50 protein-coding genes (2 of these 50 only partly in view) are annotated in these 57,671 nt (G+C 39.9%); 25 read left to right on the forward strand and 25 right to left on the reverse strand.

The window, feature by feature from the left end:
* From ESB04_RS06825 to ESB04_RS06845, 5 genes are all read left to right on the forward strand, one after another.
* A protein-coding gene (locus tag ESB04_RS06825; protein WP_129026976.1) for an NAD(P)/FAD-dependent oxidoreductase crosses the window boundary here: on the forward strand, positions 1-110 show its end. 931 nt of this gene lie to the left of the window's left edge; 110 of the gene's 1,041 nt are visible here — the last part of the coding sequence; its start codon lies beyond the left edge, outside the window; its stop codon occupies positions 108-110.
* Positions 111-158: 48 nt separating this feature from the next.
* Positions 159-3,221 carry a BamA/TamA family outer membrane protein gene (locus ESB04_RS06830; protein WP_129026977.1) on the forward strand — a complete coding sequence of 1,021 codons (3,063 nt, stop codon included), beginning with the start codon at positions 159-161 and terminating at the stop codon, positions 3,219-3,221.
* Between the two features lie 13 nt (positions 3,222-3,234).
* Positions 3,235-4,491 carry a glutamate-5-semialdehyde dehydrogenase gene (locus ESB04_RS06835; protein ID WP_129026978.1) on the forward strand — a complete coding sequence of 419 codons (1,257 nt, stop codon included), beginning with the start codon at positions 3,235-3,237 and terminating at the stop codon, positions 4,489-4,491.
* 37 nt (positions 4,492-4,528) lie between these two features.
* The gene (locus tag ESB04_RS06840; protein WP_129026979.1) at positions 4,529-4,966 is read left to right on the forward strand and encodes a nuclear transport factor 2 family protein; all 438 of its coding nucleotides are present in this window, start codon (positions 4,529-4,531) and stop codon (positions 4,964-4,966) included.
* Between the two features lie 365 nt (positions 4,967-5,331).
* A complete protein-coding gene (locus ESB04_RS06845; protein WP_129026980.1) occupies positions 5,332-5,871 on the forward strand; it encodes a DUF1697 domain-containing protein in 540 nt (179 codons plus the stop codon).
* A 70-nt stretch (positions 5,872-5,941) separates the two neighbouring features.
* On the opposite strand, the gene ESB04_RS06850 is transcribed toward ESB04_RS06845, so the two are convergent.
* The 6 genes from ESB04_RS06850 to nusB are packed head-to-tail and all read right to left on the reverse strand — an operon-like array spanning position 5,942 to position 11,407.
* Positions 5,942-7,732, reverse strand: a complete 1,791-nt coding sequence (locus ESB04_RS06850; protein WP_129026981.1) for a DNA polymerase III subunit gamma/tau — start codon at positions 7,730-7,732, stop codon at positions 5,942-5,944.
* Between the two features lie 40 nt (positions 7,733-7,772).
* Complete coding sequence (gene coaE, locus ESB04_RS06855; RefSeq protein WP_129026982.1) at positions 7,773-9,194, reverse strand: dephospho-CoA kinase; 1,422 nt, start codon at positions 9,192-9,194, stop codon at positions 7,773-7,775.
* 4 nt (positions 9,195-9,198) lie between these two features.
* Positions 9,199-9,489, reverse strand: a complete 291-nt coding sequence (yajC, locus tag ESB04_RS06860; RefSeq protein WP_129026983.1) for a preprotein translocase subunit YajC — start codon at positions 9,487-9,489, stop codon at positions 9,199-9,201.
* Positions 9,490-9,500: 11 nt separating this feature from the next.
* The gene (locus tag ESB04_RS06865) at positions 9,501-9,941 is read right to left on the reverse strand and encodes a DUF1573 domain-containing protein (protein WP_129026984.1); all 441 of its coding nucleotides are present in this window, start codon (positions 9,939-9,941) and stop codon (positions 9,501-9,503) included.
* Positions 9,942-9,945: 4 nt separating this feature from the next.
* The gene (locus ESB04_RS06870) at positions 9,946-10,242 is read right to left on the reverse strand and encodes a YtxH domain-containing protein (protein WP_129026985.1); all 297 of its coding nucleotides are present in this window, start codon (positions 10,240-10,242) and stop codon (positions 9,946-9,948) included.
* 1 nt (position 10,243) lies between these two features.
* Entirely contained in the window at positions 10,244-11,407 is a 1,164-nt protein-coding gene (gene nusB, locus ESB04_RS06875; RefSeq protein ID WP_129026986.1) for a transcription antitermination factor NusB, read from the reverse strand.
* A 90-nt stretch (positions 11,408-11,497) separates the two neighbouring features.
* Here nusB and ESB04_RS06880 point away from each other — a divergent pair, with 90 nt between their 5' ends.
* The gene (locus ESB04_RS06880) at positions 11,498-13,309 is read left to right on the forward strand and encodes an ABC transporter ATP-binding protein (protein WP_129026987.1); all 1,812 of its coding nucleotides are present in this window, start codon (positions 11,498-11,500) and stop codon (positions 13,307-13,309) included.
* Here ESB04_RS06880 and ESB04_RS06885 read toward each other — a convergent pair.
* The gene (locus tag ESB04_RS06885; protein ID WP_129026988.1) at positions 13,280-14,599 is read right to left on the reverse strand and encodes a TolC family protein; all 1,320 of its coding nucleotides are present in this window, start codon (positions 14,597-14,599) and stop codon (positions 13,280-13,282) included. The genes ESB04_RS06880 and ESB04_RS06885 overlap by 30 nt on opposite strands.
* A gap of 117 nt (positions 14,600-14,716) precedes the next feature.
* Between ESB04_RS06885 and ESB04_RS06890 the strand changes: the two genes are divergently transcribed.
* The 3 genes from ESB04_RS06890 to ESB04_RS06900 are packed head-to-tail and all read left to right on the forward strand — an operon-like array spanning position 14,717 to position 17,568.
* Complete coding sequence (locus ESB04_RS06890; protein WP_129026989.1) at positions 14,717-15,541, forward strand: MOSC domain-containing protein; 825 nt, start codon at positions 14,717-14,719, stop codon at positions 15,539-15,541.
* Positions 15,528-16,322: a hypothetical protein gene (locus ESB04_RS06895; protein ID WP_129026990.1), complete on the forward strand. Its 795-nt coding sequence runs from the start codon at positions 15,528-15,530 to the stop codon at positions 16,320-16,322. The genes ESB04_RS06890 and ESB04_RS06895 overlap by 14 nt, the downstream gene beginning before the upstream one ends.
* Positions 16,303-17,568, forward strand: coding sequence for an MFS transporter (locus ESB04_RS06900; RefSeq protein ID WP_129026991.1), 1,266 nt, complete (start codon positions 16,303-16,305; stop codon positions 17,566-17,568). Before ESB04_RS06895 ends, ESB04_RS06900 begins: the two co-directional genes overlap by 20 nt.
* Here ESB04_RS06900 and ESB04_RS06905 read toward each other — a convergent pair.
* The 9 genes from ESB04_RS06905 to ESB04_RS06945 all read right to left on the reverse strand — a co-directional run bounded on the left by ESB04_RS06905 (position 17,565) and on the right by ESB04_RS06945 (position 27,327).
* Positions 17,565-18,122, reverse strand: a complete 558-nt coding sequence (locus ESB04_RS06905; protein WP_129026992.1) for a hypothetical protein — start codon at positions 18,120-18,122, stop codon at positions 17,565-17,567. The genes ESB04_RS06900 and ESB04_RS06905 overlap by 4 nt on opposite strands.
* A 54-nt stretch (positions 18,123-18,176) precedes the next feature.
* Positions 18,177-18,464 carry an autorepressor SdpR family transcription factor gene (locus tag ESB04_RS06910; RefSeq protein WP_129026993.1) on the reverse strand — a complete coding sequence of 96 codons (288 nt, stop codon included), beginning with the start codon at positions 18,462-18,464 and terminating at the stop codon, positions 18,177-18,179.
* Positions 18,465-18,526: 62 nt separating this feature from the next.
* Positions 18,527-19,456 carry a hydroxypyruvate isomerase family protein gene (locus tag ESB04_RS06915; RefSeq protein ID WP_129026994.1) on the reverse strand — a complete coding sequence of 310 codons (930 nt, stop codon included), beginning with the start codon at positions 19,454-19,456 and terminating at the stop codon, positions 18,527-18,529.
* 2 nt (positions 19,457-19,458) lie between these two features.
* Positions 19,459-22,515 (reverse strand): PVC-type heme-binding CxxCH protein, encoded by a 3,057-nt coding sequence (locus ESB04_RS06920; protein WP_129026995.1) that lies wholly within the window; start codon positions 22,513-22,515, stop codon positions 19,459-19,461.
* Between the two features lie 75 nt (positions 22,516-22,590).
* Entirely contained in the window at positions 22,591-23,628 is a 1,038-nt protein-coding gene (locus ESB04_RS06925; protein ID WP_129026996.1) for a glycosyltransferase family 2 protein, read from the reverse strand.
* Positions 23,628-24,572, reverse strand: a complete 945-nt coding sequence (locus ESB04_RS06930; RefSeq protein WP_129026997.1) for a glycoside hydrolase family protein — start codon at positions 24,570-24,572, stop codon at positions 23,628-23,630. Before ESB04_RS06930 ends, ESB04_RS06925 begins: the two co-directional genes overlap by 1 nt.
* A 49-nt stretch (positions 24,573-24,621) precedes the next feature.
* Complete coding sequence (locus ESB04_RS06935; RefSeq protein ID WP_129026998.1) at positions 24,622-25,368, reverse strand: NIPSNAP family protein; 747 nt, start codon at positions 25,366-25,368, stop codon at positions 24,622-24,624.
* 150 nt (positions 25,369-25,518) lie between these two features.
* A complete protein-coding gene (locus ESB04_RS06940) occupies positions 25,519-26,091 on the reverse strand; it encodes a hypothetical protein (protein WP_129026999.1) in 573 nt (190 codons plus the stop codon).
* Positions 26,092-26,154: 63 nt separating this feature from the next.
* Positions 26,155-27,327, reverse strand: a complete 1,173-nt coding sequence (locus ESB04_RS06945) for a PepSY domain-containing protein (RefSeq protein WP_164969613.1) — start codon at positions 27,325-27,327, stop codon at positions 26,155-26,157.
* Positions 27,328-27,754: 427 nt separating this feature from the next.
* Between ESB04_RS06945 and lgt the strand changes: the two genes are divergently transcribed.
* The gene (gene lgt, locus ESB04_RS06950; protein WP_317127024.1) at positions 27,755-28,588 is read left to right on the forward strand and encodes a prolipoprotein diacylglyceryl transferase; all 834 of its coding nucleotides are present in this window, start codon (positions 27,755-27,757) and stop codon (positions 28,586-28,588) included.
* 12 nt (positions 28,589-28,600) lie between these two features.
* On the opposite strand, the gene ESB04_RS06955 is transcribed toward lgt, so the two are convergent.
* The 3 genes from ESB04_RS06955 to ESB04_RS06965 are packed head-to-tail and all read right to left on the reverse strand — an operon-like array spanning position 28,601 to position 31,780.
* Positions 28,601-29,608: an aminotransferase class I/II-fold pyridoxal phosphate-dependent enzyme gene (locus ESB04_RS06955; RefSeq protein WP_129027001.1), complete on the reverse strand. Its 1,008-nt coding sequence runs from the start codon at positions 29,606-29,608 to the stop codon at positions 28,601-28,603.
* The gene (locus tag ESB04_RS06960) at positions 29,601-30,623 is read right to left on the reverse strand and encodes a dipeptide epimerase (protein WP_129027002.1); all 1,023 of its coding nucleotides are present in this window, start codon (positions 30,621-30,623) and stop codon (positions 29,601-29,603) included. Before ESB04_RS06960 ends, ESB04_RS06955 begins: the two co-directional genes overlap by 8 nt.
* A gap of 2 nt (positions 30,624-30,625) precedes the next feature.
* Positions 30,626-31,780 (reverse strand): molybdopterin molybdotransferase MoeA, encoded by a 1,155-nt coding sequence (locus ESB04_RS06965; protein WP_205749482.1) that lies wholly within the window; start codon positions 31,778-31,780, stop codon positions 30,626-30,628.
* A gap of 88 nt (positions 31,781-31,868) precedes the next feature.
* Between ESB04_RS06965 and moaC the strand changes: the two genes are divergently transcribed.
* Positions 31,869-32,342: a cyclic pyranopterin monophosphate synthase MoaC gene (gene moaC / locus ESB04_RS06970; RefSeq protein ID WP_129027004.1), complete on the forward strand. Its 474-nt coding sequence runs from the start codon at positions 31,869-31,871 to the stop codon at positions 32,340-32,342.
* Positions 32,342-33,001: a thiamine diphosphokinase gene (locus ESB04_RS06975; protein WP_129027005.1), complete on the forward strand. Its 660-nt coding sequence runs from the start codon at positions 32,342-32,344 to the stop codon at positions 32,999-33,001. The genes moaC and ESB04_RS06975 overlap by 1 nt, the downstream gene beginning before the upstream one ends.
* On the opposite strand, the gene ESB04_RS06980 is transcribed toward ESB04_RS06975, so the two are convergent.
* Positions 32,998-34,254: a replication-associated recombination protein A gene (locus ESB04_RS06980; protein WP_129027006.1), complete on the reverse strand. Its 1,257-nt coding sequence runs from the start codon at positions 34,252-34,254 to the stop codon at positions 32,998-33,000. The genes ESB04_RS06975 and ESB04_RS06980 overlap by 4 nt on opposite strands.
* A gap of 129 nt (positions 34,255-34,383) precedes the next feature.
* On the opposite strand from ESB04_RS06980, the gene ESB04_RS06985 reads away from it, so the two are divergent.
* The 13 genes from ESB04_RS06985 to ESB04_RS07045 all read left to right on the forward strand — a co-directional run bounded on the left by ESB04_RS06985 (position 34,384) and on the right by ESB04_RS07045 (position 52,562).
* Positions 34,384-35,307: a sugar phosphate isomerase/epimerase family protein gene (locus tag ESB04_RS06985; RefSeq protein ID WP_129027007.1), complete on the forward strand. Its 924-nt coding sequence runs from the start codon at positions 34,384-34,386 to the stop codon at positions 35,305-35,307.
* 120 nt (positions 35,308-35,427) lie between these two features.
* Positions 35,428-36,765: an amidohydrolase gene (locus ESB04_RS06990; RefSeq protein ID WP_129027008.1), complete on the forward strand. Its 1,338-nt coding sequence runs from the start codon at positions 35,428-35,430 to the stop codon at positions 36,763-36,765.
* 75 nt (positions 36,766-36,840) lie between these two features.
* The gene (locus tag ESB04_RS06995; RefSeq protein WP_129027009.1) at positions 36,841-38,964 is read left to right on the forward strand and encodes a bifunctional aldolase/short-chain dehydrogenase; all 2,124 of its coding nucleotides are present in this window, start codon (positions 36,841-36,843) and stop codon (positions 38,962-38,964) included.
* A gap of 11 nt (positions 38,965-38,975) precedes the next feature.
* Entirely contained in the window at positions 38,976-40,247 is a 1,272-nt protein-coding gene (locus tag ESB04_RS07000) for a TIM barrel protein (protein ID WP_129027010.1), read from the forward strand.
* Between the two features lie 3 nt (positions 40,248-40,250).
* Positions 40,251-41,642: an FGGY-family carbohydrate kinase gene (locus tag ESB04_RS07005; RefSeq protein ID WP_129027011.1), complete on the forward strand. Its 1,392-nt coding sequence runs from the start codon at positions 40,251-40,253 to the stop codon at positions 41,640-41,642.
* Positions 41,633-42,349, forward strand: coding sequence for a (Fe-S)-binding protein (locus ESB04_RS07010; protein ID WP_129027012.1), 717 nt, complete (start codon positions 41,633-41,635; stop codon positions 42,347-42,349). Before ESB04_RS07005 ends, ESB04_RS07010 begins: the two co-directional genes overlap by 10 nt.
* The gene (locus ESB04_RS07015; protein WP_205749483.1) at positions 42,336-43,703 is read left to right on the forward strand and encodes a lactate utilization protein B; all 1,368 of its coding nucleotides are present in this window, start codon (positions 42,336-42,338) and stop codon (positions 43,701-43,703) included. The genes ESB04_RS07010 and ESB04_RS07015 overlap by 14 nt, the downstream gene beginning before the upstream one ends.
* Positions 43,700-44,251, forward strand: coding sequence for a LutC/YkgG family protein (locus ESB04_RS07020; protein ID WP_129027014.1), 552 nt, complete (start codon positions 43,700-43,702; stop codon positions 44,249-44,251). The genes ESB04_RS07015 and ESB04_RS07020 overlap by 4 nt, the downstream gene beginning before the upstream one ends.
* A 280-nt stretch (positions 44,252-44,531) precedes the next feature.
* Entirely contained in the window at positions 44,532-45,788 is a 1,257-nt protein-coding gene (locus ESB04_RS07025; protein ID WP_129027015.1) for a Gfo/Idh/MocA family oxidoreductase, read from the forward strand.
* 5 nt (positions 45,789-45,793) lie between these two features.
* Positions 45,794-48,877, forward strand: a complete 3,084-nt coding sequence (locus tag ESB04_RS07030; RefSeq protein WP_129027016.1) for a DUF1080 domain-containing protein — start codon at positions 45,794-45,796, stop codon at positions 48,875-48,877.
* 30 nt (positions 48,878-48,907) lie between these two features.
* Positions 48,908-49,393 (forward strand): (2Fe-2S)-binding protein, encoded by a 486-nt coding sequence (locus ESB04_RS07035; RefSeq protein ID WP_129027017.1) that lies wholly within the window; start codon positions 48,908-48,910, stop codon positions 49,391-49,393.
* A gap of 3 nt (positions 49,394-49,396) precedes the next feature.
* Positions 49,397-51,526 carry a xanthine dehydrogenase family protein molybdopterin-binding subunit gene (locus tag ESB04_RS07040; RefSeq protein ID WP_129027018.1) on the forward strand — a complete coding sequence of 710 codons (2,130 nt, stop codon included), beginning with the start codon at positions 49,397-49,399 and terminating at the stop codon, positions 51,524-51,526.
* A complete protein-coding gene (locus ESB04_RS07045) occupies positions 51,513-52,562 on the forward strand; it encodes an acyltransferase (protein ID WP_129027019.1) in 1,050 nt (349 codons plus the stop codon). The genes ESB04_RS07040 and ESB04_RS07045 overlap by 14 nt, the downstream gene beginning before the upstream one ends.
* Here the strand turns inward: ESB04_RS07045 and ESB04_RS07050 are convergent, their stop codons facing one another.
* The 5 genes from ESB04_RS07050 to ESB04_RS07070 all read right to left on the reverse strand — a co-directional run.
* On the reverse strand, positions 52,563-53,243 hold the full coding sequence (locus ESB04_RS07050) for an ABC transporter ATP-binding protein (protein WP_129027020.1): 681 nt from the start codon (positions 53,241-53,243) through the stop codon (positions 52,563-52,565).
* Between the two features lies 1 nt (position 53,244).
* A complete protein-coding gene (locus ESB04_RS07055; RefSeq protein WP_129027021.1) occupies positions 53,245-54,504 on the reverse strand; it encodes an ABC transporter permease in 1,260 nt (419 codons plus the stop codon).
* Positions 54,501-55,580, reverse strand: coding sequence for an efflux RND transporter periplasmic adaptor subunit (locus tag ESB04_RS07060; RefSeq protein ID WP_129027022.1), 1,080 nt, complete (start codon positions 55,578-55,580; stop codon positions 54,501-54,503). The genes ESB04_RS07055 and ESB04_RS07060 overlap by 4 nt, the downstream gene beginning before the upstream one ends.
* A gap of 94 nt (positions 55,581-55,674) precedes the next feature.
* Entirely contained in the window at positions 55,675-56,718 is a 1,044-nt protein-coding gene (locus tag ESB04_RS07065; protein WP_235832190.1) for an NAD(P)-dependent alcohol dehydrogenase, read from the reverse strand.
* A gap of 131 nt (positions 56,719-56,849) precedes the next feature.
* Positions 56,850-57,671: the 3' end of a beta-L-arabinofuranosidase domain-containing protein gene (locus ESB04_RS07070; protein ID WP_129027023.1), read on the reverse strand. The gene runs 1,191 nt beyond the window's last position; 822 of the gene's 2,013 nt are visible here — the last part of the coding sequence; the start codon falls outside the window, past its right edge — the gene reads right to left on this strand; the stop codon is at positions 56,850-56,852.

Genomic DNA, 57,671 nt, shown 5'->3' on the forward strand with positions numbered 1-57,671 from the left:
TTTCTTTGAGTCCATATTTTGCCAAAGAATGGTTAGCAGAATGGATGGGAGAAAAAGAGATTAATTCGGAGGCATCAATTCGTAGATTTTACCATTTATTTTCCACATAAATCATTAAATTTGATTTTGTTGAAATCGCCTACTAATCTAAAAACAGAATGAAAAGACTTTTGCTTTCGTTTTTGCTGCTTTTTTCTTTGGTGCTTCGTGGGCAAGACTTTTATCCTAGTCAAAAGAAATTCGATAAAACTCGAATTCAATATCAAAAATTCATTTGGAAATACTTTACAAGTCAGAATTTTGAAGTTTATTATTTTGGCAAAAATGAGAATTTAGCTCGTAATACCATTCAAATTTTAGAAAATGAATTTCCTCGTATAACAGGGGTATTAGGTTATAGTCCTTTTAACAAGGTCAAACTATTTGTGTATCCTTCACATCAAGATTGGCTTCAAAGCAATACGGGTATTAGTTTGGAAAATGCCGAGGAGGCAAGGGCAGAAAACTTTGCCAAATTTAAAGTTGAAATAGCTTTTCAAAATAATGTATCTGAATATAAAAAGGAGTTAGTGAGGGAAGTAACCAAGGTATATGTGCATGATATGCTCTTTGGTGGAAGTATTAAAGATGCCCTTCAAAATTCTCTTTTACTATCAGTGCCGCAGTGGTTTTCAGAGGGAATTGCAGCTTATATCGCTGAGGGAGATTCTCCTGAAATGAACCAATTTATGCACCAAGTGGTGGTCAATAATCGGGTTCGTAAGCCTAATTTAGCTCAGGGGAAGGAATCGGTTTGGTTGGGTCATTCCATCTGGGCTTACTTAGTGAGAACCTATGGCAAGCAGCCGGTAAGTAATATTTTAAACTTAACGCGCATCATTCGTAATGAGCAATCCAGTATATCAAGTACCATCAAAAAACCATTTAGCAAGTTCCTACGAGAATGGTTTGAATTTTATTTGAATCAATCTAAGCAGGAAGAGGTGAATACCGTGGCTTTAAGTGGAATGAAAAGCCTTTCTTCTGCGGATATCTTAAAGGATCAGATCCTAGGTGATTTTAAGGTGAGTCCTGATGGTAAATGGTTAGCCTATGTTCAAGGGGAAGCTGGAAAGTTTCAGGTGAACTTAATGAATTTAAGTAATCAAAAGTCTCAAAGTATTTTTCAAACGGGACTAAAAGATTCAGAGCGTATTTCCACGGATCATGGTCCGTTGTTGTCTTGGGGTAAATCCAATGTTTTGTATATTTTATACAGCGCAGAGGGCAATAGCTATTTACAAACATATTCAGCCCTGACGGCCAACAAATTCAATTTGCGGGTTGAATCCAAGAAGAAACTAGTGGATTTGAATTGTTTGGATTTTGAAATGGCTTCAAATGGTCAGCGTATGTTAGTGAGAGCCTTGCGAAATGGACAAGTGGATGTGGGTATTTATGATTTAAGAAGAAACCGATATACGCCTGTCACGCAAGATCCTAATGATGAAATTGAGGCGCATTGGTGGAATAATGGGAATGATATAGCTTACATTACTGAGAAATACGTGGACTCCACCTGGAAATCTACTGTTTCCAAAGAAGGAATATATTCACTATATCATTGGAAGGCGGATGATCCATCCAACCCTAGTCGAATTTTTGCCCACCGTGGATACATACATAATTTGAGACAATTGTCTGATACGGTTTGGAGCTTTTTGAGCGAGGAGACATCTGGTACCAATTTGATTAATTTGCGTTGGGCAGACACTACTTTTTATCAAAGTTCTGTTCGTTCAGGTCCATGGAGAGCCGCCGAATGGATCAAAGATCAATTAGTCGTTCGTCAGAATGAGATGCTTACCCAAATGATTAGTACTTATCCGCTTCAAAATATTGGATTGGCTGGTCAAAACCGATGGTATCCACAATTAGCTGAATTAACCAATACGGAAACGAACTTAACTGCATCTAAAGATAGTATTGAGAAACCGATACTTCGTAGAGCAGATCAGCGCCGCGCGCGCATTGAATTACGTCAACAAAATCAGCGTTTAAAAAGGGATCCGGGTAAACTGCTAGGTCCAACGGAATACCAAAATTCTTTTGTTGTCAATAAGTCGGAAGGTAGCTTTATGGTAGATCCAGTCCGTGGCTTAGGTTATTCATTTGAAGTAAAAATGAATGACCTCTTGGAAAACCATTTAGTTCGGACGGGTATTTTTGTGACATCTAACCTACGAAATGCAGATTTATGGGCTGAATATGGATATTTGGCCAATAAGGTAGATTGGTTCGTGCGCTTTGATAGAAAAGTTTTGGACCAAGAAAATGAAAGTTTTTCTCAGAAAGTTAGGTTCAATCGGATTGAGGTGAAAGGTGTCTATCCTTTCAATTTTTCCAGCAAATTAAGTTTTTCTGGAACCTTTAGTTCAAACAGGGCCATAGATCAATATAATTTAAGTACACCGGAAAATTTGGCCACTTATGCGGGTGCTAAATTGGAATATAGCTTTGATAATACGGTTCATTTAGAAGAAAACTTACGAACAGGTTTCCGAATGAATCTTTCAGCTGAGTACCAGGCAGGAGTAGCTGTATCGGAGAGTTTTAGTCGGATTCGTTTGGATATGAGACGATACGTTAAATTGACCAACAGTTTTGTGTTGGCAGCCCGTTTATCTGCCTCCAATGCCTTAGGTGATGCGGCGCCACATACGATGTTGGGAGGAGTAGATAATTGGTTATTTATTCAAAGGGAATTGAGAAATAAGGAAAATCCGCTAGGCACGGCAGGTATAGCCCAGCGGGATGTTTTTATGAGTGATGTCGCCAGCCCTTTGAGAGGATTTAATGTGAATAAATTATCCGGTCAGAGTCATATACTTCTGAATGTGGAATTACGTGTGCCATTGAAATCTTTGATGGGGCCTGATTTTTCCAAGTCCAGATTCATGAATTCCTTCCAATTTGCAGGTTTTACCGATGTGGGTAGTGCCTGGACAGGATCAAATCCATTTGCAAGAACCAATGGATTTAATACCAATACTTATGGAGGAAATACTAATCCATTCTTAGCCACAGTGACCGACTTTAGGAATCCATTTTTAATGGGTTACGGCTTAGGTGCTCGTGCCTATTTGTTGGGTTATTTTATCAAGTTAGACTACGCTTTCGGCGTAGATAATAAGGAAATTAAGGCTCCTGTCACCTATCTATCTTTTGGTTACGATTTTTAGAATACAATAATTCATGGAAAACTCGAGTGAACTTTTGGCGCTTTTGGCCGAAACCCGTCATGCTGCCATATCCTTGGCTATGGCAACTAGCGAACAAAAAAATGCCATTTTAGCCGATCTGGCACAATTATTGGAAGCCAATAAATTGGGGGTTATTCAGGCAAACACACAAGATTTGGCTCATTACGATGCCCATAATCCCATGCGTGACCGTTTGTTACTCACAGAAGAGCGGATTCAATCTTTGGCAGATAGTTTGCGAGAAATCATGCTTTTACCTGATCCTTCGGGACAGGTAATTTTAGAGAAACAATTAGCCAATGGCCTTCACTTAAGAAAGTTAGCAGTTCCTCTGGGTGTGGTCGGGGTGATTTATGAATCCAGACCCAATGTGACTATTGATGTCGCTGCCTTATGTATTCGCTCTGGGAATGCTGCGGTATTGAGAGGGGGAACAGATGCCTGGAATAGCAATTCCTTTTTAGTTTCCTTAATTCATCATGCCCTGGAAAAGAATGGTTTTTCAAAAGATTTAGTCCGTTTGCTGCCTACAGATAGGGCTTATGTGAGCACCTTACTGACTGCCACCAAATACATTGACGTGATTATACCGCGAGGTTCCGATGCCTTGATTCAGCGAGTTAGAAGGGAATCCTTGGTGCCGACGATTGAAACGGGTGCGGGCGTTTGCCATACCTACGTAGCAGAGACGGCCGACTTAAAGAAGGCAGTACCTGTGGTGGTGAATGCCAAGGTAAGTAGACCTTCCGTATGTAATTCCTTGGATACTATCGTGATTCATGCTAGTAAGTTGTCAAGCTTTTTAAGTTTGATTCAAGATGATTTTATCAAGTACCACGTTAAAATCCATGCGGATCCACGCTCTTATGTATTGCTGAAGGCCCAGGCTTATCCTTATTTGATGGAAGCACAAGAAGATGATTTTGGAAGGGAGTTCTTGGATTTTGCTTGTTCCATTAAAGTGGTAGATAGTACAGAGGAGGCCATATTACATATTTCTAACTATTCATCCAGACATTCTGAAGCCATCATTTCCGAGGATGCCCAAGAAGCCAACTACTTTTTACAGGCCATTGATGCTGCCGCTGTGTATTGGAATGCCTCTACTCGATTTACGGATGGAGGAGTTTTTGATTTGGGTGCAGAGATTGGAATTTCCACCCAAAAATTACATGCCCGTGGACCTTTTGCCCTTGAGAAATTGGTTACTGAAAAGTGGGTGTTAGTAGGAGATGGACAGGTGAGGTAAATGCCATAGATATAAGAATACTTATCAAAATGTTCAGATGAAAAAGCACTTAGCCATACTTGTTATTAATTTGGCAATTTTTTGTGCTTGTCAAGGTCCAGTACAGAAATCGCAGGAAGCTAGCAAGGCATTGATTGAACAATATTTTAAACTTTTTAATCAACATGAATGGAAAGCATTGGCAGCAATGTATGCCGATACTGCTATTTTTAAAGATCCAACATTTGGCATGAAGCCTATAAAAAAGTCGAGAGCTCAGTTTGTAGAAGAATATACTGCTTTATCAAAAACTTTTCCTGATGTGCATGATCAGGTGATTAATATTTACCCATCAGGGGAGCATCATGTCACTGTGGAGTTTGTATCCACAGGAACCGGTCCTGATCAAAAGAAGTTTGAATTACCCATTGTTGTTATTTTCCGAATCGAGCAAGGGAAAATCGTTGAGGATTTTACCTATTACGATAATTTTTGATTAAGACGATTTTGCTATGATTGTATAATAAAAGTGTAAATAAATAGGTAATTAAGCTACTAATTATACCCGTTAAAAGAGAATGAATAAAATTCCATTTGAGATAAATCAATGGAATAAAACACGAAAGGTAAAAGCTTAAAGTACTTAATACACTTACGATTGGAGATAATTTTTTATTGTTAATTTCAATTTTACAATCAGGGCACTGCCATTTCATTGGATGATGGGCTAGAAATAGATATTTCAAATTTTGAGGCTTACTGCAATTAGGACAATTGAATTTACTTTTCATATAGTGGTTAACCTTAGAGTTAATTAATTTAAAATCAAATTAGTATTTTTTTTCTTAGATAGATATTTTAATGGTTACTTTCATTGCCTTACTTCGAGGAATCAATGTGTCTGGCCAAAGGATGATTAAAATGGCTGATTTAAAGGCTTTGTTTGAATCTTTGGGTTTTGCCTCAGTTCAGACCTATATTCAAAGTGGAAACTTGGTTTTTCAAGTAGAAAATCTCTCAGAAAATGAATTGAATAAATTAATTCAGTCGGCTATTTTAAAACAATTTGGATTTGAGGTAGAAGTGCAAGTTTTTAGTGAAAGTACTTGGAAGCAAATCATCGTAAATAATCCCTTTGTCATGCAAGGAGGTGTCGAAGAGGCTCACTTGTACGTGAGTTTGCTGGCCAATAAGCCAAGTCAAGAAAATGTAGAAAAACTCGCGAGCTTATATTTTCCAGAGGAATTCATCCAATTGAGGGATCAATCAGTTTATTTATATGTTCCCCAGGGTTATGGGAAAGCCAAATTGAACAATAATTTTCTGGAAAGTAAATTGAAAGTAAGTGCCACGACGAGAAATTGGAAGACCATGCTGGCCTTAGTGAATATGATTCAGTAGAAGCATGATTGTCTACTTTGAAAAAGATAGGTGATTAGGTTTCGGGGACAATTTCACATTTCTTTAGAGTTTAAAACTCATAATCCAATCCCATCCTCTGTTTCATTTCCGCCAAAATAGGATGTTTCTCTGCTAAGAATTCGTATTTGTCGGATTGGGTGTAGAGAACCTTTTTATCGCTTTTCTCTTGTATTAAAATATCCAGCTGTATGTCAATACCAAAGTGCTGCAAAGAGGTTCTTAGCTGGTTCAAAACCTCCATTCGGATGGATTCATTGAACTGCTGAATTTGTAATTCGTTTTCCACTTTTAGGTGTAATACGGTGCCCACCAATTCGATGGGACGGTTCATCATGACAAATTTATTGATGTCGTGATTGGCCTTATAGGCATTGGCGATTCGCATCCATTCTCGACTGATATCCTCCAATTCGAAAGGTTTGTTACCTTCACTAGAGGTCCCAGATGTCAACAAGGTAGTTTCTTTTTGTTCAGATTGTTTCGTCTCTACCAATTTTTTGGCACTTCTTAGCCCAGTAGATTGAACGCTAGGCCTAGGGGCTATTTCAATACCCCTCATTTTAGACACCGGCTCTACTTGAGTAGGTATTACGTTCTCTTTAACATAAGATTCAGAAGTTTCTCTTTGAATGGGTTCAGAGGAAGGGGTAGGAGTAGATTCAACTAAGGGACTGGGATTGGCCGAAGCCTCATACTTTTTTCCTGCGCCGTCCTCCACCACAGGTGCTTGCTTTGGCTGGAATACCGAATTTAAATAGTTGATTTTCAAAAGGCTCAGATCAACCAGTAATCTAGGATTTTTGGCGCTTTTGTATTGAGTTTCACATTGAGCACAGATGTTCATGGCCGAAAGCAAAAAGGATGTAGTGCTTAGCTCTGCCTGCTTTTTGAACTTTGCTTTGTTTTCCTCACTCATTTCCATCAAGACCAAGGTCTTTGGATCTTTGGCATAAAGCAATAAACGCATGTGTTCCATGAGTCCAGATACAAACTGAAGTCCATCGAATCCCTTTCTCATGATTTCTTCAATTAAAAGTAAGACTTCCGTATGGTTTTGCTGCAGTAAATGGTCTGTCAATGTGAAATAATAATCACTGTCTAAAATGTGTAAGTTCTCCAGTACTGCCTTATGGCGTAAGGTATTGTCAGTGGAGAAAGTCACATTCAGGTCAAACATGGATAGGGCGTCTCTCAATCCACCATCGGCTTTAATGGAGATTAATTCCAAAGCAGCTGGCTCTGCAGTGATATTTTCCTTCTCAGCAATGTTGGCTAAATGTCTTGCCATATCCTGCCATTTGATTCGATTGAAATCAAAAATTTGGCAGCGAGATAAAATGGTTGGTAAGATTTTATGTTTTTCTGTCGTAGCCAAAATGAAGATAGCGTAGGATGGCGGTTCCTCCAATGTTTTCAAAAAGGCATTGAATGCTTGCGCTGAAAGCATGTGGACCTCATCTATGATATATACTTTATAGCGACCACTTTGAGGAGGATATCTAACTTGATCAATCAAACTTCGTATATCATCTACCGAGTTGTTAGATGCCGCATCTAACTCATGAATGGTTAGGGAAGTATTTTCTTGGAAAGATTGGCAGGAGTGACATGTACCACATGCTTCTCCATCAGCACTTTGATTTTCGCAATTGATTGTTTTGGCTAAAATACGCGCACAAGTGGTTTTACCTACTCCTCTAGGACCACAAAATAAAAATGCTTGAGCCAAATGATTGGACTTAATAGCATTCTTTAAAGTCGTGGTAATGTGACTTTGACCCACTACAGAATCAAACTGAGTAGGCCGGTATTTTCGCGCAGAAACAACAAAATTTTCCATACTGCAAGTTACGATTTGAGGTCATAAAACCCAAATGCGATTAGGGGATTCGGAGAATAGCACTCACTGGGAAATGATCAGTCGGGTAGCGGTTATTCCAAGTCTCTGAATGGGTAGCATGCTGCTCGACAGTGACTCCATTTTTGACAAAAACATAGTCGATTTGGCTATTTTCCTTTTCTGCTTTAAAACCGTTGAAAGAGTTTTTGGGTCCATAATGTCCTCGCTTACTGATGCTTTCTGCATTGGTCAAGCGGTCAGGATTATTGGGGTCAAGCAAAATTTGTATTGGCTCACTATCTGGAGTAGCGTTGAAATCACCCAATAAAATGACGGGGCTGTTTTTGGCTATTTCTTTGATCTTAGCTAAGACTAATTTGGCGCTTTCTCTACGGGCTATTTTACCCAAGTGATCAAAATGCGTATTGAAGACATAGAATTTTTTCTTGGTTTTTATGTCTTGGAAATGCCCCCAGGTAACTACTCGCCTACAAGCTGCATCCCAGCCAAAACCAACTTTTTCGCAGGAATCAGACAGCCAAAAAGTTTTTTGTACTATCACTTTGAACTTTTGGGTATTGTAAAAAAGCGGGGAAAATTCACCCTCTTCTTTTCCATCGTCACGTCCACGTCCAAACCAAGCATAGTTAGGAAGTCTCTCAGCAAAATCTTTGATTTGATGAATAAATGCCTCTTGCATTCCGATGATGTCAGCTTCGTGGTATTTAATTAATTCGGCACATTGATCCTTTCGATTTGACCATTGATTGATACCGTCAGACTTGGTATCCATCCTGATGTTAAAAGTCATGGCCTTGATTTGAGCTAGGCTGCTGGTATTGAAAAGTAGAACTGCTAGTATTATCATGGTAAAATGTTTCAAGATTGCTGCTACTTGCGGCCATACTCGATCGTTTTTGCCATTTTTTATAATAAAGTCTGCTCCTTCACTAAACTCTTGTGGACTTGGTTGATTTTGAATTAGTTTCATATTGTCTTCAAAGGTTAAATGGTTTCGTTTTTGTATTCTTTCAATTCGCTCTTCTAATGGGCAATCTACCGCAATGAGGTGGTCCATGTAGGAAGCTTTATTTTTACTAGTTAATAAGGCAGATTCATACAGTTTAAAAGGTGCCTGACTTGGAATAATTGCCCACTTCTCTAATTCTTTGCGTACAGCAGGATGAATGATTTGATTTAAAACTTCCAATCTCGCTTTGTCTTCCTGAATTTGAGAACGGATATAGGCTTTATTATAATGCCCTTGTACATCAAAACTCTCTGGGCCAAACGCCTGCCTGATTTGCTCTTGCAGAGATGTACTGCTTTGTATAAGTTGATGGGCAACTTGGTCAGCTTCGAAAATGGGAATACCTAAACATGCAAAAATCCGACAAATGATTGATTTGCCGGATCCCATGCCGCCTGTGATACCTATTAAAGGTCGAAGGCCTGTTTTCATGATTTTACTCTTCTGTTAAGCGAGAGGAAGCATCTTTGGAAATGGCTGATTTTTCGAATACCACACGTACTCCTTTGCCCGGATCTATTTCTACCACTAAGGTTTTTTCACGAATAGATACGACAGTTCCATGAACTCCACCAATAGTGACTACTTTGTCGCCTGTCTTTAATTCATCAATGAATTGTTTGGCCTCTTTCGCCTTTTTTTGTTGTGGACGAATCATGAAAAAATAAAATACTACAAAAATCCCTCCAAAAAGAAAGATTTGCATGATTTGAGGATTGTTAGCCATAGAATTGTTGTTTATAGTTTTTTACGCGCTATTTCCACTTTAAATGCCACCATATTATCGGAAGGCATGGTGTTGCAATAGGCGGTTACTGTTTTTTGTACTTTTCCTTCTTTGCCTTTGGAATCAAAACTTACCTTGATAAATCCTTTCTTACCCGGCATTACTAATTCTTTTGTCCATTTTGGAGTGGTGCAACCGCAGGAAGCATTCACTGTTAAAATTTTTAGGGGCATATTCCCTTCATTCTTAAAATGAAAAGTGTAGGAAATGCTATCCCCTTCGGTGATTTTACCTAGGTAAACCACTGGCTGGTCAAATTTCATTACTGGATGCTTCTCTAAGGATGGCCTAAGTTCCAATGGGATGGATTCCTCGGTGGAGTTTCTAGCTTCTTTTTGCTTGTTGGTACAAGCGAAAAGACCAAGAAAGCAAATAATAATGAAATACTTCATGTTACTATTTTGCTTTGATTTGACTCATCATTTTCTCCACATCCTCCAATAATTTTTCGGCTTTCACTTTGGTGTCATTGACCACTTTCTTGCCTTCTGATTTAGCCAAAGTTTCAGGTACTTCTTTTCCTTCAACAATATCATTAATCAATTGTCTCAATTGCTCTCTGTATTTGTTCAACTGAAAATATAATTTGTTACGGGTATTTTCTCCCTTATCTGGAGCGTATAAGATACCAATGATTGCACCCGTAGCAGCTCCTACAACAAATGCCCAAAAGGATTTAGATGATCTACTCATATTATTTGCTCGCTATGTCGATTAATCCTCGACCTGATTTGGTAATTATTTTTTCGTTTATCAATCTCAAGGAAACCACATCCAATATACCATTGATGAATTGCCCTGATTTGGGTGTTGAGTAATTTTTTGCTAATTCAATGTACTCGTTAATGCTCACTTTAACAGGGATGCTTGGGAATTTAATCATCTCGGTTAAAGCCATTTTTAATAGAATAAAATCTGTAATGGCTAAACGATCCGACTCCCAATTTTTCGTTTGATCGCCAATCCAATGTACTAAATCTTTATCTAGCTGAATGGTGCTTTCAAACAATTCTTCAAAGAATAATTTATCATCATCCCATTGAAGGGCTAAAGCTTGCAAACTTAAATCCTCTAAAGCGTCAACTTTGAAGGTTTTAGTAGATAAGCTTTTAATTACATCCTTATTAAGATGCCAATTTAAGTCTTTTTCTTCAAAATACTCGGTCATGCTCGAGTGTTTTAGAATAAATGTTTTTAAAATATATCGAATCATTTCGATGTCATCTTCAAAGCTTTTGCCGGCCTGTGGAAGGTAGTCAACAAATGTTTGATCCAACAACATCACTTCTAAAAATAATTTCTTAATCCGATTTTCCTCATCTTCAGACCAACCTATGTGATGCTCTTCAAAAGCTTGTTGCAATGCCCTCCATTTCGGCATGATAGCCAGCACTTTATTTTTACTTAATTGCGAGGTTTTAATTGGATTTTCCAATAATCGGCGGTTCTCATCCCAAACAGCAATGTCTGATAAATGTTGTATGTAAAATAGTATTTTGAGGTATTGATTGTAGATGGATTCAACCTCCTTTACCATATCCTTTTTTAGCTTTTCCGCTATTTTTTTACTATGGTTTAAATAAGTCTTATAAACTGATTTGGCTGCCGCCAAAGATTCTGGCGGAATACTTTCTTCGCTGGGAACTTCTTGGAAAAACTCACGTAATTGGATTTCAGCTAACTTTTTTAAGCCTTCCAGTCGAGGTGCTTGTTCCTCCTTGGAGATCATAAGTGATAAATCTGGCTGAAAGATATGGGCCAATTCGTCAAATGCCAATTGATATTGGGCACGTTCTTGCGTGTTGTAAGCATACAGTTGCTGAAATGCTTTCACCCGAAGTAATCTCCTGTTTACCATCCGAAAATAAAGAGCGTTCTTGTTGTTTGAATTGCAAAACTAAGGATTTTAATTGATAAAGATTCTATCTTTGTTGGAAGTAAATAATGTATGGGCGCGCTAAGTCACCTCAATAAATATTTTTGGAAGTATAAATGGTTGCTGTTACTAGGTACCCTTTTTACTTTTTGTTCTAATTTTTTTGGGGTTGTTCCGGCACAATTGGTTCGCTATGCCTTGGATTTGGTTACTGAAACCATCGATATTTATTTTCTATTCAAACAGTTTTCATTGCAAGGAGCCTTTTATGAGGTATTTGCCGCAACGCTGTTTTTTTATGGGGGCTTAATCATTCTGATGGCCTTTATCAAGGGAATTTTCCTTTTTTTGGTTCGCCAAACTCTAATTGTCATGTCAAGACATATTGAATATGACATGAAAAATGAGATTTATGCACACTATCAAACTCTTCCTCTGTCTTTTTACCGGAAACAAAATACGGGTGATTTGATGGCTAGAATTTCTGAAGATGTGAGTAAAGTCCGCATGTACGTAGGCCCTAGTATCATGTATGGCCTAAATTTGATTAGTGTATTTATTTTGGTGATTTATTACATGTGGCATGTCAATCAAACTTTGATGTGGTATGTCCTATTACCTCTTCCCATATTATCTGTAAGTATTTACTATGTTAATTCCTTGGTTTTAAAAAAATCAGAGGAAATTCAAGCGGGCTTGTCGACCATTTCTACCTTTGCCCAAGAGGCCTTTTCAGGTATTCGGGTACTGAAGTCCTTTGTTAGAGAAAAGGAATCCGTAGAATCTTTTGCTGAGGCATCTGCGAATTATCGAAAAAAGTCCTTGGATCTGGTGAAAGTAGATTCCTTATTTACACCCTTGATTTCTCTTTTGGTGGGACTATCCACTTTATTAGTAGTTTACGTAGGTTCTCAAGAAGTGATGGCTGGCCGGATATCAGTGGGCAATATCACGGAGTTTATCATGTATGTTTTTATGCTTACATGGCCGGTGACGGCTTTGGGATGGACTAGTTCTCAAATTCAGCGAGCCGCTGCTTCGCAGGGCCGTATCAATGAGTTTTTACATTCGAAATCGGAATTGGTGCCAGGGAAACAAATCAGACAAAAGATTCAAGGACGTTGGACTTTTGAGCAGTTAAGTTTTGCTTATCCGGGTACGGATCGATGGGTACTGAAGGATATAAATTTAGCGATAGAACCGGGGGAGTCGGTAGCCTTATTGGGAACTACCGGATCGGGTAAGAGTACCATCGCGGCTCTATTGGCCAGATTCTATGACCCATCTAAAGGTAGAATACTATTGGATGGAATAGATTTAAAGGATTGGGATATGGAATGGGTAAGGTCCAACTTGGGTTTCGTTCCTCAAGATGTTTTTTTGTTCTCGACATCCATTGCAGAAAATATCCGTTTTGGTCAAGATAATTTAAGCCAGTCTGACATGGAGCAGGCTGCTATCTATGCAGATGTTTACCAAAACATCATGGAATTTCCAGATCGTTTTGAAACAATCTTAGGGGAGAGAGGAGTTACCTTATCAGGTGGACAAAAGCAAAGGGTTTCTTTGGCAAGGGCTTTGGCTAAAAATCCAGGGATGTTGGTTTTAGATGATTGCCTTTCTGCGGTAGATACCCATACAGAGCATAAAATCCTGAACCATTTGAAGCATATCATGGAAGGTAAGACCTGCGTGATTATTTCTCACCGAGTGTCATCTGCCAAATTAGCGAATCGCATATTTGTCTTACATCAGGGTAACATCGTAGAGCAGGGTACTCATGCCACGTTGATGAAAAGGAAGGGTAGTTATTTTGAATTATACCAACAGCAATTAAATCAAGAAAAGCAGGATTTAGAGCAAATTACCACTCAATCGAATTAATTCAATTTCGGCTGTTTTAGCTGCAAATTTTGCTTCAATCAAACGAGTTTCTGCCGCTACTGCATTTCTTTGAACTTCTCTCAATTCGTAAGAAGTGGCAATACCTACTTTGAAACGGTCAAAAGCAATGTCGATATTTTGTTTAGCAATGCTGTAATTTTCTGTTTCCAAGTTGATCAGATTTAAGGCATTTTCGTAATTCACATAAGCCTTTTCGATGTTGGAAATCAAAGTGTTTTTTAAATCGGAAACCTGTAAATCAGCTATTTCTGCATTGATTTTAGCATTTTGAATACGTCGCTTTTGATTATTTCCATCAAAAATATTAATCGTAGCGCGGATACCGTAATTTATAACATCACTGCTTCCCTTGGAAACACCAAAACCCGCACCGTTGTTAACTGTATTATAATTGTAACCTGCTAAAAGATCTATCACAGGCTGTTGCTGGCTTTGAAGATTTTTAATATCTAAATCGGCCACTTTTTTATTCAATAAGGCGGAAATTAACGTTGGGTTTTGTTGTAAGGCTTGGTTTTTTAATTCTTCTAAATTCAATTTTGGCAATAATTCAATCGTTGGAATTACATCAAAATTAATCATGTGATCCCGAACCAAGAGTGTATTGAAATTGATTTTAGTACTTAAATAAGATTGCTCCTGAGCTAGAAGTAAGGCTTTATCTTCGTTGTAATCTACTTGTGCTGAATAAAAATCTACCTTGGATCCTTGGCCTACTTCAAAACGATCTTTAGCTAATTTGAGGCGATCATTGGAGATTTCTAGGCCTTTTCTAAAGTTATTTACACGTAAATCTTGACGAATGATGTCATAATAAGAAGAACTAATTAGGGCAATTAAATTCTCTATAGAAGCTTCCGTTTGTTTGGCACCTAAGTTCTGTAATTCCTTGAAGCGATCTCTCAAGATGAACATTCCCTTTCCATCGTATAAAGTCCAAACCATGGCTACACCTGTGTTGGATGAGTTGGAGTTTACACCTGATTGAACCAAGGGTGGCCTTACACCTCCAAAAAATTCTTGGTCTAAGCCAGAGATGGTGTAGTTTTTGTTTAAGTTGCCCGTTATAGTTGGTAAAAATCCTGCGTTACCTAAGGTATTGTCATTTACCGCTTGTTTCTCCCTTTTCTTAGCAATTTGAATGGAATAGTGGTTTTGTAATCCTTGCTGTATGGCATCTTCCAAACTCAAATTTTTTTGTGAAAGAGAGGGAAATACACTCATGGTAGCTGCGACTAGGAGGCTAAATCTTAGGCCGGAAATTTTCATAGGTAATTAATTACGCTTATTTAATTAGCAAACATAATGATTTTGATGCATTTTTCGATGCCTGTACCACACAAGTACCCATAGCTTATTTGAAATGATTTTACTTACTTTTGTTTTATGGCTACTTTGGAAATTGCTCATTTATACATTTATCCCATCAAATCCTTGGGCGCATTGGCCCTACAAGAGGCCCAAGTGGAAAAGCAGGGTTTGGCTGGTGACCGCCGGTATATGCTGGTGGATTCAAATGGTAAATTCATCACTCAGCGGACTAAGCCTGAATTAACACGTTTTCAGTTGAAGGCAAAGGAAGCTGGATTTGTGGTTTTAGACACAATTACTGGACATGAAAAGAGCTTGATGAATAACGTAGCATTGGGGGAACTCATTTCTGTTCAAATTTGGGATGATCATCTAATGGCCAGAAAAGTGGAAGATGGCTGGTCGGCATGGTTTAGTGAACTATTACAAGAAATTGTATTTTTAGTTCGTTTGACAGAAGAATCGCCTCGTATAATTCCTGAAAAATTTCAAACTACACTCGTGAAAGAAAGCTCCTTTGCAGATGCATTGCCTGTATTATTTTGTTCTGAGGCGTCTTATGAGGCCTTGGAAAATCATATGGGTAAGGAAGTTGATCGTTTGCGTTTTCGGCCCAATATCATCGTTAAGGGCTCTAAGGCTTTTGAGGAGGATACTTGGAAGCAAATTAGTCTAGGTTCCGTGTTACTTTCAGGGGCGAAACCCTGTGCGAGGTGTCAATTGATTACTGTTAATCCACAAACGGGGCAAATATCCAAAGAGGTAATGGCTAAATTAGCTGAGCTTAGAACTTTTGGGAATAAGGTGTACTTTGGGCAGCAATTTGTACCAGAGCATTTAGGTAAATTAAGACTCGGAGATCAAATTACGGTTCAAGTTCGTCAATATGCGAAGTATTAGATTAGCTCATTGGTTAAGTTTGGACGTGGTTTGTGGAACCTTGGCTTATCAGGCATTATTGCACGACATATTTTTACAACAATATCCAACTTGGGCTGAATTGCTTTCCATGGCATGTGCAGTTTGGGGCATCTACCTCATTGATCGAATTATTGATAGAAAGAAGGGAATTGTGCTAGATCAGCGACATGCTTTTCAGGCTAAATATGCGCACGAAATTCAAATTGGGCTATTTGTTTTAGGAATCATCGGGAGTATCAGTGTTTGGAATTTGGATTTGAGATTAATTGGGTGGGGATTGGGTTTGTCTGGGATCATGTTGGTATACTGGGTATTATGGTATGAATCCAGGTTACCGGCTCTATCGAATTCAAAGGAATTCATAACGTCTTTGATTTATGCTTTGGGAGTTGGAGCAAGTACGTGGTATCGTATTCCTTGGAGTTGGTCAATCGTGTCTATCGGAACATTATTGTTTCTCCTGGTGCTTCAAAACTTGGGAATTTATACTATGGCAGAATCAGAACATGCAGGAATTTTGGGAACAGCTGACACTTGGAAACGTATCCTATTGGGAGCAGAAATGTTATTTGTCATTCTTTTTTTAAGGATAATTATTAACAGTCATGAAAAAATGGCATTTTTGCCATTTGCCACTACATTTGCCCTACAAATATGGATTCACTATTTTGTAAAGGATAAATTAGCTTATCGTATTTGGGGAGAGCTAGCCTATTGTAGCCCACTTCTATATTTTGCCTATGAGTTTTTTTCAAAATAAAGATGCGTACCGCGCATTAAAATTTCCTGAATTTAGAGCCTTTATCATTGGTAATACCTTGTTTACTATGGCATTACTAATGCAGGAGGTGATTGTTTCTTATGAGATTTATAAAATTACTCATAATCCGTTGGCGCTAGGCTTGATCGGTTTGGCAGAGGTGATTCCCTATATCTCTTTGGCGCTCTTTGGAGGGCACTATGCCGACAACCGAGACAAGAGAAAAATCATGCAGATTTCTTTGTCTGTGATCATATTGGGCTCAGTATTATTGCTCTATTCCAGTTTGCAGTTAGACTCGCAAAGCCCTGACGTACATATTTATACCATCTATTTTGTGATTTTCTTGATAGGTTTGGCCAAAGGTTTTTTTAGTCCGGCGGCATCTTCCTTAAATCCATTTTTGGTTCCCAAGGAGGTCTTTGCTAATGCAGCTACTTGGAATAGTTCATTTTGGCAATTGGGCGCTATTTTGGGCCCGGGAATGGCCGGTTTTTTATATGCCTATTTGGGCTTGGCGGGATCCTTAGAAACGGTAATTGTGTTTTTATTAGGAGTTATGACCTGTTTGTTTTTTATTAAGAAACGACCAGTCCCACCTAAAGCTGTTACCCATGAGTCCATTTGGCATAGTTTGAAAGAAGGAATTCTCTATGTCTTTAAAACGAAAATAATTCTTTATGCCATTTCGCTCGACTTGTTTTCTGTGCTTTTTGGTGGGGTGATTGCCATCCTTCCCATTTTCGCGGAAGACATTTTAAAGGTAGGGGCAGAGGGATTGGGAATATTACGTGCGGCACCATCCATTGGAGCCTTGTTGTCCATGGCTTTTATGATTTATTTCCCACCACTCGAAAAAGCATGGAGGAATTTATTACTGGCCATTGCAGGCTTTGGGGTGGCTACACTCGTTTTTGGTATTTCAACCAATTTTTGGATTTCAGTAGTGGCTTTGTTTTTTACAGGAGCATTTGATTCTGTCAGTGTGGTCATCCGACAAACCGTTTTACGTTTTTACACACCAGATGAAATGCGAGGACGCGTTTCTGCTGTCAATGGTATTTTTGTGAGTTCGTCTAATGAATTAGGAGCATTTGAGTCTGGATTGATGGCCAAACTTTTGGGTACGGTACCTTCTGTATTAGTGGGAGCTAGTGCTACCTTAATCATTGTCAGCTTAGTCGCTTTTAATTCTAAGGATTTGCTTCGCTTGAAAGTTGCCAAGAAAATCGAATCTGAAGATTAGCTAATATGAGCTTCCTGAGCTAGTCTAGCCTTTTCAGCCGCTTCTTCTGCGTCTTTACGAGCTTTAATTCGATCAGGCCAGTGCTTTAATACTTCTGCTATATTTTTTTTGCTTTGTTGCGCCCATTGTATTTCCTCGATTTTACGAATAGGTTCCGCATTTTCGCCTAGAAGGACCGGCATGATCCTGAAAAAATAGTCTTTTAATTTAAGATCGCCCTTTTTACTTTTAGATACAATCAGACTGGCTTCGCAATTAAACAAGGAAACCAAACCATCTGAGGTATTTCCTTCCGAAAAATAAAAATGATCTAAATTATGAATATCCAGTACATCCGTACTCAACAAGCTGCTTCCTTGATAATGAAGGGTTTTAAGTGAATCTTCACTAACTACCACGAAAGAAATACGTTGTTTTCCTGATTTTTCAGCAAAATAATCCCCGATAGATTGGAAGAAATTACGCTTAGGTAATTGAATTACCCCTAATCCTAACCAATGGGAAGGAAGTTCTGAACGAAGAAAGTTTAGTGACGCAGGTAATGTAGGATTCATATTCGGGCTTTTGTAGGCGAATTTAAAGAAAGATTGGCTTAAGTCAAACTTAGATTATAGGCGAATTTTGGGTTTGGGTAATTCAAAATATAAAGTGAAAAGCTGAAACCACGCATGGATGGATTCAAAACCTGATTTGTTTAAACTATATACCATGAATTGGCCATTTTTACTAAAATCTACTAGATGTGCTTGCTTTAATAAATCCAAGTGATGGGAAATACTGGGTTTGGTCATGTTGAATTGCTGAGCAATCATCCCAGCATTTTGCGGGCCATGCGTCAGAAACCGAAGTATTTCCCTTCTTGTGGGATCATTGATAGCTTTGAATACAATATCCATATTGCTTTAAATAATTAGTCAAATATTTAAATATAAAGCTAGTAATCCTAATTTTATTCAAATTATCCCTTATCTTCTTTACGGTAAGCTTCAATTAGTTTAATTTCGCCATCCTTGCCTGGGTAGAAATTACCATGTTCCATACCCAGCACGCCAGTATATCCTTTTTTTCTTAGGTGCTTGAAAATATTAGCATGATTTACTTCTCCTGTGGTAGGTTCCTTTCTGCCCGGATTATCTCCAATTTGAATGTAGGCAATTTCTTCCCAGCATAAATCCATGTTGGCAATCATATTGCCTTCATTGCGCTGCATGTGGTACATATCAAATAAGATCTTACAAGCCGGACTTCCTACTGCTCGACATATCATATAACTTTGGTCTGAATAGCGAAGAAATAAATCAGGGTTGTCGCTTAAGGGTTCCAGCACCATGGTTAAATTATGTGGTTCGAAAATCTCAGCACCTCGCTTTAAATTATCAATCACATGCCCGGTTTGAACACCTAAGGGTAATTTGCGGTTAAAGTTTCCAGGTACTACTGTCATCCATTTGGCATTACAGCGCTTAGCTGTTTCAACGGCAGTTTTACATGCCTTTACAAACATCTCAGTGGCTTCTTTTTTACCGGTTGTCATGTGTTGGGTATCAAAAAAACCATCGAATTTGACCACGAATACTCCCATGGTCATGCCTAATTTGCTTAATGTATCTCCAATTTTAGCCTGTAATTCAGGACTTTTCCCCATCATGTCGTTGTCTTCCAACGCGCGGAAGCCCATATCATACATGAATTTCAGTTGGTCTATTTCATCATTTCCCGCATGATTTTTAAACATGCCAAAATGTGGAGCATATTTCAAACTGAAAGGCGGCTCTGCAGCTAAACTTTTAAGTTGATTAGATGAATTGGCTAAAATAGCAGGAGACTGTGTAATACCAGCACCCAAAATACTTCCGCCCATCATTTGGGCAAAGGAACGACGATCCATATTTATTTCTTTTTTAATGTAGTTAAATATTCAACAAGGTTAATTAATTCAGGGGTGCTCATGGCATCCGCTAAACCCTCAGGCATCATGGAATGGGGTAATTGTTTTACGGATTTTAAGCTGGAGGTCTTGAAATTTTGTACCATGCCTCCCGGTAATTTCAATATAATATCGGTTTCATTTTTTGAAGTTATAATACCTTGATATGTCTCACCAGACTTACTAGTAATTTCATACGTTTCATATCCAAAATTGATTCCGGCATTCGGATGCAAAATAGAAACATACATGCCATCCTTTGAGAGTTTTGAGCCAATTTCACTTAATTTAGGACCAAAATCAATACCTTCATTATATACCTGATGGCACATGGAGCATTGATCCACAAATACTTTAATTCCCGCTTGGGCATTACCTTTTTGGCCTAATAAGGTATTCAAATCTGGATGTTTGGTTTTGGCTTGTTGGCTAACTGCACCCAAATATGAATTGGCCTCCATGCGTACGGCCTTTCTCCAGGTACGACTTACACTTTCTACAACGGATGGAATAAACTCAGCACTAACCTGCTTATTTTTTAGGATATCCAGCACGAAATTTTCTCCATTACCCGAGTTTCCTAAACTTCTTGCAGCCTCTTTTCTGATGCTCATAGATAAATTTTGTTGATTCATGGCCTCAAATAAAAGCGATAAGGTTTGCTTTTGGCCTATCCAACGAATGGACTCAATAATGGCTTTTTGTTGTTCCTCCGAACCTTTCTGAAAGGTTTGTTTTACCAATTCTGCTCCACCGGTCAGTTTGTACAATACGGTTCCCGCTTTTCTACTTTGCTTGCCACTTAATATCATCCCGAGCACCTTGTCTTTTTCCTCGGCCAATTCATATTTTTCTACTAATTCCAGGTAATCTGCCTCTGAAGTCTTATTCAATAAATCTCTCAACACTTTTTTGGCATCACTATTCGAGGCAATGTAGTTAGGATCAATATGCCTCAATCCAATCAACTGCGCTTCAGTTTGTCCTTGGAAGTCGGAGGAAATAATTTCCATCAACATATTGGATTTTTTATCACTAGGAATAAAATCCAAAGCTCGGAAGTAACGAAGCTTTTGGGATAAATCTACCTTGCTTTTTAATTCGGTGAAGATGTATGGCAATGCTATCTCTGTTCTCGCTCTCCAAACCACATCTTTGAAGGCCAGTGTATTTGGATTCACTTTCAAGCCTAAATAGGCCGATAGTCTAGAATTCCAATCTCCATCTGCCCCAATTCCCAAAGCCTCCAAATACCAACGATCTTGCCCGTCATGTTGCTGTGCCAATTGTGCCCAAATTTGATCTGCTTGTGGATCCTTGATATGTCTTAGGGCAATAGCGAGCTCACGGCGAACTTGAGGGTTTTTGTCTTGAACCCATTGGCTTGCCAATGATTTCCATTGACTAAAATTCCCTCTCTTAGCCTGTCTAATGGCCATCATTCGGATGTCTGGATTGGCATCTTGCGCGGCTAGTTTCAGGTATTTTTGGGCTTGATTTGTCTGCATTAAGGCCCAAAATGCTCTCGCTTTCATGCGAGGATTTGGGTTATTTAGATATGCTTTTTCTAAGACAGGCTCAGCTAATTTTCCCCACGTCTGTAATTTTTTGAAGGCCAAATACCTCTGAGCTAAATTAGGATTTTCCAAGGCAGCAATAGCTTTTGAAGGATTGTCTAAGGGCATTGCTTTTACTAGATAGGTATGGTCTTTGGGTGCCACTCTGTAAATTCTTCCCCGAGTTTGATCTCCAGCTTGATGGCCGCCAACTCCAGGATCATACCAATCGGCAATGAAAATAGAACCATCTGGAGCGGTGGTCACATCGGCTGGTCTGAACCATTGATCATTGACTCCTTCCACGACTGGCAAAATACTAGCTTCAAAACCAGCTCCTTGGGCTTTTACTGGATAGCTTCTTACGACGTTTGGGCCGGCATCACAATGGATCATTTGGTTATGAAAGGCTGCTGGTAATAAATTGCCTTCATATAAAATCATTCCAGTAGGAGAGCCTGAGCCTGTTTGTAATAAATTAGGTACTACTCCCGGGTCATTCAGGTGCCAATGCCTTCTAGGAATTTCAGCTTCCATATTGGTTCTATTGGCAGACCAGCCTGCGTCGCTCATTTCATCTCTATAGCCATAATTTCCATGTTCCATCACAAAATTGATTCGTACACCTTTATTGCCATCATCATCATTGTCGGATTGCCATAGTCCACCGTAGGAATCAACCGCTACCTCATAGTTGTTTCTAAAATTATGACCTAAAACCTCTACTTGAGAACCATCTACATTACAGCGAAATACCATTCCCTGTTTGTATTTTTTAGGACCAATTGGGTCACCATCTTGGTCTAGGACAGGTTTGCCTTGGGCATTTAGTAATTGACCTCCTTCGTTTCCAAAGTTGAAATACAGTTTTCCATCGGGTCCAAAGGTGAATGTATGTGCTCCATGGTCATGTTGCTCACCACCGATACCTTGGAACATAATTTCTTTTCTGTCGGCCTTTCCATCGCGGTTATCATCAAACATTTTCCAGATATAGGGGCTTTGAGAAATGATAACCATAGAATCTAGTACAGCAATGCCCAGTGGTGCATTTAATTCGGGAGATTGATAAAATATCTTTCTGGAATCTGCCTTACCATCACCGTTGGTATCTTCCAATATTAACACTCGGTCACCCTGTGAATTTATTGGGTTACCATTGATGTTGGGACGGTAATTGTAGGCTTCCACTACCCAAATACGCCCCTGTGCATCAATATCCATATTGGTTGGATTTTGGAGCATAGGTTCTGAGGCAAATAAGGTAATTTCTAATTCAGGATGTATTTTGAGGCCTTTCAGGGCATTTTCACTGAGTCTTTTTTGAGATTCATTCAAGGAATCTAAGAGTACCTGGCCCCAACGGGCAGATTGATTTTTATTGAAAGATGAAAAGGCAATAAAAATGGCAAGCAGGGATGTAGCCGAATAAAAAACAGGCTTTTTAAGTAAGGTTAACTTCATATAGGTATGTTTTTCCGTAGAATACCTATAAATTTCAATTAAAACCTTGTAAAATCCTAATGGGCTTATCCTGATTTAACCGCGAATACCGAAAAAACGATTCATTTTTTTTCTAAATGCCAAATATGCTAAAAATGAATCAGCAGTAAATACATAGGTTTTGATGAGGTTTTTCCAATCCTCCTGTGATAGTTTTTTAGGAGAGTGAGCGGATGCTTTAATTAAAAAATATAGCCTTTTGAAAAAGGAATGCTCGTTTTCGGTAATTCGAGTCAGGAGTAAGTGGTATTCAAAAAGGATTGGTTGAATTAAGTGCTGGTATTTGCCCTGGGTATATTCATTGATTTTGGAATACATGAATATTCGGTTATGTATAAACGTAGCTGATTTGATGCTATCCGTATAACTCATACCGCCCTCATTTTTTCGATATACTGACATCACATCTGGCAAGTATCCAATGGGACCTTCCTCAGCTAAAATGACATACAAAGGAATGTCGCCACTTTTGGAATGGAAGAACCATTCGGGTAATGTTTTTACCAGTTTTTTCCGCATCATAACACTGGCGGTAGCCATGAACCAGGCTTCACGCTCTTGTAATAGATCCGAGGATTGAATCCATGGGGCTTGATCGACGGGATTTATTACAGAAGGTTCTCTTCCTGTTCCGTCTTCATAAATGATTTGGGCATTGTGAAAACAGGCTGAGGCTTCAGGATGGCAATCTAAAAAATCAACTTGCTTTTGAAGTTTATCGGGAGAAGTCCAGTAATCATCACCCTCAATATGCACAATGTATTCTCCTTGACAATCAAAGAAACAATGTAAAAAATTAACCTTGGCCCCTACATTTACGGGTCTAATATAAGCCTTTATTTTATCGGGGTATTTGTCGGCATATGCCTTCACGATGGAAGCAGTTCGGTCTGGAGAATGATCTTCACCTATGATGATTTCGAAATCAAAATTCGTTTTTTGGGCTAAAATACTATCCAGGCAGGTTTGGATGTAGTCTTCATGTTTGAAAGTGATCAGACAAACCGAAACCTTGGCTTGTTTTACCACTTGGGGCATTCCATAAACCTGTTGATTTAAATGACTGAAATTCATTATTTTTCTTCTAAAATGGCATATCCTACGCCGCTTTGACCAAAATGATTACCATTGTAAAAGAGAATACTTTGTCCCCGGTGTTTGATAACAAGAGGGTATTCAATCATTTCATAGTCCCAATCTTGCTCATCATTGCTCACGTCGATTCCTGCTAAATCATCCCTTCTATTCCAGTGAATACCATCTTCGGATTCAGCATAATATATACGATAAGAACGTGAGCGGTTGGTGCGGTAGTCAGTAGAAGCTCTGGCAGAAAACCACATTTTGTATTTTCCATCTTCGATTAATACACTAGGTCTAGAAATACCACCTTCGATTTCATTGCGATAATCTATGGCTACTTGTCCTTTTCGATCCCAATTGATTCCATCCGTTGATTCAGCATATTTAATGTGGTAACAAGGTTCCATGAGATTACCATCTGGCAGCCAATGTGTACAATTTAAATACCATACTTTATACTTGCCTTGATCGTATAAAAAACAGGCAGAACCATTGAAAAACGGTTCAGTGGCAGTAGTACTGATAACTGGGCCTTTGAATTTTTTTTCAAAATGAATGCCGTCTTTGGAATAAGCTAAACCTAGGGCATTGTGGTAAGGGATGGTATTTCTAACGGTCCAGCCGATGTAATACAACCATTTTTCCTCTCCGTTTTGCAGAAACCAAGTAGGCATGATGCCACAGTCATCAAAAGTACCCGCTTCCCCTAAATCGAGGATAGGTTCAGGATGCACATAAAGTATGTTGGATAAATTGTCTGGATCTAAGTCAATGAAAGATGCTTGACAACGCCCTTTTGAATCACGGGCTGAATAATATAATCGGATTTTATCCGAATAATTCGTGTCGGCACATACGACATGTGCGTATTTTTTTTGATTCCATTCGGACTGCCCGTCAGGACAAAAGAGTAAACCTTGTTTAATCCAACGCATAAATATCTTTGTTGTCCCGACAATTTCGGGACAACAAAGATACAAAGCTTTATCGGATAGTTGAAAATGTAGTTGGATGCATGTACATGGATTCTACTTTTTCTACAATTTTTCCATTCTTTTCAGACTCGTCGCGAACTTTAATCCAATTAGGATCTTTTCTGAATGCATCAAAAGAGGCTTTTCCGGCAGCTTCACTTTCATGCGCCAATACATACACTAATTTTGGTTGTACACTTGGGTCTTTTTCAATGGTCTTAAAGTAAGCAATATTAGTCATGCCATGCTTTTTGAAAAGCTTAGTTGTATGATTTCTAAAGCGAGTCAACACATTCTCAATGTTGTTTGGAGTAGCCGTGTAGGTTCTTAATTCAAAAGTACGATCTACGCTTTTGGAAGAAGGTTTGATTTTTGGACTAAAATCGGTGGCCATCATAAATGTGCTTTCTACTTTAGCCACAATCTTCCCAGATTCTTCAGATTTTCTCGCTACTTCTTTCCATTCCGGGTCACGGCCAAAACGCTTCCAAGAGCTATCCCTTTCTGCCTGACTAGGATATGATAAGATGTAGTATAATGCATTTTTTTCATTGTTGTTTGGAATCCAATACCCCACATTAGTCATACCGTGTTTTTCAAAAATTTTGGTAGTGTGGTTCGTAAAACGCTGGATTAAAGCATCCAATCTGCCTGGGTGGCAGTAATATACACGCATTTCATAGTAACGAGTGTCTGTTTTTTTTGCTATTATCTGCAAAGACACGAATAAAAATAGGAGAGTAAATAATTTTTTCATGAGTAATCGGGGTAAATAAGGTTGAAATGATTAAACTTAATAAAACTGATAGGTCAGCTTGACAAGGCATTAACAAATCTAACAAAATTGTAGGTTTAGCTATCAAGTCTTTATCCTGATTTCACCTAAATTTTTCTAGGTGGGCTTACATTAGGCACCTAGTCTCTTGGATAAGATTTTATGAATGCCCAAGAAAAGTACCTCGGGCTTGAGTGTTCTCCATTGTGGAATTTGTAGTGTTCCACCAAAATTGATGTAATAATCTATTTTGTACTTACTCCATTCTCGCTCAATAAAATCGGGGAATCCAATTCCTGCTATCCATCCATCTTCGACTTCTTCAAACCATTCGGCATAATAATCGTCTTCCCACGAGCCATGAAAATTGAAAACATTTTCTCCAACGAGAATAAAATATTTAACCCCAGACGCCAGTAAATGGTCAATAACACCTCTTTTGAAAAGCATGATGTCATTGTGCAAGGTATCATTCCATTCGCCCATTAATTCGATGATCGAGAATTGTTTAGCATAATCTGTAAAAAGGATTTTGCAATATAGTGTTTCCGAGTCTATTTCGTCCCATAGAGGATGGATGTAATAACTATAGATGGTATGTGTATACTCTGTATTGGAGTAGGTTCTTCCATAAAAGGGAGATTTCGGATCTTGGGAAGCGTTGTATAATGATTCCCACTGGTAGGAGGGTTCGATTTCTTGCATGGGATTCGAAATAACAAAAAAAGGCTTGCGAGAGCAAGCCCTTTTAAACAATCAACCTAATAATTAAAGTTTACGAGCACCCTTGAAATTTCCAGAGAGGTCAAATTCAACTTTATATTTTTTATCGGCAACAGTGATGATTAATTCAATTTCTTGAGCAGTGCCATCTTTGCTAACAGTAACCGCTTTATTTAATGTCCAACCAGCATAGGTTTTGTCTAAGTAAGAAATAGCTGTGGCAGGAATTTGGTCTTTGCTGATTTCAGTAATAGAGAAATTGGCTGGATTAGGATTGTCTTTCGGACCTTTACCTGCATTAGGCACATAGTTGAAATCTTTATCAAACATGTATGCCTGAGAATTACCTCCTATGGTAACTATCACATGGTAATGGATGGTCACATTATCTTTTTGGATAGAGACTGCATTTTTCAAGGTCCAGCCAGCGGCATTTTTATTTAAATAATCTACGATGGCTTGCGGAAGAGTTGTCAATTCTGTTTTGGTAATATTGATATCATTCTTGCTTTCTTCTTCACTGGAAAGAATTTTGCCACTCGCGTCAATTTTTAAATCCCAAACTTTACCATCCTTTTCAGCATGAATGTGGTAGGTTGCTACCCCATTGGCATCCAAGCGCATAACGGCATTTTTAAAAGTGTAACCTGAAATGGCCGATTGAACTGCTGCCGGTAAATCTGTTAAAGCTAATTGACTGACTGCGGCTCCCATTCCTTTGCCACCTTTTTCTCCTTTTTTTCCTTCAATGGTGGAAATTACGGCTCCCGTTTCATCAAACAAAATGGAATAAACGGTATTGTCAGCCTTGATTTCTACGCGATATGTGACTGGAGTGCCAGAGGTTTTTTTGCCCGCATGAATGAAAGTATAGTTAGGATATTTCCCTTTTAAATAAGTGGTGATGGCGGCTGGTAATTCAGCTTCTGTGATACGTGTGAATGCTTCCTTAATATCTCCTGATTTTCCAACAACCACTTGTGCTTCCGTAGTACTCGTGACAATGTTGGCGCCATATAAGGAATTACTTTGCAATACATAATAATCTACTTGGGCTGAAGGGAAGGTGTTAGAAACCGTAGTTTTAACAGCTGTGGGGATGAAATTTTGACTAACAAAGCCAGTGACATCCGAACTTGGATTCAAGGCATCTTCTTTGGAGCAACTAGCTAATCCGATGCTAGCTACTAAGGCGAGAGTAAGCAATTGTTTTTTCATGGTATAAATTTTATTTTGACTGTTAAACGGATCTTGCTTTCGTTTTCGTATCAAAATTATAGGAGGTATCGGTACACTCATGCAACCAATCGACCAATAGACGCATCTTGACTACCAATCATCACAATTTGAAAAAATATTTATAGTACCTTGTATTGCAAAGTACTATACGTTTACTACATTTGTCATAAATCAATCAACATATGATACGGAAAATTATTGTACTCTTATTTTTGTCGGTTCTAATCAGCTATAATTCAATGGCTTTGGGCTTTCCTCATCGTTTGTTTCCTGCTAAGGTTTTGAAGAAGGCGGTTAGTTTTGTAGTGCCACGCGGCCAAAAATAAAATAGGTCGCTCCTCTGACGTTTGGCAATTTTCTTAAATTTTCTCTTAAATTTGAATTGCTATTTTTAACGTCATTCTCCATGATTTTAACGTTTGTTGATTGGAATCCCGATCCCACCATTTTTGAGATTTTTGGATTTCCTGTTCGCTGGTATGGCCTGTGCTTTGCCATGGCTTTTTTAGCGGGCTTTCAAGTACTGAGCTATATTTTTAAAAAGGAGGGTAGACCTACCGAACAGGCTGATCATTTATTGATTTATGCCATGGTGGCTACGGTAATAGGTGCAAGAGCTGGACATTATTTTTTCTATGAATTTCCTTTGTTGCAATCTGACCCTGTTCGCTTTTTTACTCAGATGATTATTCCTCCTTATTCAGGTTTAGCCTCACATGGTGCGGGAATAGGACTTTTTACTGCCTTTTACTTATATTCTAGAAAATATCCAGGTCAATCTTACCTTTATGTGACCGACCGTGTGGTGCCTACGGTGGCATTGGGGGGCTTCTTTATTCGTATGGGTAATCTGATGAATTCAGAGATTGTAGGAAAGCCTACGGACCTTCCCTGGGGATTTAAGTTTTACCGTGATACGGAATTCAATGCTATGAGTAATGCGGAGGTTTTAGCTCGTCATCCGTCTCAACTCTATGAAGCGCTATCTTGCTTGGTATTATTTTTCGTGATCATGTGGTATTGGTCGAAGAAAAAGGAGAAAACCCCAGAAGGTGTCATTACCGGCTGGTTTATGATCGTTTTATTTGGTTTGAGGTTTATGTATGAGTTTTTGAAAGAGAATCAAAGTGAATTTGAAAATACGATGACCTTAAATATGGGGCAGATATTATCCATTCCTGCCATGTTGTTCGGATTAGCAGTCTTGCTATATTCCAAAAAGCAACATTCTACCCATTAGTTAATAACTGATTTAACTCTGTAATAGCTGACTTAATTCCATGAGGTCAGCTTTTTTTAAAGTAGCGTGAACAGATGCTCTTGCAATAGCAGGATCATTCCAGCGTGGATAGGAGAATTGATTCATTTGAAAGCCATGTTCCTCTAGTCGACGGATAATAGTCAGATTGTCCAAGCAAAAAGACGGATGACCTTTGGCCCAAATGATGGCATTGTTAGTCAATCGACTTTGGAAATATTCCATATTTTCTTCTAAAATGGCTTGTTGTTCTTGATATGCTTCTTGCGCATGGAGACAAGCATAACAGAAAGCCAAGTTAGGTGGCGAACTCCCAATCCATTGCGCTTCTTTCTTTATTTCTTCAATCATAGCCTTGGAAGCCAATATGATTCCTGCCGGAATGCCATAGGCTTTAGAAAGGGAAGCTGTTTGGATGATTTGGGCTGGACTTGTTAAACGTATATCCTGAACTCCAATTCGATGTGATTCATCCACCAAAAGGTATTGCTTGGGACTTAGTTGACTAATCCAAGAAAAATCAAATAGCTCGGCCCAAGGTGTTCTAATTCCATCTGAGCCTAGGAGAACAGGTTTTTCTTCTAAGACTGCCTTGATCCAGTCTACCCTTGATCCATCGTAAGGAGCATGAAGATAGGTAGAAATGGCAGGATGGGAAAAAGGAGCCAGTGAATAGGTTGCTTCGGGTTGTTGTCTCAGTAAAAATTGCAAGGCAATTTGCCCCGCAGCAAATCCTGAGGAACATAACATGGCAGCTTCATGACCATATTGAGCGGCGAAAAGGTTTTCTAGATCCTGCCAGACTAGAAATTGTACGTTGTTTTTCCTTGAACTACCCCAGTTTTGAGGAAAAAGCTTAATTCCTTGCTTTAGTTTTTCTTTGAAAAGTGGATGCTCTCCAATCCCCAAGTAATTAGTTCCTCCTAACCAGCGATAAGATTGGCCTTCCACTTGAATGGTTCTACCCGGAATATGGGTAGCAAAATAGGTCAAATTAGCCATGTTGGATTAATTTAGCCCCTGTTCCTGCTTCATTAGCATAAAGTACTCGACCATAATCAATTCGTATGCCTTGGGAAATTTGGTCATCGACTAATAAACAACCATCCATGTCGACAAAATCTAACAAAGGTAGCAATTGAGCAATGGCGGAGCATCCAATGGTGGATTCGGTCATGCAACCTACCATGACCTTCAACCCGAGTTGTCTGGCTTGATTGATCATTCTAAGTGCTGGGGTTAAACCTCCGCATTTCATTAGTTTGATGTTAATTCCATGAAAATATGGGGCACATTTAATTACGTCCGATTCTAAGATACAACTTTCATCCGCAATAATGGGCAACACACATTCTTTTTTTAGCCGTTTCATACCTTCCCATTGGTCGGCCTTCAAGGGTTGTTCAATAAATTCTACCCCCAATTCTTTCAGCTTAGGTGCATAAGCAAGTGTTTGTTCAACCGACCAAGCCGTATTAGCATCTACTCTGAAAGTAGCATCTGTTTCTTTTCTCAATGCTTCGATGATTTCTACGTCGTGATCGGTACCTAATTTGATTTTATATAATGGAAAAGGCATTTCTTTCATTTTGGAAACCATTACCTCCACTGAATCCATTCCAATGGTATAATCGGTGATGGGATTATGGGATATATCTAATCCCCAGAGTTGATGTAAGGCTTTATCATGAGTTTTTCCCCATAAATCCCAATAGGCTACATCCAGAGCACAAAGTGCAAAAGGGTGATCATCTAACAGATATTTGGACATCATTTTCCAAAAATCATTAGGATGAGGAAGAATATCGCTAGGTAACATGGCTCGGATGCTTTCCAATTGGGCTTGCATTTTTTCCAAAGTGACTCCGTAATAGGGAGTTTCGGTGGCCTCACCAAACCCACTTTTCCCGTGCCAGCTTAGTTCTACTATTAAGGTAGGTTGCACATCCCTCGACTCATGTGTGATGGTAAAGGTATGCTTTAAAGGCAGCGTGAAATGATGTAGGCGCATTTCCATATTTACATGGGAAAATAGATTAATTCTTCACTGTTATTGTTCGCTTTTTGCCAAGCTAATGCATCAGCATGTTGCCAATGCACCAAATCCCCCGAACCATTATGTTCTAACACTTTGGCTTGATTTCCATCCCATTGAATGGGAATCCAATGATCTAAATTCTTCAGTGGTGCACTCAATCCAAGTATCTTGCCTTGTGGCTTTGGACCTTTGCGATCTAGTATCCAAGATAAAAAATATATGGAGAAACATACCAAGGTCGAAATGGGATTTCCAGGAAATGCAAAAATGACCTTGCCATCCGGTCTAGTACCCAGCCAAAGTGGTTTGCCTGGTTTTTGAGCTATTTTATGAAATTTAGCGGTAAAGCCTAATTCCTGTAAAATTCCCGGGATATAATCCTTTTTGCCCGCGGATACACCACCTGAAAGTAAAAGGATATCATGTTTTTCCAGTCCATCTAGTAGGCTTTGATGAATAATCGTTGGATTATCTGGCATGTGGTAATGCTGTGAAGAAATGCGATGTTCTTGCAGGGCAGATTGCATCATGATGGCATTGGAAGATCGAATTTGATGTTCCAAGGGCTGCGAATCAATGGGTACCAGTTCATCTCCTGAGGAATATACTCCGATAGGTTGTATGCTTTCCACCCAAAGCTTGGAGTAACCGACACTGGCGGCTATGGCAATGTGGTTGGCTTTGAGTCGAGTGCCCTGATTCAAAATAATTTGACCTTGCAGAATGTCACTACCTTGTGGATGAATGAACGATCCAGATTCAATATTTTCCAGTTGGCACGAAATCCATTTTTCTCCATCTCTTTCAAAAAAAGTCAAATCCTCTACTTTGATGACCGCCACACAATTTTTAGGTAAGGGAGCCCCTGTCATGATTTCCCAAGCACCATCGGGATTGCTTAAGGTCTTTTGTGGTTCGCCTGCAAAGGTCATGCCCTCCCATTTCCACTCCCTGATTTGCGTATTTCCCACGGCAATACCGTCCATCATGACTCGATCAAAAGGTGGGAAGTCGCGATCGGCTAATAAATCCTCTGCCAAAATTTTACCTAGGCAATCAATCAATGGAGCCTGTGATTTTTGGGTTGGAACGGGAATATGGTGTATTATTTGGAATGCCTCTTCTGGAGTGATCATATCGTTTGTGTCATCTGTTACCATAAATTTCTAAAAAAATCGATGAAATGACTCAATAGCTGTATTTTTGTTTTCAAATATCATCAATATGGCCATAGAATTTTCACATTTGGATGCTCAGAATCAACCAGGGATGGTGGATGTTGGGGCAAAAAATACGACCCTACGTGAAGCAAAAGCACAGTCGATCATTTATTTAGGGGCCGATATTGTTCAGCATTTTGAAGCGGCAGGTTGGCAAAATAAAAAGGGTAGTATCCTGCAAACTGCCATTATAGCGGGGACTATGGCCGCCAAAAAGACGGGTGATTTAATTCCATTATGTCATCCCTTGGGATTAGATGCTTGTACTTTTGATATGGATGTGCAGGCAGAGGAAATTATTATCACTTGTACTTGTCGTTTACAGGCAAAAACAGGTGTAGAAATGGAAGCCTTGATAGGCGCCAGTGTGGCAGCGTTGACCATTTACGACATGTGTAAATCCGTTTCCAAAGGTTTAGTAATTAAAGAGACCAAATTATTATCCAAATCAGGAGGTAAATCAGACTTTCAGGCCTAATGTCATCCCATCACATCATTCGAGAGAAACAGGAGCCCGCTTTGATCATCGCTAATGGCGAGGCTTGTTCCATGGACATATTGGAACAGCTATTGGAATGGTCCCCTACGGTTATTGTTTTGGATGGAGCCTTGGAACGAGTATTGGAATTGGGCATCAAAGTAGATGTCTGGCTGGGCGATTTTGATCGTTCTTTTAGCTCGGGTAAAAATTATGACGATTATCCATTAAAGAAGGTACATACGCCAGATCAAAATAAGACAGATTTGGAAAAGGCTTTTGAGTATTTATTGGAGGAGGGTTTTCCGGCTGTTAATGTGGTATGGGCTTCAGGAAAACGCATGGACCATACCCTCAATAATTTTCATTCCATGGCCAACTATGGTCGTAAGTTGAAAATTGTGATGATCGATGATTATTCTGTGAGTTATCTATTGCCATATACCTTTCAGAAATGGTATCCCAAAGGAATGCCCATTTCATTAATGCCCATGGGAGAGGCCAAGCAAATATCCAGCTCAGGATTGTTTTATGAATTAGATCAATTGGATCTCAGATTAGGAGAAAGAACGGGTTCTAGTAATGTAACCAGAGAGGAGGGCATCGTGAAAATTAGCTACTCCAGTGGACATCTATTACTGATGGAGTGCCACGATTAATCCTCTTTTTTAGGACTATTCATTCGCATTTTTTCTTCGGCTGAGTTTTCTGCAGGCCGATAAAAAACGGGATTTACATCCAAATCAGGCAAGTATTTTTGGGCAACCCAGTGTCCGGGATAATTATGTGGATATTTGTAATCTGCCCCATAATTTAAATCTTTCATCAATTTAGTAGGGGCATTTCTTAGGTGTAGGGGGACGGGCAAATTGCCTGTTTTTTCAACAAAAGCTAAGGCCTCATCAATGGCCAAATAGGCCGAATTACTTTTTGGTGAATTAGCTAAATATATAACCGTTTGTGAAAGGATAATTCTGGATTCAGGATTTCCAATCACACGAATGGCATCAAAACAGGACTGTGCCAACAGTAAGGCATTGGGATTAGCTAAGCCGATATCTTCCGAAGCTAAAATCAATAATCTACGGGCGATGAATTCTAGGGATTCTCCACCATGCAACATCCGGGCGAGCCAATAGACAGCTGCATTGGCATCAGAACCACGGATGGATTTAATGAAGGCAGAGATGATATCGTAATGTTGTTCACCGTCCTTGTCGTACAAGGCTAGATTTTTTTGTAGCCTTTCGGTGACTAAGGCATTAGTAATCACGAGTTCATTAGACTGAGCTGAGCTGATCAGTAATTCAAATAAATTGTAAAGCTTTCTACCATCTCCTCCTGAAAAATGATACAAGGCATCGGTTTCCTGCAAGGTTATTTTTTTGCCTTGGCATAGCGGGTCCATTTCGATGGCTTTTTCCAACATTTGTACCATGTGGGATTCCAACAGAGGTTGTAGCACATAGACTTGACATCTGGAAAGTAAGGCAGAAATAACCTCAAAAGATGGATTTTCAGTGGTAGCACCAATCAGCGTTACGATACCTTTTTCAACGGCCCCCAACAAGGAGTCTTGCTGTGATTTAGAAAAACGGTGAATCTCATCGATAAAAAGTATGGGGGAATTAGCCTCAAACATGCGGTTTTTCTTGGCTAGCTCCAGCGTTTCTCTTACTTCTTTTACTCCGGACGAAATGGCCGATAGGGTGTAGATCGTTCGTTTCAGAGAGGTCGCCAATAAGCTAGCTAAGGTGGTCTTACCTACACCAGGAGGTCCCCAAAGGATGCATGAAGGCAGATGACCTGCGTCTATAGCCCTTCTTAAAGGTCCCTGAGGACCCATCAAATGTTCTTGTCCAATGTAGTCCTCCAATCGGGTAGGACGCATTCTTTCGGCTAAAGGCTGCATAGGCTTCGAAGTTACGGTTTTTCGTTAATTCTGCTGAAGCTATTCCTGAAATCAGGATAAATAATCTCAGAAAAGGATAAATAATTCATTTAGAATTCTAAATTTGAAGGATAAATAAATCTAAAAATTATGAATTCATCACGTCGATCATTTTTACAGAAGAGTGCATTAGCTCTAGGTGCTACCGCTTTTACATCTTCTACTTGGGAAGCTTTGGCCAATGTTAAAGCGAAAAAAATAGTAGGAGTTCAATTATATTCCATTCGGGAAGATATGAAAGCTGACCCTATGGGAACTTTAACTAAATTGGCAGAAATGGGCTACAAATATGTAGAACACGCTAATTATGTGAATCGTAAGTTCTACGGTTGGTCTGCTCAAGAGTTCAAAAAGCGACTTGACGATTTAGGATTAAAAATGCCTAGTGGTCATACGGTGATGGGAAAGCCACATTGGGATGAATCAAAAAAAGAATTTACTGATTTATGGAAATATACGGTAGAAGACGCAGCTGTTTGTGGTCAGGAAATCGTTATCAGTCCGTCCTTGGATAAGTCGATTCGTACTTCTTCTAGCTTATTCAAGACCTATATGGATGTATTCAATAAGTCGGGAGAATTATGTCAAAAATTTGGCATGCGTTTTGGTTACCATAACCATGATTTTGAATTTTCTGAGAAATTAGACGGTGTAACTTTGTTTGATTTAATCATGCAGAACACAGATTCTAAATTGGTAGCACAACAGTTGGATATAGGTAATATGATCAACGGAGGTGGTGTGCCTGCGGAAATTTTGAAGAAATACCCTGGTCGTTTTGTATCCATGCACGTAAAAGATGAGATACCTGCAGCTGCAGGACATGGTGAGAAATATGAAAGTACGATCTTAGGAACGGGAATTATCTCTGTGTTAGAGATGGTGAAATTAGGAGAGAAGAAGGGCGGAACGAAGCATTTCATCATTGAGCAAGAGTCCTACCAAGGTAAGAAACCGATAGACTGCGTACGTGAGGATTTAGAAATCATGAAAAAATGGGGATATGCTTCCTAATTCATGAAACATATTATTCCTTAGTGGGTTTTTAACTATATGGAATAAATTTAAATTACCTGGCAAATTATTGAAAGGAAAGGGTTAACCCTTTCCTTTTGTTTGCTTAAAAACGACCAAATGATGAAAAGAATATTGACATTAGCACCGCTGCTTTTTGTGAGTTCATGGGCTTTTTCTCAAGCTGCACTTAAGAGCAGTATTAATCAAAAAGCTCAAGCCATTGAATCAAAAACCATTGCTTGGAGAAGGGATTTTCATGAGCATCCTGAATTGGGGAATAATGAGATTCGGACTGCGAGTATCATAGCGGCCCATTTGAGATCCTTGGGTATAGAGGTTCAAGAGAAAGTGGCTAAAACGGGAGTAGTGGGTATTTTAAAGGGAGGGAAGCCTGGTCCTGTGGTAGCACTTCGTGCTGATATGGATGGATTACCAGTAACGGAACGGGGAGATTTACCGTTTAAGTCAAAGGTCATGACGGAATATAACGGTCAAAAAACGGGCGTGATGCATGCTTGTGGACATGACAGCCACATGGCCATATTGATGTCGGTAGCGGAGGTGTTAGCTTCTGAAAAGGCCAATTTGGCGGGTACGGTAAAATTTATTTTTCAACCTGCCGAGGAAGGTGTTTATGGGGCTAGGGGAGAAAAGATTGTTTCAGGGGCAGAATTAATGGTCCAGGAAGGTGTTTTGGAGAACCCCAAAGTGGATGCCATTTTTGGTTTACACATCATGGCGGAGGCTGCTGCAGGTACGATCGAATACCGTCCGGGTGCCACCATGGCGGCGGTAGACGAATTGGATATTCAGGTAAAAGGCAAGCAATCGCACGGGGCTTATCCTTGGCAAGGGATAGATCCTATTGTCATTTCTTCTCAAATTATCATGGGATTACAGACGATTGTTAGTCGGAACGTCAACCTGCCAGAGAACCCGGCCATCGTAACGGTTGGGGCTATTCACAGTGGAATTCGTTACAATATTATACCCGAGAGTGCAAGTATGATTGGAACCATTCGGACCTTTGGCACAGAACAAAGGAAATTGGTTCATCAGCGAATCACCGATATAGCGACTAACATTGCCAAAAGTGGAGGTGCTGTGGCGGATGTACACATAGGTACGGGCTATCCTGCCACAGTGAATGATGAAAAATTAGTGGATAAAATGCTTCCGACGCTTATTCAGTTAAATGGCTCAGACAAGGTACTTTTGAAGCCAGCGCATACGGGAGCGGAGGACTTTAGTTATTTTCAAGAAAAAGTGCCAGGATTCTTTTTCTTTTTAGGCGGAAGACCCTTAGACAAATTGCATCTTCCAGTGGCTAGTCATCATACACCTGATTTTCAGATAGATGAGTCTGGCTTTCAGCTAGGAGTGAAGGCTTTAAGCCATTTAGTAGTAGATTATTTTGAGCAAGCGATGCCTGCAACTAAAAAGAGTAAGAAATAAAAATAGGACTGTCCTTATAAAGACTAGGACGGTTTTAACTTAGCAAGATTTAATTTTACTGAAAAAAAAGGAGATATGTCCCAAAATTATCAGCATGTATCCTACCTATGGGAGGAATCAAAAGCAGCATCTTTATCTGGAAACGAGGTAGATTTATTTATTTATAGGTCCAATATACTTGGAGCAGATTTAAGGATTACGAACTATGGAGGTGGTAATACCTCAGTAAAAATAAAAGATAAAGATCCATTAACTGGGAAAGAAACGGAGGTCATGTGGATTAAAGGTTCTGGTGGGGACATTGGTACCTTGAAAAAATCGGGTTGTGCGGCCTTGTATTTGGATCGTTTATTGAGTTTAGAAAATGTTTACAGGGGTTTAGAGCACGAAGATGAGATGGTGGAATTATTCAATCACTGCATCTTTGATTTGGCATCTAAAGCTCCATCCATCGATACGCCATTACATGGTTTCTTGCCATTTAAGCATATTGACCACTTGCATCCAGATGCAGCGATTGCCATTGCTGCGGCTAAGGATGGGAAAAAGATCACAGAAGAGTTGTTTGGTGGTCAAATCGGTTGGGTAGGCTGGCAACGTCCGGGTTTTGACTTAGGATTGCAGTTGCGTGCTTGTTTACAAGAAGCAGCCACTAAAGGCATTGAATTGCGGGGTATCATGCTGGGATCACATGGATTGTTCACTTGGGCAGATACTTCATATGATTGCTATTTGAATACCTTGGACGTAATTGAAAAATGTGCGGAATATATTAAGCAGAACGAAGGGAAAAATAGGCCTGTTTTTGGTGGAGCAAAAATAGCTTCATTGGAAACGGGTAAACGTATTTCTCAAGCAAAAGCAATAGCTCCAGTCTTGAGAGGATTTTGTTCTTCTCATGTGCAAATGATTGGACATTTTTCTGATGATGAACGTGTACTGCAGTTCATCAATTCCAATGATTTGGACATATTAGCCCCATTGGGCACCTCTTGTCCAGATCACTTCTTGCGAACCAAGATTTCTCCATTGGTCTTGAACTTAAAACCAGACCAGGATTTATCTGATGTAGAGGGCATTAAATCACAAATTCAACCATTATTTGAGGCTTATCGTGCCATGTATGCGGAGTATCATGCTACCTGTGCCCGACCAAATAGTCCTGCCATGCGTGACCCGAACCCTGTGGTAATTTTATACCCAGGAGTAGGTATGTTTACCTTTGCTAAGGATAAGCAAACGGCTCGTGTGGCTGCTGAGTTCTACACCAATGCCATCAATGTGATGCGTGGTGCGGAGGCAATCTCCAAATATACTTCTTTGCCACGTCAAGAGGCTTTTGATATCGAATATTGGTTATTAGAAGAGGCTAAATTACAGCGTCTTCCTAAGCCTAAAAGCATGTCGGGTCGTGTTGCCTTTGTAACAGGATCTGCAGGAGGAATTGGTAAGGCAATAGCTAAGAAAATGGCTCAAGAAGGTGCCTGCGTGGTCATTAATGACGTGAATGCGGAGCGTATGGAAGAAGCCAAAAAGGAATTTGTTTCCTTATTTGGAAAGGATTCTGTTTCCACGGTTTTAGCAGATGTTACGAGTCAAGAGTCCATAGAAAATGCTTTAGGCGAGGCTTGCTTGGCCTTTGGTGGAGTGGATGTAATTGTTAATAACGCTGGAATTAGTATTTCCAAAGGAATTTTAGAGCATACTCAACAGGATTGGGATCGCTTGTTTGATATTTTAGTGAAAGGACAGTTTTTGGTCAGCCAAGCAGCTGTGGCCATCATGAGAAAGCAAAATTTGGGTGGTGATATCGTGAATATTGTTTCCAAGAATGCTTTTGTGGCTGGTCCAAACAACGCAGGATATGGTTCTGCCAAAGCAGCTCAGGCACATATGACTCGACTTCTAGCTGCCGAATTAGGTCCTGATCGTATTCGAGTAAATACGGTTAACCCTGATGCCGTGATTGCTGATTCCAACATTTGGGCAGGCGGTTGGGCTGAAGGACGTGCTAAAGCTTATGGAATTAAAGTAGAGGAGTTGCCTGCATTTTATGCTAAACGTACTTTATTAAATCAATCCATTTTACCTGAGGATATTGCCAATGCTTGTTATGCCTTTGTAGGAGGTTTATTGAATAAATCGACTGGTAATGCATTGAACGTAGATGGTGGAGTAGCCGCAGGATTTTTACGTTAAGAGGGAAATAGATGTTTATTAGAGAAAAATTACATGACCACAACGCGCAACGGATAGCGGCGCACGAAAGAAAATATGCATTTATTCAATCGGAGAATGCTATCCCTGCTGATTTAATAAGCAAATTAAAAGATTTTCAGATCGCGATTCCATCCTGGGCCCTAGGCACTGGTGGGACGCGATTTGGTCGTTTTTCTGGGGGAGGAGAACCACGCAATTTAGAAGAAAAAATTGCAGATGTGGGTTTATTGCATGCCCTAAATCGTTCATCAGGTGCCATTTCCTTACACATTCCTTGGGATAGCACAAATAATCCTACTGCTATCAAGGCATTAGCTGCACAGCATGGATTAGTTTTTGATGCCGTAAATTCCAATACTTTTCAAGATCAAGCTAATCAAGCATTAAGCTATAAATTTGGTTCTTTGCAACACGTGGATGCTGCTGTGAGAAAACAAGCCATCCAACATAACATAGAAGTTATTGAACAAGGCATTGCCCTTGGATCTAAATCATTGACTGTTTGGTTATCAGATGGTTCCTGTTTTCCGGGTCAGCTAAATTTTAGAAAGGCTTACGAACGTACGGTAGAAAGTTTGAAAGAGATTTATGGAGCGTTGCCTGGGGATTGGAAGCTTTTCTTGGAATATAAAGCCTATGAGCCTAATTTTTATTCGACTACCGTGGGTGATTGGGGACAATCCTATTCCATGGTGAATAAATTAGGAGAAAAAGCCTACACCTTGGTGGATTTGGGTCATCATTTACCTAATGCGAATATTGAACAAATCGTTGCCCTATTATTAATGGAAGGGAAGTTGGGTGGATTCCACTTCAATGATTCCAAATATGGTGATGATGATTTAACCGCTGGTTCTATTAAGCCATATCAATTGTTCTTGATATTCAATGAATTGGTAGATGGTATGGATGCTAAAGGTATGAATCATGCACAAGATTTAGGTTGGATGATTGATGCCTCACACAATGTGAAAGATCCTTTGGAGGATTTACTACAATCGGTTGAGGCGATTCAAATGGCCTATGCACAAGCCTTATTGGTGGATCGTAAAGCCTTAGAGGTAGCCAGAAACGCCAATGATGTGGTGGCTTGTCAAGAGATTCTTCAAGCGGCATTTCGCACGGATGTACGTTCCCTTGTGGCGCAGGCTCGACTAGAATGTGGGGGAGCTTTAGATCCTTTGGCATTGTTCCGTGAACAAGGTATTCGTCAACAATTGATTCAAGATAGGGGTGCAAAAACCCAAGCAACGGGTTTATAAGAGATGTCAGCGGTAGAGAAACTTCCAGTTATAGCTATTTTTGATATTGGCAAGACCAATAAGAAGCTTTTTCTTTGGAATAAATCCTATCAAATCGTTTGGGAAAAAAGCCAAAATTTTTCTGAAATTCCTGATGAGGATGGATTTATGGGAGAAGATTTGGCAGCGGTTCAATCCTGGGTTTTATCATCATTTGATGAACTTAGACGAGATAAACGATTTGAAATTTTAGCTTTGAACTTTTCAGGCTATGGAGCCAGTGTTGTTTTTGTAGATGAACAAGGGAAGCCTGTTCTACCTTTATATAATTATCTAAAGCCGTTTCCTACTGATTTAGCCTCCCAGTTTTATCAAAAGTATGGTGGAGAATCAGAGGTAGCTCGTGCAACCGCCTCACCCATATTAGGAAGTTTGAATTCAGGAATGATGGCCTATTGGATGGCTAAGGCTCCCAAAAATCAAGAAAAAGGCATTCGCTGGATTTTGCATTGGCCCAATTATTTGTCTAGTATTTTCACCCATCAGTTTTACACGGAATTGACTTCGGTAGGTTGTCATACTCATTTATGGGATTTTGACCATCAGCGTTACCATGATTGGGTGAGTCAGGAGGGTTTAATGGAATTCTTACCAGCTACAGTAAAGGCCAATCAGACCTTTACAATTGCTCAAGGTGATTTGCCAGTGGGTGTGGGTCTACACGATTCATCCTCTGCGCTGATTCCCTATTTAATGCAATTTAAAGAGCCCTTTTTGTTATTATCTACTGGGACTTGGTGTATTTCCATGCATCCATTTAATGCGCAGCCATTAACTCCCGTAGAACTGAAAAACGACGTTTTATCTTTTTTACAATTCAATGGTAAGCCCGTTAAAGCCGCTCGTTTGTTTGCTGGTAATGAGCATGAAATTCAATTGAAAAGATTGCAAGCACATTTTGGGGTTGACAAAAAAGCACATATAAATGTGCCTTATGCTAGTCAATTAAATGAGAAATTGACTTATCAAATTCAGCATCGTATGCCTTCCATTCAGGAAGCAAGCGCTGTATTTTTGGCCAATTCAGGATTTGACCAGCGAAATTTAGCCGATTTTGCGAATTTTGAAGAGGCTTATCAGCAGTTGATGGTGGACTTAGTCGTTCAACAAATTTATTCTCTTCGTTTGTTGTTGGATACTTCACCTGTGGATAGAATCTTGGTCGACGGAGGCTTCAGTAAAAATGAAATATACATGTACCTCTTGGCTTTTGCTTTTCCTAATGTAGCCATTTATGGGGCAGAAGTGGCACAAGCTAGTTCATTGGGAGCTGCTTTAGCTATACATTCCAGCTGGAATGATCAAGAAATTCCTAGTAATTTAGTTAGCCTAAAAAGATATGAAGCATGCGTGTAGCCTTATTTGTTCCTTGCTATATTGATCAATTTTACCCGCAAGTTGCCATAGCCAGTTTAGAGTTATTGGAAAAATTAGGCTGTGAGGTTGAGGTTCCTGGAAACCAAACTTGTTGCGGTCAGCCCATGGCGAACTCGGGATTTGCGCACGTGACAGGGGGCTGCGATGCTAATTTTTCCGCCAATTTTTCTGGATATGATTACATCGTGGGGCCATCTGGTTCTTGTGTCTTACATTTGAAAGAGCATCATCCTGATGCTAAAATTCGCTCCAGCGTATATGAAATTTGTGAATTTTTAGTGGATGTATTGCAGGTGAAAACTTTGCCTTCTTATTTTCCTCATCGAGTGGGATTACATCAAAGTTGCCATGGCCAACGGGGTTTACGGATTTCTTCCATGACAGAGCGAAATGAAGCACCATTTTCAAAATTGACCTATTTATTGGATTTAGTGAAGGGTTGTGAATGGAAATATCCAGAAAGACAGGATGAGTGCTGTGGATTTGGAGGGACATTTTGCGTGACCGAAGAGGCGGTTTCTGTAAAAATGGGTCAAGATAGAATTCAAGAGCATCAAGCTAACCAAGTAGATTTTATTATTGGTGCGGATACCTCATGTCTTATGCACATGGAGGGAATTTTAAAGCGTTCTGGATCAAAAGTAGGAGTAAAGCACATTGTAGAAATATTGAATGCACATGCTTAGTCACGCGGAAGCTTCTGAAAAATTTATAGCTAATCAGGAAAGAACTGATTGGCATGATGATACTTTGTGGTTTGTCAGAGCTAAGCGTGACAAGGCCAGTAAATTGATTCCTGAGTGGGAGGCTTTACGCGAACATGCTTCCCAGATTAAGGAGCATATGCTCAGTAATTTACCTCAATATTTATTGGAGTTTGAGGTTAATGCCCAAGCCAATGGTATTCAGGTACATTGGGCAAAAGATGCCCATGAACATAATGAGATTGTGTACTCTATCATTCAAAAGCATGGAGACAAGGCATTGGTAAAAAGCAAATCCATGCTTACGGAAGAATGCCACCTGAATGCTTTTCTTGAGCAAAAGGGTATTGATGTGGTGGATACAGATTTAGGGGAGCGTATTGTTCAGTTCAGAAATGAGGTACCCAGTCACATTGTTTTGCCTGCCATTCATTTAAAAAAAGAAGATGTAGGAGAAACTTTTCATCAGCATTTGGGTACGCCGAAGGGTAATAAAGACCCGCAGTTTTTAACAGAAGCTGCACGTATTCATTTGAGAGAGAAGTTTTTAGCCGCCAAAGTGGCTATTACCGGTGTAAACTTTGCCGTTGCAGAAACAGGAGAATTTGTGGTGTGTACCAATGAAGGAAATGCCGACATGGGAGCACATTTGTCGGAGGTACATATTGCCTGCATGGGGATTGAAAAAATCATTCCCAAGCGTCAGGATTTAGGTGTATTTCTTCGCCTACTGGCTCGCAGTGCCACGGGACAGTTAATCACTACTTATTCAAGTCATTTTGCTAAGCCTCGTGAAGGGCAAGAAATGCATATTGTGTTAGTTGACAATGGTCGATCTAGGCAATTAGCTCGGGAGGAATTTAGGAATTCCTTAAAGTGCATCCGTTGTGCGGCTTGTTTTAATACATGTCCTGTTTACAGAAGGAGTGGAGGGCATAGTTACCATCAACCTGTGGCGGGTCCAATAGGCTCTATTTTAGCTCCTAATTTTGATAAAAAGGCGAATGTGGATTTGCCGTTTGCTAGTACGCTTTGTGGAAGTTGTTCCAATGTTTGTCCGGTTAAAATCAATATTCATGAGCAATTGTGGTTTTGGAGGCAAGATTTAATGAAGGAGGGCTTGGCACCAGCTGGAAAAGTAATCAGCATGAAGCTAATGGCTTGGGTTTTATCTAATCCTTCCTTGTTTAAATGGGCTGGTGCTATGGGAAGAAAGGTGATTTCATGGGCCCCTTGGTTAGTGAATAATGGACTTAATCCTTGGTATAAACAAAGAGAAATGCCCGAAGCTCCGAAACAGAGTTTTCAAGAATGGTATAAATCAAATCGCTCATGAGTAGTAGGGAAGAAATTTTGAAGGCCCTTCAAGGGGTGCAGATGCCTGCCAAAGCCTATCCAGGAACTTTTACTTCGCAAGTTCATGGAGAAGATACTTTAGCTGATTTTTTACATTCCATGCAAGTAGTCAGCACCACTGTTTTACAAGTTCAAGACGCGTCTGAAGCTCAGCCTTTATTAGATGAGCATTTTCCTAAATTGCAGCGTGTTCGATTGGAAAAATTATCGGATGGTTTGTCCTTGGCTCATGTGGATGTATTGGAAATAACTGGAGATTTTGGAGTAGCTGAAAATGGCGCTATTTGGTTGGATGATGCAATTTTGCCTCATCGAGTAGCCCCATTTATTTGTCAGCATTTGGTCATTTATTTATCTAAAAAAAATCTTTTGCCTACCATGCAGGAGGCATATATCCGACTCGGGAATCAGTTAACAGGTTTCGGCGTATTTTTGTCTGGACCATCCAAGACAGCGGATATTGAACAATCCTTGGTGATAGGGGCGCATGGTGCCAGGAGCTTGGTGGTGGTTTTGACCGAATCCTAAACGCTGTCAAGGTTCCGAACCTTAACAGCATTAGGATGAAGACCTGCCTCGGAAGGGTCCTTCGGTCAACGAATTAATTTATTCTTTATTGGATCAACTTCTTGATATTCGAAATAAGTCGATTGTCATGCTTAAAATGGCTGTATTCAATTCATTGATTTTCTCTAGAATTGAATGACAAAAATGGTTGGAAAATCTTTCCTGAGGATAATTCCATGACAGCAAATTCCAATAAAAAGCATTTTTTTTTCTATATTGTCCCATTAAGCTTATTTATCATATGAAAGTCTCTCGGAGAAAATTTATTGGGCAGTCCGCACTAGGACTTGCCGCCTTTAGTATCGTCCCTCGTCATGTATTGGGCAAAGGCTATTTAGCACCCAGTGATCAATTAACCAAGGCCATTGTAGGTACGGGTGGTATGGGTCGCGGTCACATTCCTTATGCAGGAACTCGCGTGGTTGCCCTTTGTGATGTGGACAAAAAGAATTTGCAATTAGGTTTAAATGAGGTAGAAAAAGGAGTAAAATCCTTCAGTGATTACCGCGAATTAATTCAATTGCCAGAAGTGGACATTGTTCACGTGGCCACCCCGCCTCATTGGCATGGAATAATCGCTGCGGATGCAGCCAAGGCAGGTAAAGATGTTTGGTGTGAAAAACCGATGACACGTACCATAGGAGAGGGAAAAAGACTTACAGAAGCTGTTCAACAGCATGGTCGTATCTTCCGATTAAATACTTGGTTCCGTTTTGAAGGTAATTTTTACGGAATGAATACCACCATCAAACCCATCAAGAAATTGGTTGATTCTGGATTATTGGGCTGGCCATTGAAAGTAACTATTTCTAGGCATACAGGTTTTGACTGGAAGTTTTATTGGGTGGGAAAAACAGGTTTAACACCTCAGCCAGTACCAGCAGAATTAGATTATGATATGTGGTTAGGACCTGCTCCTTACAAGCCGTATAACGTTCATCGTACGCATCAAACTTTCCGCGGATATTGGGATTATGATGGAGGAGCATTAGGTGATATGGGACAGCATTATATTGACCCTGTACAATATTTATTAGGCAAGGACGACACAAGTCCTATTTACGTGGAAGTGGATGCACCAGTTCAGGATGCAGACGCGGTAGGTACTTTCCGTAGAATCACGTATACTTTTGCTGATGGATGTCAAATCGTGCTAGATGGCGAAGGCAGAGATGAAAATGTGGCCTACATTGAAGGCCCTAAAGGTAAAGTTTTCCGTGGATTCAAAACAGATATTCCAGATCTAGAGCGCAAATTAGCCGAATTCCCGGAGCCTCCTGCTCAGCAAACTGATTTTGTGGATGCGGTTAAGGGAAGAAAAACCTTTGCGTTAAATGATCAGAATGGTCACCGTTCCTGTACGATTGTTAACATGGGTTTAATTGCCATGCGACTCAACAGAAATTTGAAATTCGATCCAATCAAACAAGAGTTTGTTGGAGATGAAGAGGCTAATCGTTTGATTGACCAACCTATGCGTGCACCATTTACTATGTAATTCCGATGAAAAAATATACTACTACCTTACTACTTGTATTGCTATTAGGTGCTCTGGCTCAGGGACCGATTATGGCACAAAAACAGGCTACGCCGATTTCTGTTAAGACAGGAGCCAATGAGTCAGATCGCGATGCTCGCGTACAAGCCAATTTAAAAATCATTCAAGAATCTTCGGATGTTAATGCGCAAGCCATTGCGATGTTAGCCTTACAACCCATCGCACGAGCAGAGTCCATTCCATTGATTATTCCTTTCTTGCAAAAGAACCATTTGGCAGGGCCCGCTGCCCGCCTATTGGTTAAATTAGCACCATTTGGTCAAGATCAAGTGGGTAAAGCTTTAGTGGCTGCCTTACAAAATGGCCCTGCTACCTATCAAAAAGATATGATTCAGGCTTTGACAGATATCAATTACAAAGCTGCGGGATCCGCCATCGAGGCTCTTTGGCCTTCCGCAGATCAACGTACCAATCAATTGATTTTAAAAGCCTTGGCTACTTTAGGAACAAGCAATGCCGCTAAGATTTTAAGAGAGCAAGCGGCTAAAGCCCATGGATTGTATGAGCCAACACAAGCTTTAGAATCTTATTTAAATTTTGTGAAAGCATCCAAGGATGCACAAGGTTTAAGTCAACTGGATATTTCTTCCTGGCCGGCTGGTTCTCAAACCCGAGTATATGATGTTTTATTGGCCAAATCGGCTACTCCTGTACCATTTTTATTGGGAGCATTTAGTAAAGCTTCTAACCTAGAGGTAGAGGCTTATTTGTTGAAACATTTGATGAAAAGAGCCTCTTTTAGTCAGGCGGCTAGTATTGCTGCGGCATTCGGCAAATGGTCAGACAGCAAGAAAACATTATTTGTGCAGGCGGCAGGAAATGTAAAAGCTTCCTGGGCATTAGCTCTGGTAACGCAGGGGGAAGCTTCCAAAAATGCTTCTGTTAGAACTTCTGCGTGCATTGCTCGTTTAAAAATCCAAGGTACTGCGGGATTAGCCAAAGTTTGGTCTATTGCAGCAAGTTCAGAAGTGGATGGAATAGCCTTGGGTGAGGTGGCAAGTAACTTGGCTGCTAATAGCTTTTTTGAAAAAGCGATGTCTTCTTACAATCGTTCGAGTGCCTCTCAGCAAACGGTATTGTTGATTTATGCGTCTTACCGCCAATGGCCTGCCATCAAGTCTCACGTTTGGAATGCGGTGCAATCCAATGAAGCTACTCGTGCAGCTGCTTATCAGGTTTTGAATCGATGGGTGACTGCAGCTGATTTTGACATTGTAGCTCAAAAATTATCGGATGCCAGTTCGGAGACAGAGGTAAAACATTTACAGAATTGTATCACTCAAATTCAAAAACTTGATCCAAGTGTGTCCTCCAAAGTGAATGCTTACGCGGTGAAGGCAAAGCATCAATTAAACTGGATTCCATTCGTTTCGGAAGCAGAATCATTGGTTTGGTTAGGAGATTTAGTGAAGAAATCTAAAAATTTAGAGGCTATCAAAGCCTATGTGAAGAGTAACGGAAAGGCGACGCAAAACGTAACTCAGCAAATTTTGAGATACAGAAAAGCCTTGGATTTAACTCAGGATATGGATACCCGTGCCTTAGTTTATCGTGGATTGGGTCGTTGTCCAAGTTTATCTTCTATGAGAACCTTACAAATTGGATTGCAAGAAGCCAATGCGCGCTCCATTGCAGCTGATGGTTTAGCTAATTTGTTTGTGAATAATCCAGAATTGCAGAGTCAAATGACTAAAGCTTGGGTGATGGAGGCCATGCCTTTTATTTCTTCGGCAGATTTGCGTACCTCTGTTCAAAAAGCGGTAGATGCTCTTGGCAATAAAGTAGGCTATTATTCGATGTTCAATGGAAAGGATTTATCAGGATGGAAAGGTTTAGTAGATAACCCTGTAAAACGTCGTTTGATGTCCGCTGATAGTTTAGCTATTAAACAAGCCAAGGCGGATGCACGTATGCGTGAAGGTTGGTATGCCAAAGATGATGAGCTTCATTTCACAGGTCATGGAGATAATTTATGCTCAGTAAAAGATTACCAAGACTTTGAAATGTATGTGGATTGGAAAATCGAAAAAGACGGTGATGCAGGTATTTACTTGCGCGGGGCTCCACAAGTTCAAATTTGGGATATTGCTCGTGTCAATGTAGGGGCAAATGTGGGTTCTGGAGGTCTTTACAACAATCAGGTTAATCCGAAAAATCCTTTGAAACTTGCCGATAATCCAGTGGAAGATTGGAATACTTTCTACATTAAAATGGTAGGAGAGCGTGTAACAGTTTATTTGAACGGAGAGTTGGTGGTAGACAATACCATTCTAGAAAATTACTGGGATCGCAAAATACCGATCTTTGTGAAAGATGCTATCGAGTTACAAGCGCATGGCAACCATATCGTTTACCGTAATATTTATGTGAAAGAATTGGAGCCTCAAGCTTTGCAGACTCTTTCTGAGGAAGAGAAAGCACAAGGATTTGAGTTGTTATTTGACGGTTCATCTCTATTCCAATGGACAGGCAATACCATCGATTATGTACCTGAAAATGGAGACTTGGTGATTTATCCAAAGAGAGGCGGAAAGGGTAACTTATTTACTAAAAAGGAATATGCTAACTTCCACTTTAAGTTTGACTTCAAATTAACCCCTGGAGCAAACAATGGATTAGGTATTCGTGCTCCACTAACGGGAGATGCTGCTTATGTGGGTATGGAGTTACAAATATTAGATAATACAGCTCCGGTTTATGCCAATTTACAGCCATATCAATACCATGGCTCTGTGTATGGAATTATCCCAGCTAAAAAAGGATTTTTAAAGCCAGTAGGCGAGTGGAACCAACAAGAGGTGATAGCTGATGGAAATCGCATTAAGGTGATTCTAAACGGTGAAGTAATCTTAGATGGGGATATTGCTGAGGCTACCAAAGGTGGAACTCCCGATCATAAAGAACACCCAGGATTATTTAATCCAAAAGGACATATCGGATTTTTAGGACATGGAAATGAATTAAGATTCCGAAACATTCGAGTGAAAGAACTAGTTCCGATAGAAACTAAATCTAAAAAACGTAAATAATATTTCATTTATCTTTTTAAACCAATCAACATGGAGTCGATCGAGTTACTGATTAATCGTAAAAAGGTGAAAGTGGAAGTTGATCCCAACACACCTTTGCTTTGGGTTCTTAGAGATCATTTATCTCTGTTAGGAACGAAGTATGGTTGCGGTATAGCCCAATGTGGTGCTTGTACCGTATGGATTGATGGAGAACCAATGCGTTCTTGTGTTTTACCCGTTTCTACGGTTGGAAAGTCCTCTGTGACCACCATTGAAGGTTTAAATGAAAAAGCTGAACATCCAGTTCAGGTGGCATGGGATGAGTTAGATGTTCCGCAATGTGGCTATTGCCAAGCGGGACAAATCATGACGGCCGCTGCTCTGTTAAAGAAAAATCCGAAACCTAGTCACGATGATATTGTAGCTGGGATGTCGGGAAATATTTGTCGCTGCGGTACCTACCACCGTATTCATAAGGCAGTAAAGCGTGCTGCTGAAATCGCTTCTGTTTCCAATTCAACCAAAAAGAAATAAAAGATGAAAACGACAAGAAGATCATTTATTCAGAAAACAGCCCTATTGACTGGTGTATTTTCCTTAGGTTTTGATTGGTTTGATTCCAAGGCATCCACTGGTGCAATTCAACAAATGAATCCAGTGTTAGATGCCAATCGTTTTAATGCGTATTTAGCCATCGAAAATACGGGTAAAGTAATTTTATATTCTCCTAACCCGGAGATTGGTCAAGGTATTAAAACGGCCTTTCCTATCGTGGTTGCAGAAGAATTGGATGTGGATTGGAAGCAAGTAGAAGTGCGCCAAGCGCATTTAGATACTCAATTGTTTGAACGTCAGTTGACTGGTGGTAGTGGTGCTTTAAAACATTCCTGGGACCGTCTGCGCAAAGCAGGGGCTACTGCTCGTCACATGTTGGTGCAGGCTGCTGCTCAGCAATGGTCAGTGGATCCAAGTACCTGCAAAACTTCTAAAGGTTTTGTGATAGGTCCTAACAAGGGTCAAAAGCTAGCCTATGGAGCCTTGGTAGATGCAGCGGCTAAATTACCTGTACCGGCTGAAGTAGCATATAAGAGCCGTGCAGAATATCAATTGATTGGAAGTTTTGTTAAAGGAGTTGATAATCATCGGGTATTAACAGGTAAGCCTCAATATGGTTTGGATACGCAAAGACCTGGCATGGTGATTGCGCAAATTGTACGTCCAGCGGCATTTGGAGCTACCCTGACATCATTTGATGCCTCAGAAGTGAAGAAAATGCCTGGAATCATTGACGTAGTTTCTTTCAAGAACAAAGTGGCTGTAGTAGGTAAGTCGACTTGGGAAGTCATGCAGGCTAGAAAGAAGCTCGTTTGTAATTATTCGGATACCAGTAATTTAGAAAGTGACAGTACCCATCAAAAATGGTTTGATGAGGGAATGAAAACAGATAAGGTCAAAGTAGAACGTAAGGACGGTGATTTCCATGCGGCAATTGCTAAAGCAGCAAAGGTCATCGAGGCCACTTATGAATGTCCTTTCCTTTCTCATTCACCGATGGAGCCGATGAACTTCTTTGCAGATGTGAAGCCAGGTTCGGTATTGTTAGTGGGGCCTACTCAAGTTCCTCAATCTGCCCAGAAGGCGGTGGCTACTTTATTAGGTGTTCCAGAGAATACGGTGCAGGTAGAATTGACTAAAATGGGAGGTGGTTTCGGTCGTCGACTTAATAATGATTACGCTCTCGAGGCTGCGGAACTTTCCAGCATCATCAAAATGCCTGTTAAAGTGATGTGGACGCGTGAAGATGATATGACTGGAGGTATTTATCGTCCAGCAGTAAGATATCATTTTAAAGCGGGTTTAAATGAGAAAGGGGAGATGATCGCATTCTATCTACGCGGTGTAGGTTTAAATGCAGGTAACTCTACTCGTCAAGATAATTTCCCTGTGGGTGCTATTGACAATGTATTGATAGAATCATACAATTATAATTCGGCTATCACGACGGGTCCTTGGAGAGCTCCTATAACCAATTTTTTAGCTTCTGCTGAACAGTCCTTTTTAGACGAGGTTGCCGTAGCAGCGGGTAAAGATCCTGTTCAAATGCGTTTGGATTGGTTACAGCGTGTGAAAACTAATCCTGTAGGTAAAATCACCTATGAGCCAGATAGATTCATTGAGGTCATCAAGCAAGTGGCTGAAAAGGCTAAATGGGGAAAGAAAGGACCTAATGTTCATCAAGGATTTAGCGTGTATTTCTCCCACTTATCTTATGTAGCCCAGGTAGCTGAAGCTAAAATAGTGGATGGAGAGCCCAAGGTAACCCATGTAACGGCCGTTACAGACTGTGGTGAGGTCATTAACCGCTCAGGTGCAGAAAATCAGGTTATTGGTGGTATCATTGATGGTTATGGTCATGCCATGTTTGGTAAATTGAGCTTTGACAAAGGAGTTCCTCAGCAAAAGAATTTTGATACTTACAAGTTGATTCGTGGTAATGAAATTCCAACGGTGGAGGCTCATTTTGTTAATAATGGCATAGCACCTACAGGACTAGGTGAGCCTGCTTTACCTCCAACGGGTGGTGCGGTGGCTAATGCCCTTTATGCAGCTACCAAGAAGCGTTTGTATAAGCAACCTTTCGCTGGTTTAGACAATGCCAACCTCTAAGGCTTCAGGCCCGATCATTTGGCTAACAAATTTACGCGTCATAGCTACTCTGGCTGTGATATTGATACACTCAGCAGCAAATTTGCTGCTGAGTTTTCATAAAGTTCCCGATGCACTTTGGTGGAATGCCAACATCTACAACGGATGTATGCGCTTTGCTGTGCCTATTTTTGTCATGTTAACTGGAGCTTTGGTCTTGGGTAAGGAAGAGCCTTATGGCGCCTTTGTTAGCAAATCTTTTCAGCGAATCGTGGTGCCATTTTTATTTTGGAACATGTTTTTCGTCTATTTCAATTGGGCGGTTCGCTTACGTCATAAAGCCTTTTCTTCCCTGGAGGAGGCTATTACCTGGATAGGTCAACAGTACTTTACAGGAGGTTCATATCACTTTTGGTATGTCTATATGATCATTGGGGTGTATTTATTTATTCCCATTATCGGTACTTGGATTAGACAGGCTTCCGATAAACAAATTCAATATTTTTTGGGAATTTGGTTGTTGACTATTCTGTTTAACAATCCTCATTTTCCTATTCTAGACTTTCCTGTTCCATTGCCGTATTTCACAGGTTATTTGGGTTATTTGGTCTTAGGCTATTATCTCCGACATCATGAATTTGAGAATCTGGGTCAAATTCGATTTTGGGCGATTGCACTGTTCGTAGTAGGAACAGCTTGGACCTTGATAGGCACCTATCAATTGTCTTTACGAGATGTAAAATTTTATGGATTACTTTATGCCAACTTTTCTCCTTCTGTTGTACTTTCCACGGCGGGATTATTTCTAGCTTGTAAATACTTTCCTTGGGAAAACCGTTTTTTGATTCCATTGAGAGAATGGATTAGTTCACACAGCTATGGCATTTATTTAGTGCATATTTTAGTCTTATTTTATTTAGCCAAAGTTGGTATTCATTACAAATTAGTACACCCTAGTTTGGGCATTCCGTTGACGGCATTTAGCTGTTTGTTGATATCAGGAAGCATCATTTGGCTATTGAGAAAAATCCCAGGTGGAGCCAAAGTAGCAGGTTAATTACATTCGAATGATGGAGCCATCTTGCATCTCTATGATGCGCTGAGTTTTCGATGCAAATTCATTATCATGGGTAACAATTAGTAGGGATTGACCGTAGACATCTGCTAATTCTTTAAAAATATCAAAGACGATTTCACTATTTTTCTTATCCAAATTCCCTGTAGGCTCATCTCCCATGATGATTAAGGGGTCGTTGATTAGAGCCCTAGCAATGGCCACACGTTGTTTTTGACCACCTGACAATTGATTCGGATTTTTATTAGCTTCGTTTTCAATGCCTAAGATTTTTAGCTTTTCATAAGCTCTGTCTTTAATTTCCTTCGGAGAATATTTGCCTAATTTTTGACCTGGAAGCATCACATTTTCCAAGACGGAAAACTCATTGAGTAGGTAGTGGAATTGAAATACAAAGCCGATTTTTTCATTTCTGACTACTGCCAATTCTCCTTCACTTTTGTTTTTCATGGAAACCTGGTCAATCAGAAGATCACCTTCATAATCCGTGTCCATGGTGGAAAGAATATACAACAAAGTAGATTTACCACAGCCAGATTTACCAATCACCGAAACAAATTCACCTCTATTAAGTATAAATGAAATGTCTTTCAATACCGAAATGCTTACTGGGTCATGAAAGCTTTTGCTGATTCCCCTAGCTTCTAAAATGATTTGGCTCATGCTACTTACCTCGGATAATGATGACAGGGTCTATTTTACTAGCTTTTCTGGAAGGAAAATAACCTGCCAGGTAGGTGGTAATCAGGGCAAAACTACTTCCAATCAAGTAATATCTGGGATTGTAATTGATTGGATAGGTTTTGACGGTAGGAAGAGAATTCGTATTGAAGGGAATCTGGTCAATCAGAGCTGATAAACCAAATCCACCCAACAAGCCCAAAAATCCACCAAATACTCCGATGCTTAGGGCAATTAAGATAAAGATACGGTTGACATCTCTTCCTGAAAATCCAACGGCCTTCAGGATAGCAATTGAATCCATTTTCTCGTAAATCATCATGTTTAAGATATTGTAAATACCAAATCCAGCCACAATCAATAAGGTTATACCCACGGCATAGGATATGAGGCTTCTAACCGAGCTTCCAGTCTCAAATTGTGAATTGGCCGTTTGGATATCCACGGCCTCAATTTCATAGATTTTTTGATATTCTTTTGCTACTTCGGGGGCCAGTAAGATATTATTCAGTTTGACTTGTAAATCGGTCAAATAATTGTTGGATTCACCCAGTAATTTTTGTGTGGTGGAGATGGAGGCATAGCTTTGGATATTGTCTACATCCTGTAAACCTGATTGAAAAAAACCAACGACTTTTAGGGCTATTCGATCACCTTTGCTGGAGGTAACCTGAACGACATCACCGATCTGCGCTAACATTTTTTCGGCAGCCCCTTTACCTAAAATGATGCTATTGGGAATGTTTTTTAGGTCCATGAAATTGCCAGCCGTGACATAATCATTGAAGAAAAAAAGCTTATTCTCCGCTTCAGGATCTACACCATTAATGACACCGGTCATTTCTATGGAGCCTACATTAAAAAATACCTGAGCCGTCACTTTGGGGGCCACCCCCAAAACCCTCGGGTCGGACTTTAAATTCTTGATTATTGCCGCACTATTCTGAATCTCTAGTTTTTCGGATTTAGGCTTGACAGACCTGATAAAATTATAGGCATGGCTATTTTTTGAATGAAGGTCAATTGGTTGAAAATCAGAAGCTTTTATTTCTTTGTATAGCCTAACGTGCGGAGTTCGGTTCAGAATGAGTCCGTCCAATAAATCGTTCAGGCCAGACATAAAGCTGAGCAAGGTAATGAACATGGTGATACTAAAAGTCACCCCAATGGCAGCCACCAAGGTCTGCCTCCAACGTGCCAGCAGTAAAGAAATAGCAATATTTTGAATTAGTTTATAATTCATTTACCTGGCATTTTAAGCTCATCTTGGGCACTTATTCCTTTCAATATTTCTGCCTTTTTGAAATCTTTTAGCCCAATTTTTACCGGAATGGTATCGCCAGAGGCTTTGATGACTAGGCTATCTTTAACTAAATAATTTCTTGGAATGAGCAAGGCTTTCTCTTTCTTGAAAAGAATGATATTCGCCTCAAATGTTACGTTTGGAAAGAGCGACTCTGGGTTCTTAGTAAATAATGCTTCCACTAAAAAAGTCTTGCTCCTTTCATTCATGATAGGGTAGATTTTACTCACAGTGGCCTCAAAAACTTGTCCTTTGTATGCATCCAATGTCAAAACGACCGGCTGACCTACTTTCACTTTAAAAATATCATCCTCATCCACCTGCATCTCCAAAATGAACTGAGACGGATTTCCAACAACGGCCAATGGGCTTTGAGGACTGACTAATTCTCCCTTGGCTTTTAGTAAATCATAAACAATACCGTTGACCTGACTGCGAACGGTAAAATCGGCACTTACTTGTTGGGAAATGGATAGGTTCTTGCGGGATTGTTGAGCGTTGAATTGGATTTGACGCTTCAGGTCTTTTAATTTTAAAATGGAAGAAAGATAGGCAGCTTTAGAATTTTCATAAGCCAGTTCCCTTTGTTCTAATTCCACCAGTGTGCCAATTTGTTGCTTCCATAGATTTCTTTGTCGCATCAAGAGCGTGGAATCAGTTTTCCACTTGTTTTTCGCCAGATCCACAAATAATTGGGCGTCATTTATTTTGCTCTGGTTATTGCTAGCCTCAGCGAAATTAGCTGCTAAAGCCGCATTTTCTTGATTTAACTTTTGTGTTCCATGGGAAATAAGTAGGATAGGATCGCCAATTTTGACGCTATCTCCCTCTTTGACGAAGATTTGTTCAATGACACCACTAACAGGAGCATAGGCCTGGTATTGGTCTTTACTTTTAACGATTCCTGAGGCATAAACAGATTCAGAAATCGGCCCTTCTGTGGGAAAGGTAGTTTCTGACTTATTCTTACATTCACTGAGCGTAAGAATGAACAATGTCAAATATATCCACTTCATTTTAGCAATTTACAAAATTGTTATCCGCCAATCTATGAGATTTGTCATAAAAAAAGAGCTTAGTTCAACTAAGCTCTTTTTGATGATTTTGAGACTATATAGTCTTCATATCTATCACGAATCGGTACTTGACGTCCGACTTGATAATGCGCTCATAGGCCTCATTGATTTGCTGAATCGGGATCAATTCGATATCAGATAATATGTTGTGTTCCGCGCAGTAATCCAGCATTTCTTGTGTTTCTGCGATACCTCCAATGTTGGAGCCAATGATACTTCTTCTTTTAGAAATTAAGCCAGCTGCGGCAATGCGATGGTCTTCTGGAGGAATACCGACTATCAGCATTTTACCCTCTAATTTTAATAATTTAATGAAGGCATTCATATCATGATGTGCCGCTACTGTATTGAGAATAAAGTCAAATTGATTATTCAACTTTTTCATAGCTTCCTTATCAGTTGACAATACAAAATGGTGTGCTCCTAATCTTTTAGCATCTGCCTCTTTGGAAGGCGAGGTGCTTAACATAGTCACTTCAGCTCCCATGGCCACAGCAAATTTAACTCCCATGTGACCTAAGCCACCTAAACCTAAAACAGCCACCTTATGGCCTTTGCCCACTCCAGCAAATTTTAGTGGAGAATAGGTGGTAATACCCGCGCAAAGTAAAGGAGCAACCCGATCTAAATGATCTTTGAATGGAATATGTAAGGTGTAATTTTCATCCACCACAATACTGGAAGAATATCCACCAAAGGTGGGAGTCACGCCATCCCTTTCAAATCCATTGTATGTAGGTGTGAAGTTATAGTCGCAATATTGCTCTTGACCAGCTTGACAGGAAGGGCAAGTACGACAAGAGTCAACAAAAACACCCACACCAGCAACTTGTCCAACTTGGAATTTAGTGACAGCTGCACCAATCGCTTTGACTATTCCTACAATCTCGTGGCCTGGCACGATAGGGTATACCGAAGGCCCCCATTCCGAACGTGCCATGTGAATATCAGAGTGACATACTCCGCAGTATAAAATATCAATTAATACGTCATGAGCTCCTAAATCTCTACGTTGAATTTGCATGGGAGAAATAGCTGAGTCTTTATTGACTGCACCGTAACTTTTTACTGGAATCATTGGATTTTGTTTTTTTAGGACTAAGCTTTGTCAAATTTCAAAAATTTGACAAAGCTAATTTGAATGCAAATCTAAATTGAAATCGCTAAAATGATATCCTGTTGATAAAGAAAATCACAAGGTTGATTATTTTATTTAACAACAGGGAATGCGACTATCCTTAGACGAGTAAATCCAAAAGGGATTAATGTGATTTTCTCTGTCTTTTCTTCGGTCGGTCCTAGGTAATCTCCATTACGAGTAGTAACAGGCTGGTAAGGGACTCCCGCTATGCTTTTCCAATCAGGAAGCTTTTTGCCCTCCACCACTATTTCAATTGGCGCATGTTCCTGATTCCACAGAAATTCTTTCGGAAATGCTTTCTTGATTAATGTGGCATTATCAGCAGGTTTATCTACCATTTTTTTCAAAACAGCATAATTCCAATCACTTTTTGGTAAAATTTCCCAATATTCTCCTTCTTGCGGATGTTCCAATTTCTGGAAACTTTCCTGAATTTTTAAGGCAAAAATCAGTGGACCATATTCTATCGAACGTGAGTTTTTTCCCCAGTTTTGGGTACGTACCTTCATAGGGAAATACAAACTAAGTTGGTCGCCTGCTTGCCATTCCCGATGAATCTTAGCTATGTTTCCACCCTTTTCTCGAAGTAGTTCCTGGCCATTTAGGGAAATAATCGCCTCTTCACACCAAGATGGAATTCTGAATTCTAAGGGAAATCGTTGCTTTTTCTCGGGTTTAATGACAAACTCAATCCGATCTTCAAACGGATAATTAGTACGTTCCTCAATTTCTACCTTATTGCCTGAGGCCAAGGTAGCATTGAGTTGATTGGGTCCATACACCAATGCGGCAAAGCCTCCTTCTGCATTTTTATACCAAAGGTGCGACATGAATTTAGGCCAGGCTTGGTGCATGTTGGCAGTGCAACAGGTATATCCGCTGTACGGACC

This window comes from Aquirufa rosea, assembly GCF_004118285.1.
GTDB lineage: Bacteria > Bacteroidota > Bacteroidia > Cytophagales > Spirosomataceae > Aquirufa > Aquirufa rosea.

Excerpts from the sequence above, each read along its gene's own strand:
- ESB04_RS06845 (WP_129026980.1), top strand. The coding sequence starts at position 5,332 with ATGGTTACTTTCATTGCCTTACTTCGAGGAATCAATGTGTCTGGCCAA.
- ESB04_RS07050 (WP_129027020.1), bottom strand. The coding sequence starts at position 53,243 with ATGAGCCAAATCATTTTAGAAGCTAGGGGAATCAGCAAAAGCTTTCAT.
- ESB04_RS06920 (WP_129026995.1), bottom strand. The coding sequence starts at position 22,515 with ATGAAGTTAACCTTACTTAAAAAGCCTGTTTTTTATTCGGCTACATCC.
- ESB04_RS07015 (WP_205749483.1), top strand. The coding sequence starts at position 42,336 with ATGCACATGCTTAGTCACGCGGAAGCTTCTGAAAAATTTATAGCTAAT.
- ESB04_RS06980 (WP_129027006.1), bottom strand. The coding sequence starts at position 34,254 with ATGCAGCCTTTAGCCGAAAGAATGCGTCCTACCCGATTGGAGGACTAC.
- moaC (WP_129027004.1), top strand. The coding sequence starts at position 31,869 with ATGGCCATAGAATTTTCACATTTGGATGCTCAGAATCAACCAGGGATG.
- ESB04_RS06890 (WP_129026989.1), top strand. The coding sequence starts at position 14,717 with ATGGCTACTTTGGAAATTGCTCATTTATACATTTATCCCATCAAATCC.
- ESB04_RS06995 (WP_129027009.1), top strand. The coding sequence starts at position 36,841 with ATGTCCCAAAATTATCAGCATGTATCCTACCTATGGGAGGAATCAAAA.
- nusB (WP_129026986.1), bottom strand. The coding sequence starts at position 11,407 with ATGGTAAACAGGAGATTACTTCGGGTGAAAGCATTTCAGCAACTGTAT.
- ESB04_RS06990 (WP_129027008.1), top strand. The coding sequence starts at position 35,428 with ATGATGAAAAGAATATTGACATTAGCACCGCTGCTTTTTGTGAGTTCA.
- ESB04_RS07000 (WP_129027010.1), top strand. The coding sequence starts at position 38,976 with ATGTTTATTAGAGAAAAATTACATGACCACAACGCGCAACGGATAGCG.
- ESB04_RS07045 (WP_129027019.1), top strand. The coding sequence starts at position 51,513 with ATGCCAACCTCTAAGGCTTCAGGCCCGATCATTTGGCTAACAAATTTA.
- ESB04_RS07020 (WP_129027014.1), top strand. The coding sequence starts at position 43,700 with ATGAGTAGTAGGGAAGAAATTTTGAAGGCCCTTCAAGGGGTGCAGATG.
- ESB04_RS06830 (WP_129026977.1), top strand. The coding sequence starts at position 159 with ATGAAAAGACTTTTGCTTTCGTTTTTGCTGCTTTTTTCTTTGGTGCTT.
- ESB04_RS06975 (WP_129027005.1), top strand. The coding sequence starts at position 32,342 with ATGTCATCCCATCACATCATTCGAGAGAAACAGGAGCCCGCTTTGATC.
- ESB04_RS07055 (WP_129027021.1), bottom strand. The coding sequence starts at position 54,504 with ATGAATTATAAACTAATTCAAAATATTGCTATTTCTTTACTGCTGGCA.
- coaE (WP_129026982.1), bottom strand. The coding sequence starts at position 9,194 with ATGAAAACAGGCCTTCGACCTTTAATAGGTATCACAGGCGGCATGGGA.
- ESB04_RS06865 (WP_129026984.1), bottom strand. The coding sequence starts at position 9,941 with ATGAAGTATTTCATTATTATTTGCTTTCTTGGTCTTTTCGCTTGTACC.
- ESB04_RS07010 (WP_129027012.1), top strand. The coding sequence starts at position 41,633 with ATGCGTGTAGCCTTATTTGTTCCTTGCTATATTGATCAATTTTACCCG.
- ESB04_RS06940 (WP_129026999.1), bottom strand. The coding sequence starts at position 26,091 with ATGCAAGAAATCGAACCCTCCTACCAGTGGGAATCATTATACAACGCT.
- ESB04_RS06885 (WP_129026988.1), bottom strand. The coding sequence starts at position 14,599 with ATGAAAATTTCCGGCCTAAGATTTAGCCTCCTAGTCGCAGCTACCATG.
- lgt (WP_317127024.1), top strand. The coding sequence starts at position 27,755 with ATGATTTTAACGTTTGTTGATTGGAATCCCGATCCCACCATTTTTGAG.
- ESB04_RS07060 (WP_129027022.1), bottom strand. The coding sequence starts at position 55,580 with ATGAAGTGGATATATTTGACATTGTTCATTCTTACGCTCAGTGAATGT.
- ESB04_RS06945 (WP_164969613.1), bottom strand. The coding sequence starts at position 27,327 with ATGAAAAAACAATTGCTTACTCTCGCCTTAGTAGCTAGCATCGGATTA.
- yajC (WP_129026983.1), bottom strand. The coding sequence starts at position 9,489 with ATGGCTAACAATCCTCAAATCATGCAAATCTTTCTTTTTGGAGGGATT.
- ESB04_RS06835 (WP_129026978.1), top strand. The coding sequence starts at position 3,235 with ATGGAAAACTCGAGTGAACTTTTGGCGCTTTTGGCCGAAACCCGTCAT.
- ESB04_RS06965 (WP_205749482.1), bottom strand. The coding sequence starts at position 31,780 with ATGATCACTCCAGAAGAGGCATTCCAAATAATACACCATATTCCCGTT.
- ESB04_RS06870 (WP_129026985.1), bottom strand. The coding sequence starts at position 10,242 with ATGAGTAGATCATCTAAATCCTTTTGGGCATTTGTTGTAGGAGCTGCT.
- ESB04_RS06840 (WP_129026979.1), top strand. The coding sequence starts at position 4,529 with ATGAAAAAGCACTTAGCCATACTTGTTATTAATTTGGCAATTTTTTGT.
- ESB04_RS07035 (WP_129027017.1), top strand. The coding sequence starts at position 48,908 with ATGGAGTCGATCGAGTTACTGATTAATCGTAAAAAGGTGAAAGTGGAA.
- ESB04_RS06985 (WP_129027007.1), top strand. The coding sequence starts at position 34,384 with ATGAATTCATCACGTCGATCATTTTTACAGAAGAGTGCATTAGCTCTA.
- ESB04_RS06960 (WP_129027002.1), bottom strand. The coding sequence starts at position 30,623 with ATGGAAATGCGCCTACATCATTTCACGCTGCCTTTAAAGCATACCTTT.
- ESB04_RS06925 (WP_129026996.1), bottom strand. The coding sequence starts at position 23,628 with ATGAATTTCAGTCATTTAAATCAACAGGTTTATGGAATGCCCCAAGTG.
- ESB04_RS06955 (WP_129027001.1), bottom strand. The coding sequence starts at position 29,608 with ATGGCTAATTTGACCTATTTTGCTACCCATATTCCGGGTAGAACCATT.
- ESB04_RS07030 (WP_129027016.1), top strand. The coding sequence starts at position 45,794 with ATGAAAAAATATACTACTACCTTACTACTTGTATTGCTATTAGGTGCT.
- ESB04_RS06900 (WP_129026991.1), top strand. The coding sequence starts at position 16,303 with ATGAGTTTTTTTCAAAATAAAGATGCGTACCGCGCATTAAAATTTCCT.
- ESB04_RS06895 (WP_129026990.1), top strand. The coding sequence starts at position 15,528 with ATGCGAAGTATTAGATTAGCTCATTGGTTAAGTTTGGACGTGGTTTGT.
- ESB04_RS07040 (WP_129027018.1), top strand. The coding sequence starts at position 49,397 with ATGAAAACGACAAGAAGATCATTTATTCAGAAAACAGCCCTATTGACT.
- ESB04_RS07025 (WP_129027015.1), top strand. The coding sequence starts at position 44,532 with ATGAAAGTCTCTCGGAGAAAATTTATTGGGCAGTCCGCACTAGGACTT.
- ESB04_RS06905 (WP_129026992.1), bottom strand. The coding sequence starts at position 18,122 with ATGAATCCTACATTACCTGCGTCACTAAACTTTCTTCGTTCAGAACTT.
- ESB04_RS06910 (WP_129026993.1), bottom strand. The coding sequence starts at position 18,464 with ATGGATATTGTATTCAAAGCTATCAATGATCCCACAAGAAGGGAAATA.
- ESB04_RS07065 (WP_235832190.1), bottom strand. The coding sequence starts at position 56,718 with ATGATTCCAGTAAAAAGTTACGGTGCAGTCAATAAAGACTCAGCTATT.
- ESB04_RS06935 (WP_129026998.1), bottom strand. The coding sequence starts at position 25,368 with ATGAAAAAATTATTTACTCTCCTATTTTTATTCGTGTCTTTGCAGATA.
- ESB04_RS06850 (WP_129026981.1), bottom strand. The coding sequence starts at position 7,732 with ATGGAAAATTTTGTTGTTTCTGCGCGAAAATACCGGCCTACTCAGTTT.
- ESB04_RS06930 (WP_129026997.1), bottom strand. The coding sequence starts at position 24,572 with ATGCGTTGGATTAAACAAGGTTTACTCTTTTGTCCTGACGGGCAGTCC.
- ESB04_RS07005 (WP_129027011.1), top strand. The coding sequence starts at position 40,251 with ATGTCAGCGGTAGAGAAACTTCCAGTTATAGCTATTTTTGATATTGGC.
- ESB04_RS06915 (WP_129026994.1), bottom strand. The coding sequence starts at position 19,456 with ATGGATCGTCGTTCCTTTGCCCAAATGATGGGCGGAAGTATTTTGGGT.
- ESB04_RS06880 (WP_129026987.1), top strand. The coding sequence starts at position 11,498 with ATGGGCGCGCTAAGTCACCTCAATAAATATTTTTGGAAGTATAAATGG.